The sequence below is a fragment of the Pseudidiomarina sediminum DSM 21906 genome, from assembly GCF_000423165.1.
Classification (GTDB): Bacteria; Pseudomonadota; Gammaproteobacteria; order Enterobacterales; family Alteromonadaceae; genus Pseudidiomarina; species Pseudidiomarina sediminum.
In genome coordinates this window covers 1-47,093 of sequence record NZ_AUHL01000010.1, presented here as the reverse complement: position 1 = coordinate 47,093, position 47,093 = coordinate 1, and the positions used below count along the sequence as shown (strand labels likewise).

Annotated in this window: 42 protein-coding genes and 1 tRNA gene; 17 read left to right on the top strand and 26 right to left on the bottom strand. The window is 49.5% G+C overall.

The features are described from left to right. Nucleotides 1-399: 399 nt before the first annotated feature. The 4 genes from pssA to rluD form a co-directional block, all read right to left on the bottom strand. On the bottom strand, nucleotides 400-1,233 hold the full coding sequence (pssA, locus tag G535_RS0105205) for a CDP-diacylglycerol--serine O-phosphatidyltransferase (RefSeq protein WP_026861094.1): 834 nt from the start codon (nucleotides 1,231-1,233) through the stop codon (nucleotides 400-402). A gap of 91 nt (nucleotides 1,234-1,324) precedes the next feature. Then, nucleotides 1,325-3,901 (bottom strand): ATP-dependent chaperone ClpB, encoded by a 2,577-nt coding sequence (gene clpB / locus G535_RS0105200; protein ID WP_026861093.1) that lies wholly within the window; start codon nucleotides 3,899-3,901, stop codon nucleotides 1,325-1,327. Nucleotides 3,902-3,979: 78 nt separating this feature from the next. Further along, nucleotides 3,980-4,693: a peptidoglycan editing factor PgeF gene (pgeF, locus tag G535_RS0105195; RefSeq protein WP_026861092.1), complete on the bottom strand. Its 714-nt coding sequence runs from the start codon at nucleotides 4,691-4,693 to the stop codon at nucleotides 3,980-3,982. Beyond that, nucleotides 4,683-5,654 (bottom strand): 23S rRNA pseudouridine(1911/1915/1917) synthase RluD, encoded by a 972-nt coding sequence (gene rluD / locus G535_RS0105190; RefSeq protein WP_026861091.1) that lies wholly within the window; start codon nucleotides 5,652-5,654, stop codon nucleotides 4,683-4,685. The genes pgeF and rluD overlap by 11 nt, the downstream gene beginning before the upstream one ends. A gap of 131 nt (nucleotides 5,655-5,785) precedes the next feature. Here rluD and G535_RS0105185 point away from each other — a divergent pair, with 131 nt between their 5' ends. Continuing rightward, nucleotides 5,786-6,541: an outer membrane protein assembly factor BamD gene (locus tag G535_RS0105185; RefSeq protein ID WP_026861090.1), complete on the top strand. Its 756-nt coding sequence runs from the start codon at nucleotides 5,786-5,788 to the stop codon at nucleotides 6,539-6,541. Between the two features lie 21 nt (nucleotides 6,542-6,562). Here G535_RS0105185 and glnB read toward each other — a convergent pair whose 3' ends face one another. The 4 genes from glnB to G535_RS0105165 all read right to left on the bottom strand — a co-directional run bounded on the left by glnB (nucleotide 6,563) and on the right by G535_RS0105165 (nucleotide 9,799). Further along, entirely contained in the window at nucleotides 6,563-6,901 is a 339-nt protein-coding gene (gene glnB / locus G535_RS0105180) for a nitrogen regulatory protein P-II (protein ID WP_026861089.1), read from the bottom strand. Beyond that, nucleotides 6,888-8,576 carry an NAD+ synthase gene (locus tag G535_RS0105175; RefSeq protein WP_026861088.1) on the bottom strand — a complete coding sequence of 563 codons (1,689 nt, stop codon included), beginning with the start codon at nucleotides 8,574-8,576 and terminating at the stop codon, nucleotides 6,888-6,890. Before G535_RS0105175 ends, glnB begins: the two co-directional genes overlap by 14 nt. A 76-nt stretch (nucleotides 8,577-8,652) precedes the next feature. Beyond that, a complete protein-coding gene (locus tag G535_RS0105170) occupies nucleotides 8,653-9,171 on the bottom strand; it encodes a DUF1285 domain-containing protein (protein WP_026861087.1) in 519 nt (172 codons plus the stop codon). Between the two features lies 1 nt (nucleotide 9,172). After that, complete coding sequence (locus G535_RS0105165; RefSeq protein WP_026861086.1) at nucleotides 9,173-9,799, bottom strand: LuxR C-terminal-related transcriptional regulator; 627 nt, start codon at nucleotides 9,797-9,799, stop codon at nucleotides 9,173-9,175. 174 nt (nucleotides 9,800-9,973) lie between these two features. On the opposite strand from G535_RS0105165, the gene G535_RS0105160 reads away from it, so the two are divergent. Together G535_RS0105160 and pdxH are read left to right on the top strand one after the other, a co-directional pair. Then, nucleotides 9,974-11,653 carry an amidohydrolase gene (locus tag G535_RS0105160; RefSeq protein ID WP_026861085.1) on the top strand — a complete coding sequence of 560 codons (1,680 nt, stop codon included), beginning with the start codon at nucleotides 9,974-9,976 and terminating at the stop codon, nucleotides 11,651-11,653. A gap of 23 nt (nucleotides 11,654-11,676) precedes the next feature. Continuing rightward, entirely contained in the window at nucleotides 11,677-12,318 is a 642-nt protein-coding gene (gene pdxH, locus G535_RS0105155) for a pyridoxamine 5'-phosphate oxidase (protein WP_026861084.1), read from the top strand. Nucleotides 12,319-12,321: 3 nt separating this feature from the next. Here pdxH and G535_RS0105150 read toward each other — a convergent pair whose 3' ends face one another. Then, nucleotides 12,322-13,377, bottom strand: coding sequence for an Ldh family oxidoreductase (locus G535_RS0105150; RefSeq protein WP_026861083.1), 1,056 nt, complete (start codon nucleotides 13,375-13,377; stop codon nucleotides 12,322-12,324). A gap of 84 nt (nucleotides 13,378-13,461) precedes the next feature. On the opposite strand from G535_RS0105150, the gene G535_RS0105145 reads away from it, so the two are divergent. From G535_RS0105145 to nhaD, 8 genes are all read left to right on the top strand, one after another. Next, entirely contained in the window at nucleotides 13,462-14,499 is a 1,038-nt protein-coding gene (locus G535_RS0105145; protein ID WP_034727728.1) for an ATP-dependent 6-phosphofructokinase, read from the top strand. Nucleotides 14,500-14,590: 91 nt separating this feature from the next. Next, nucleotides 14,591-15,529: an agmatinase gene (gene speB / locus G535_RS0105140; RefSeq protein WP_051206976.1), complete on the top strand. Its 939-nt coding sequence runs from the start codon at nucleotides 14,591-14,593 to the stop codon at nucleotides 15,527-15,529. Then, on the top strand, nucleotides 15,526-17,442 hold the full coding sequence (speA, locus tag G535_RS0105135; protein ID WP_026861080.1) for a biosynthetic arginine decarboxylase: 1,917 nt from the start codon (nucleotides 15,526-15,528) through the stop codon (nucleotides 17,440-17,442). The genes speB and speA overlap by 4 nt, the downstream gene beginning before the upstream one ends. A 94-nt stretch (nucleotides 17,443-17,536) precedes the next feature. Next, nucleotides 17,537-17,612: transfer RNA gene (locus tag G535_RS0105130), tRNA-Phe, on the top strand. 184 nt (nucleotides 17,613-17,796) lie between these two features. Then, nucleotides 17,797-18,309 (top strand): prepilin-type N-terminal cleavage/methylation domain-containing protein, encoded by a 513-nt coding sequence (locus G535_RS14345; protein WP_051206974.1) that lies wholly within the window; start codon nucleotides 17,797-17,799, stop codon nucleotides 18,307-18,309. A gap of 120 nt (nucleotides 18,310-18,429) precedes the next feature. Beyond that, complete coding sequence (locus tag G535_RS0105120; RefSeq protein ID WP_026861079.1) at nucleotides 18,430-20,562, top strand: diguanylate cyclase; 2,133 nt, start codon at nucleotides 18,430-18,432, stop codon at nucleotides 20,560-20,562. Between the two features lie 10 nt (nucleotides 20,563-20,572). Beyond that, the gene (locus G535_RS0105115; protein WP_026861078.1) at nucleotides 20,573-21,373 is read left to right on the top strand and encodes an SDR family oxidoreductase; all 801 of its coding nucleotides are present in this window, start codon (nucleotides 20,573-20,575) and stop codon (nucleotides 21,371-21,373) included. Between the two features lie 165 nt (nucleotides 21,374-21,538). Continuing rightward, entirely contained in the window at nucleotides 21,539-22,975 is a 1,437-nt protein-coding gene (gene nhaD, locus G535_RS0105110; protein WP_026861077.1) for a sodium:proton antiporter NhaD, read from the top strand. Here the strand turns inward: nhaD and G535_RS0105105 are convergent. The 10 genes from G535_RS0105105 to G535_RS12970 all read right to left on the bottom strand — a co-directional run bounded on the left by G535_RS0105105 (nucleotide 22,972) and on the right by G535_RS12970 (nucleotide 36,438). Continuing rightward, a complete protein-coding gene (locus tag G535_RS0105105; RefSeq protein ID WP_026861076.1) occupies nucleotides 22,972-23,907 on the bottom strand; it encodes a LysR family transcriptional regulator in 936 nt (311 codons plus the stop codon). The two genes, nhaD and G535_RS0105105, sit on opposite strands and share 4 nt — an antisense overlap. A gap of 86 nt (nucleotides 23,908-23,993) precedes the next feature. Next, nucleotides 23,994-27,179 carry an amidohydrolase family protein gene (locus G535_RS0105100; RefSeq protein ID WP_026861075.1) on the bottom strand — a complete coding sequence of 1,062 codons (3,186 nt, stop codon included), beginning with the start codon at nucleotides 27,177-27,179 and terminating at the stop codon, nucleotides 23,994-23,996. Between the two features lie 21 nt (nucleotides 27,180-27,200). Then, the gene (locus G535_RS0105095) at nucleotides 27,201-28,748 is read right to left on the bottom strand and encodes a S10 family peptidase (protein WP_026861074.1); all 1,548 of its coding nucleotides are present in this window, start codon (nucleotides 28,746-28,748) and stop codon (nucleotides 27,201-27,203) included. Between the two features lie 124 nt (nucleotides 28,749-28,872). Further along, nucleotides 28,873-30,093 (bottom strand): NRAMP family divalent metal transporter, encoded by a 1,221-nt coding sequence (locus G535_RS0105090; protein WP_026861073.1) that lies wholly within the window; start codon nucleotides 30,091-30,093, stop codon nucleotides 28,873-28,875. Beyond that, nucleotides 30,072-32,279, bottom strand: a complete 2,208-nt coding sequence (locus G535_RS13845) for a putative bifunctional diguanylate cyclase/phosphodiesterase (protein ID WP_026861072.1) — start codon at nucleotides 32,277-32,279, stop codon at nucleotides 30,072-30,074. The genes G535_RS0105090 and G535_RS13845 overlap by 22 nt, the downstream gene beginning before the upstream one ends. A gap of 71 nt (nucleotides 32,280-32,350) precedes the next feature. Next, nucleotides 32,351-34,405: a DUF4097 family beta strand repeat-containing protein gene (locus tag G535_RS0105080; RefSeq protein WP_026861071.1), complete on the bottom strand. Its 2,055-nt coding sequence runs from the start codon at nucleotides 34,403-34,405 to the stop codon at nucleotides 32,351-32,353. Nucleotide 34,406: 1 nt separating this feature from the next. After that, nucleotides 34,407-35,129 carry a PilW family protein gene (locus tag G535_RS0105075; protein WP_026861070.1) on the bottom strand — a complete coding sequence of 241 codons (723 nt, stop codon included), beginning with the start codon at nucleotides 35,127-35,129 and terminating at the stop codon, nucleotides 34,407-34,409. Between the two features lies 1 nt (nucleotide 35,130). Continuing rightward, nucleotides 35,131-35,550, bottom strand: a complete 420-nt coding sequence (locus G535_RS0105070; RefSeq protein ID WP_157981202.1) for a type IV pilus modification PilV family protein — start codon at nucleotides 35,548-35,550, stop codon at nucleotides 35,131-35,133. Then, complete coding sequence (locus G535_RS0105065; protein WP_026861068.1) at nucleotides 35,537-36,019, bottom strand: type II secretion system protein; 483 nt, start codon at nucleotides 36,017-36,019, stop codon at nucleotides 35,537-35,539. The genes G535_RS0105070 and G535_RS0105065 overlap by 14 nt, the downstream gene beginning before the upstream one ends. Beyond that, nucleotides 36,013-36,438, bottom strand: coding sequence for a type IV pilin protein (locus G535_RS12970; protein ID WP_034727725.1), 426 nt, complete (start codon nucleotides 36,436-36,438; stop codon nucleotides 36,013-36,015). Before G535_RS12970 ends, G535_RS0105065 begins: the two co-directional genes overlap by 7 nt. 230 nt (nucleotides 36,439-36,668) lie before the next feature. On the opposite strand from G535_RS12970, the gene G535_RS0105055 reads away from it, so the two are divergent. Further along, the gene (locus G535_RS0105055) at nucleotides 36,669-37,052 is read left to right on the top strand and encodes a VOC family protein (RefSeq protein WP_026861067.1); all 384 of its coding nucleotides are present in this window, start codon (nucleotides 36,669-36,671) and stop codon (nucleotides 37,050-37,052) included. Here the strand turns inward: G535_RS0105055 and G535_RS0105050 are convergent. Further along, entirely contained in the window at nucleotides 37,044-37,523 is a 480-nt protein-coding gene (locus G535_RS0105050) for a GNAT family N-acetyltransferase (RefSeq protein ID WP_026861066.1), read from the bottom strand. The genes G535_RS0105055 and G535_RS0105050 overlap by 9 nt on opposite strands. After that, a complete protein-coding gene (locus G535_RS12965; protein WP_084616795.1) occupies nucleotides 37,471-38,214 on the bottom strand; it encodes a cation efflux transmembrane domain-containing protein in 744 nt (247 codons plus the stop codon). Before G535_RS12965 ends, G535_RS0105050 begins: the two co-directional genes overlap by 53 nt. Before the next feature lie 149 nt (nucleotides 38,215-38,363). Here G535_RS12965 and G535_RS0105040 point away from each other — a divergent pair, with 149 nt between their 5' ends. Next, entirely contained in the window at nucleotides 38,364-39,251 is an 888-nt protein-coding gene (locus tag G535_RS0105040) for a LysR family transcriptional regulator (RefSeq protein ID WP_026861065.1), read from the top strand. A gap of 32 nt (nucleotides 39,252-39,283) precedes the next feature. Here the strand turns inward: G535_RS0105040 and G535_RS12960 are convergent, their stop codons facing one another. Further along, nucleotides 39,284-39,883, bottom strand: a complete 600-nt coding sequence (locus tag G535_RS12960) for a DUF1294 domain-containing protein (protein ID WP_051206973.1) — start codon at nucleotides 39,881-39,883, stop codon at nucleotides 39,284-39,286. Nucleotides 39,884-40,121: 238 nt separating this feature from the next. Here G535_RS12960 and G535_RS12955 point away from each other — a divergent pair, with 238 nt between their 5' ends. After that, nucleotides 40,122-40,358: a hypothetical protein gene (locus tag G535_RS12955; protein ID WP_034727733.1), complete on the top strand. Its 237-nt coding sequence runs from the start codon at nucleotides 40,122-40,124 to the stop codon at nucleotides 40,356-40,358. Between the two features lie 10 nt (nucleotides 40,359-40,368). On the opposite strand, the gene G535_RS12950 is transcribed toward G535_RS12955, so the two are convergent. Next, the gene (locus G535_RS12950; protein WP_051206971.1) at nucleotides 40,369-41,832 is read right to left on the bottom strand and encodes an FAD-binding oxidoreductase; all 1,464 of its coding nucleotides are present in this window, start codon (nucleotides 41,830-41,832) and stop codon (nucleotides 40,369-40,371) included. A gap of 73 nt (nucleotides 41,833-41,905) precedes the next feature. Further along, nucleotides 41,906-42,871 carry a hypothetical protein gene (locus G535_RS0105020; protein WP_026861064.1) on the bottom strand — a complete coding sequence of 322 codons (966 nt, stop codon included), beginning with the start codon at nucleotides 42,869-42,871 and terminating at the stop codon, nucleotides 41,906-41,908. 101 nt (nucleotides 42,872-42,972) lie between these two features. Here G535_RS0105020 and G535_RS0105015 point away from each other — a divergent pair, with 101 nt between their 5' ends. The 3 genes from G535_RS0105015 to G535_RS0105005 all read left to right on the top strand — a co-directional run bounded on the left by G535_RS0105015 (nucleotide 42,973) and on the right by G535_RS0105005 (nucleotide 45,415). Then, a complete protein-coding gene (locus tag G535_RS0105015; protein ID WP_026861063.1) occupies nucleotides 42,973-43,683 on the top strand; it encodes a competence protein CoiA family protein in 711 nt (236 codons plus the stop codon). Continuing rightward, nucleotides 43,683-44,327: a hypothetical protein gene (locus G535_RS0105010; RefSeq protein WP_026861062.1), complete on the top strand. Its 645-nt coding sequence runs from the start codon at nucleotides 43,683-43,685 to the stop codon at nucleotides 44,325-44,327. Before G535_RS0105015 ends, G535_RS0105010 begins: the two co-directional genes overlap by 1 nt. Before the next feature lie 509 nt (nucleotides 44,328-44,836). Then, nucleotides 44,837-45,415: a DUF2971 domain-containing protein gene (locus tag G535_RS0105005; RefSeq protein ID WP_026861061.1), complete on the top strand. Its 579-nt coding sequence runs from the start codon at nucleotides 44,837-44,839 to the stop codon at nucleotides 45,413-45,415. A gap of 120 nt (nucleotides 45,416-45,535) precedes the next feature. Here the strand turns inward: G535_RS0105005 and G535_RS0105000 are convergent, their stop codons facing one another. After that, a complete protein-coding gene (locus tag G535_RS0105000) occupies nucleotides 45,536-46,660 on the bottom strand; it encodes a DUF4238 domain-containing protein (protein WP_026861060.1) in 1,125 nt (374 codons plus the stop codon). 106 nt (nucleotides 46,661-46,766) lie between these two features. Beyond that, a partial coding sequence (locus G535_RS12945; protein WP_034727721.1) for a transposase occupies nucleotides 46,767-47,093 on the bottom strand: 327 nt, incomplete at its 5' end.

Sequence of the window (47,093 nt, the reverse complement as noted above, 5' to 3'; positions counted from 1 at the left end):
TGATCAAACTCTTCAGTTTAAAGTGTTTAATCGACCCATTGAATCAATGACTTAATAAATCTAATTTGTTAAGCACTTCTCCAATCAGTCAGGTGTATCCGAAGATACTTGCATCCGAAGATGCTTTTTCTCTGCCTGAATCCGGTAAGTGCCCACACAGTTTGCTTGGCTTGATAATTTGTTAAAGAACGTTTCGCTTCTTTCGTGAAGCGGGATGCGTATTTTACGCTTTCCCTTGTCCGCGTCAAGATCCTTTTCGATCTTTTTTTTTCGTCGCTCGTAAGCTTCGAAGCGGTTGTTGTCTGTGGCGCTTGCCTCGGTGACAACGGAGGCGAATTATAGAGATCATTCGCCACCGTGCAAGATCTTTTTTCAAAAAAAGACTCGTTCGATTATTTTTTATTCAGGCTTGCTTTCTTCTTGGTCTTTTTGTTTGTTCTTTGTACTTTTTTCAGCGTTTTGAGCTAACTCTTCCTCACACTCTTCATCTGTATCGCCGACCACATGTTTTAATTCCAAGCGTCCAACTGAGCGAATCGTTAGGATTGGACCTGATAGTGCATATAAGAAGAAGATACTAAAGAGAACTAATGAAGGCTCAGTAGCTACAACGACGAACGCCAAGACAACGGCGAGAATAACCAAGAATGAAACGCGACCACGCCAATCAACATCTTTGAATGAGTGATAACGGAAGTTGCTGACCATAAGTAAGCCGGCACAGATGGTTACGATAGCAGCAAGGTAACTGATCGAGTCCGGAGCGATGTCATATTTTGTCCCCACCCAAACAAGACCACTGACAATAGCAGCGGCACTCGGAATAGCTAGGCCCTGGAAATAACGCTTATCTTCGCTACCTAAGTTGGTATTGAACCGCGCCAAACGCAATGCGCCACCAGCAACAAAAATAAAGGCAGCAAGCCAACCAAACTTACCTAAATCAGATAATGCCCAATTGTACATTACTAATGCTGGAGCCATACCAAAGGAAACGATATCCGCCATACTGTCGTATTCGGCACCAAAATCACTTTGTGTATTCGTCATCCGCGCGACGCGACCATCGAGCCCATCAAACACCATCGCAATAAAAATGGCTACGGCTGCAGACTCAAATTGATTATTCATCGACGCCACGATAGCAAAGAAGCCAGAGAATAATCCTGCGGTGGTTAGCAAGTTAGGTAAAAGGAAAATCCCACGGTTCTTGCTCGGTGCACTGTTTGGCATTTGAAACATCCTACTTACATCATGTTAGATAATGCAGGATAGCATAGCATGCAAGCTGCAATAAATAGCTACAGCTTGCATGCCACATCCATTACCCTTGCGAAATAACGATCTGTTCGTCTTGGTAATCGACCTGAATTGGCCGACCTGGTAACAGTTCTCCAGCCAACAGACGTTGCGCCAATGGGTTCTCAATCTCCTGTTGAATAGCGCGTTTCAATGGACGCGCACCAAAGACAGGGTCAAAACCTGCTGCTGCTAGGTGATCCAACGCCGCATCGGTAAGCTGCAACTGATAATCGCGCTCAGCCAAACGCTTGTGCAAGCGTTTTAACTGGATACCCGCAATTGCGCGAATCTCAGATTTCGCTAATGGATGGAACACCACGCTTTCATCCACACGGTTCAAGAACTCCGGACGGAAGTGATGTTGTAGTATTTCCATCACATCATGCTTCATTTCATCATAGCTTTGCTGATGCGCTTTTTCTTGAATCACATCTGAACCTAGGTTTGAGGTCATAATGATCACCGTATTACGGAAGTCGACAGTACGACCTTGACCATCCGTGAGGCGACCATCATCAAGCACTTGCAGCAAAATATTAAACACATCCGGATGCGCTTTCTCGACTTCATCCAACAGAATCACAGAATAAGGACGACGACGAACCGCTTCAGTTAAATAGCCACCTTCTTCGTAACCGACGTACCCTGGCGGTGCACCGACCAAGCGTGATACCGCATGCTTTTCCATAAATTCCGACATATCAATCCGGACCATGGCATCTTCGGTATCAAACAAGAACGCTGCTAACGCCTTACACAACTCGGTTTTACCCACCCCTGTTGGGCCAAGGAACAAAAAGGAACCTATTGGTCGCTGCGGATCAGACAACCCCGCGCGTGAGCGGCGAATCGCATTGGCAACTGAAGTGACAGCTTCATCCTGCCCGACCACACGGGAATGCAACTGGCTTTCCATTTGCAGTAACTTTTCACGTTCACCCTCAAGCATCTTGCTGACAGGAATCCCCGTCCAACGCGACAATACATCCGCAATTTGCTCGTCCGTAACTTTATTCTTCAATAACGACATTTCTTGGTCTTCAGCATCAACAGCCACTTGCAGTTGCTGCTCTAACTCAGGAATTTTGCCGTACTGCAATTCCGACATCCGATTCAAATCACCAGCGCGGCGCGCAATCTCCAAATCGGTTTTAGCTTGTTCCAGCTGCGCCTTAATATTTTGCGCACCTTGCACCGCAGTTTTTTCCGCCAGCCAAACTTCCTCAAGCTCCGCATATTTGCGTTGCTGCTCCGACAGTTCCTGCTCCAATGTCTCTAAGCGCTTTTTACTCGCTTCATCATCTTCTTTTTGCAGCGCTTTCTGCTCCAACTGCAATTGGATAATGCGGCGCTCAAGGCGATCAAGGTCCTCAGGTTTCGAGTCAATCTGCATACGAATGCTCGACGCTGCTTCATCAATCAAATCAATCGCCTTATCTGGCAATTGGCGATCACTGATATAACGATGCGACAAGGTTGCCGCAGCCACAATCGCAGGGTCGGTGATTTGCACTGAGTGGTGCACTTCATAGCGCTCTTTCAGGCCACGCAGAATCGCAATCGTGTCTTCGACCGAAGGCTCATCCACTAACACCTTCTGGAATCGACGCTCCAACGCTGCATCTTTTTCAATATATTGACGGTACTCATCTAATGTTGTCGCACCGACACAATGCAATTCGCCACGCGCCAAAGCTGGTTTTAGCATATTACCTGCATCCATCGCGCCGTCAGCTTTACCTGCGCCAACCATGGTGTGCAGCTCATCAATAAAGAGAATAATGCGCCCTTCCTCTTTACTGAGCTCGTTTAATACAGCTTTCAGTCGTTCTTCAAATTCACCACGATACTTGGCGCCAGCCAGCAAGGCTCCTAAGTCAAGTGACAAAACTCGCTTATGTTTCAAGCCTTCAGGCACTTCGCCATTCACAATACGCTGTGCCAAACCTTCAACGATTGCGGTTTTACCCACACCCGGTTCGCCAATCAGCACAGGGTTATTCTTGGTTCGGCGTTGCAGCACTTGAATCGTGCGGCGAATTTCATCGTCTCGGCCAATGACCGGATCAAGCTTGCTTTGTTCCGCACGCTCAGTCAGGTCAATCGTATACTTGTCGAGCGCCTGACGCTGGTCTTCAGCATTTTGATCGTCGACGTTCTGCCCGCCACGCACTTGCTCAATGGCTTTTTCTACTTTATCGCGGGTCACGCCAAGCTTTTTCAGCGTATCGCCCAACTTGCCTTTATCTTCCGTTGCGGCCAAGACAAACAGCTCTGAAGAAATGTATTGATCGTTCCGCTTCTGGGCATATTTGTCACAAAGGTTTAGCAAGGTCCCCGTCGCGGCCGAGACTTGCACATCGCCACCGGTACCACTGACTTGTGGCAAACCGTCGATGATTTCGCTCAAGCTCGCGCGCAGTTGGTTGCTGTCAATCTGCAAAAGGGTCAGCAGCGGACGCAGCGTTCCACCATCTTGATTGAGGAGCGCCTGCATAATATGTGCAGGCTCAATGAATTGATGATCGCGGCCTAAAGCCAATGATTGCGCATCAGCAATCGCCAGTTGAAATTTATTGGTTAATTTGTCAAATCGCATGTTAAAAATACCTCACCCATACGTTGATGTCCTTGCCATGGATGTGGGTATTAAATCGCCAGATTCAAGTGTTAGTACTTAAATTTTCCAAATCAAGCTTGCGATTCTGCCGCACTGTGGTTGGCGACGATAAGAATAAAAACGATCGTCACTGTAAGTACATAGACCGCTTTGGGTGACATTCGTGACGCCACTTTGACGCAACGTGCGTTCTGCCAGCAAGGCTAAGTTCCCCAGCCACTTACCAGGTTTGTGTGGCGCGAAACTCATGGTGTCAACGAGCCCTTGCGACACAAAGGCGGCGCGTACTTCGTCGCCGACTTCAAAATGAGGTTGGCTGATTGCCGGACCAATATAAGCCGATAAGTGCTGCGCGGGCACTGGCAATTGCGCCACAGTTGCCGCCACAATGCCATGTGCCAAACCGCGCCAGCCAGCATGCACTGCAGCGATCACTTCGCCATCGTTGCTGGCCAGTAAAATCGGCAAACAATCGGCGGTAAGTACGGCACAGATCCCGCGCGGCTGCAGCGTCCAAATAGCATCGGCAGGCGCGCCCATCGCAACAGTCTCAGCCTTAACTACTGCCGTGCTGTGGTACTGAGCTAACCATTTGGGTTGTTGTGGAAGTTCAAGCGCACGCTGGAGTTCACGACGATGGCGGAGCACCGTAGCCGGATCATCACCAACATGACTGGCCACATTTCCTGGCGCTGTCACCGTCGTAACGCAAGCACGAACCCCAGGCGGTAATTGCCACTGAGGTTCATAAGCATAGCTTTTAGTCGTCATTGGGGTGGGCTTTACGATCGGCACGTAAAAGCTCGAGTAAGGTGACAAAGTCAGGAGGCGTCGGCGCGTCCCAACTCATCCACTCGCCGGTGATTGGGTGATGCAACGACAAACGTGCCGCGTGCAATGCCTGACGCTTAAACTGACGTAGGTAGTCCAATAACTCTTGGCTGGCCCCTTGTGGCGGTCGTGGACGTCCACCATAGGTAATATCGCCAACCAACGGATGACGTAAATAAGCCATATGCACACGAATCTGGTGCGTACGCCCAGTTTCTAAGCGGAGGCGCAAATGGGTGTGATTGCGGAACCGTTCTGCCACACGATAATGGGTCACCGCAGGTTTCCCAATGGCAACGACGGCCATGTGGGTACGCTTCGTTGGATGGCGACCAATCGGCTCGTCAATATGACCTCCAGCGGTCATTGGGCCGTTACACACAGCTTCATATTCACGCGTGATTTCCCGTTCTTGCATTGCCGCCACGAGATGCGTTTGCGCCGGTAAGGTTTTAGCAACCACCATCAGGCCCGTGGTATCTTTATCTAGGCGATGAACAATGCCGGCTCGTGGCACTTGGTCGATGGCCGGACAGTGATGCAACAAGGCGTTCAGCAAAGTGCCGTCCGGCGTTCCTGCGCCAGGGTGGACGACTAAACCCGCAGGCTTGTTAATCACCAAAATATCATCGTCTTCGTAAACAATATTGAGCTCAATCGCTTGCGCCTGAAAGCGCTTCTCTTCGGCAATTTCGACAGCAATTTCAATTACCATACCACTGATAACTTTTTCGCGAGGCTTGTTGCAGACGTTGCCGTCAACACTCACGCCACCATCGGTAATCCACGTTTTTAAACGCGAGCGCGAATAATCAGGGAACAACTCAGCGAGTGCTTGGTCCAAGCGTTTGCCATTGCAAGAATCCGGGACCGTTTCAGTTAATTCAATATGTTCACTCATAAAATAAATAATGGACCTGTGAAAGCAGTTAATGCTGCGCTAGAATGCATGCAACTATCGAAGTGATAAGTGTACCTGTTTGGAACGCTTTGCACCAAAAATTAAATCAACAGAGATCAGAACGACTGCTTATGAAATTGCGTATTAGTTTGCTGTTAGCGCTCTCAGTCATGCTTACTGCGTGCTCGAGCTCATCCGATGAAGAACTCAGTTCAGCAGTACTTAATGATGCTGCTCTGCTTTATGAACAGGCTCAAGGCAATATTGCCGCAGGTAACTTCACCAACGCTCAACGTATTTTGCGCCAACATGCCATGCGTTATCCGTTTGGCCCGTACGCACACCAAGTGCAGATGGACCAAATTTATGTCAATTACAAAATCGGTGACCTCGATAAGGCATTGGCAGAAGTTGATCGTTTCATGCAACTTAACCCAAACCACCCCAATTTAGATTACGTGATGTATATGCGTGGTCTCATCAACGAACGTTCAGACTCAAACACGTTGCAAGAATGGGTTGGTATTGACCGCTCAGATCGTGATCCAAGTCACGCTGAAGAAGCATTCAAAGATTTCGGTGCCTTGTTACGTCGTTTCCCAGAGTCTCGCTACGCCAGTGATGCGAAGCAGCGCATGGTTGCGATCAAAAGCCGCCTAGCGAAATACGACTTATCGGTCGCTGACTATTACGTTAAACGTGAAGCTTGGTTAGCAGCCGCCAACCGTGGTAAGTACATTTTGGAACACTACCCGGATGTACCAGAAGCCGAACGAGCGTTGGCAATTATGATGGATAGTTATGATGCATTGGGATTAAATGAACTGCGCGATGATGCGCGAGCGACGTTACAAACTAACTTCCCGCAAAGCCGCTATCTTGATTAAGTAATACCATCGAAGACGCTGTTACACAGCGTCTTCGTTTTCCTCACCCGTACGAATTCGAATCACCCGCTCCACCGAACTAACGAAGATTTTTCCATCCCCGATTTTACCGGTTTGCGCTGTTTCCATGATGGCATCAATACAGGCTTCAACCTGATCATCTGCAATCACAATTTCGATTTTAACCTTAGGCAAAAAGTCGACCATGTATTCTGCCCCACGGTATAACTCGGTATGGCCTTTTTGACGACCAAAGCCCTTTACCTCGGAAACCGTCATACCTGCAATGCCGACCTCAGACAAAGCTTCACGTACATCATCTAGTTTAAACGGCTTAATAATCGCCTCAATCTTCTTCATGCTTGGCCTCGGTCATTAATTCACGTTCGAGTTCGTAACGAAAGTGGTTGGTTATTGGGTAACGTCGATCTTTAGCAAAGTTCCGCGAGGTGATTTTCGGCCCGACAGCGCCCTGCCGACGTTTGTACTCATTAATATCAATCAGACGCACAACACGCAAGACATCCGCGCGATCAAAGCCGGCGTCAACAATCGCCGTCGGCGACCAGTCCTGTTCGACATACAAATGAATAATCTTATCCAGGATATCGTATTCAGGAAGACTATCTTGGTCGGTTTGCCCCGGTGCCAGCTCGGCCGATGGTGGGCGCTCAATCACCCGTGACGGGATCACGTCATGCGGATGCACAGTGTTTAAATAACGCGACAAAGCAAACACCATCATTTTCGGTAAATCTTTGATCGGCGCGAAGCCACCACACATGTCGCCGTACAAGGTACAGTAGCCCACAGCCAACTCACTCTTGTTGCCAGTGGTTAACACTAATGAGTGGGTTTTATTCGAGAGCGCCATCAACAACACGCCGCGACTGCGCGCTTGCAAATTTTCTTCGGTGGTGTCCGCCGTCGTGCCCTCCAACTGAGGGGCCAACTGCTGCATAAAGCTGTTATAAATAGGCTCAATAGCAATAACATCGTACCGAACACCTAATGTTTTGGCTTGCTGCTCGGCATCTTCCAAACTCATTTTTGAGGTGTAACGAAACGGCATCATAACGGCATGCACGGCATCCGCCCCTAGAGCTTCAGCCGCAAGCGCCAGTGTCAGTGCTGAATCAATACCACCGGAAAGCCCTAAGGTTACCCCTTTGAAGCCATTTTTCCGCACATAATCGCGAATCGACAATACTAAGGCTTGTCGTACTTGCTCAAGACGAAGTTGCTCAAGTTGCTGTGGCAATTCCGGCAACGCCTGAGCTTGAAAGTCTGACATCACCGGGCGGATCCCAGTAGCGTCAAAACGTACCTCAACACAACATGGCTGACAGTGCGGCAGTTCAACCACAGTTTCGGCGTCACTATCGAGAACTAACGAGTGTCCATCAAACACTAGCTCATCTTGCCCGCCGCAGTTGTTCACATAGACAATCGGACAACCACTCTCAGCAATCCGTTGTTGCAGCACATGCAAACGTTGCTGGTGCTTATCGACTTCAAACGGCGACGCATTCACAGAAATCACCCAGTCCACGCCCGCAGTCATTGTTTTCGCGAGTGGTTCTGGGTGCCACAAATCTTCACAAATTAACACACCGATACGGTGGCCTTGCCACTCAAAGACACAAGGTGCATGACCGGGAATAAAGTAACGCTGTTCATCAAACACGCCATATTGAGGGAGGCGCTGCTTGTGATAACGCGCTAAACATTGTCCGCGATGCAGCACAGACACACTATTGAAAAGCTCGTTACCAACCCGCTGTGGGTGACCGACCACCACCACTTGGTGTTCTGCAGCTGCGGCAATGCGTGTGAGCGCGCGTTCAACCAAGGCTTCAAAATCAGCTCGAAATAACAGATCTTCCGGCGGGTACCCGGTGATGGCTAACTCAGGAAAAACGACGATATCAGCATTATCGTGCGCGCCGAGTGTATGCAGAATAGTGTCCGTATTGCGCTTAATTGCTCCGACAGTAAAGTCCAACTGCGCAATTGCGAGCGTGATCGGTTTCATAAAGTGTGTTTACCTTTGCACTTAGACTAAGCTGCGCATGATATAGCAGCCGTGTGCAGCGAGCAAATGCGGTGGCTTAACTCTGTCCCAAAACAAAGCGGTGACCAGCACTCACAAGAAAGACCTCTCCTGTTGCAGGATCATGTTCCGCCAGCTCCACCCATTGATAGTAAACATTACGATGGACTTTTGCCGTTAGCCCGTGATCAAGCACCACATAAGGCACGTCGTTCTCGACCAGCAGCGGATAACGCGCACTAAGTGGGTACTGACTATCAACATTGGTGGTCACTTGCAGCACGGCGCCATCGGCGCTTTCAAGGGCACGCCAAGCTGTAATGAGCAGCGGGGCATCGACCACGGTGATTTTCACCTTTTCCGCTGGGGTAATGAGGTAATAGTCAGCGTCTTCTCGCACCAACACCGAAGCAAAGAGTTTAACTAGTGCCGGGCGCGTGATCGGTGAGCCTTGATAATGCCACTGACCATCAGCTGTAATTGTCAGTGGTATTTCACCACAATAAGGAGGGTTCCATTGCTCCGTAGGAGCGTGTTGATGCAGTTCTAAAGAATGTAGAAGCTGCTTTAAATCCATCTTAACTCACCAAACGTTTCTGTCTTAATAAGTACCATAAGGTTGCTTCGGTACGGTTCGATACTTTAATCGCTTTGAAAATGGTCGACAAATGCACCCGAATGGTGCCTTCTGTGATCCCCAATATGGTCGCGATTTCTTTGTTGGACAAACCTTGCGCTAAAAGTTGCATGATTTCAAGTTGACGCGGTGAGAGAAAGTTTTCGGCTTGGGGAATGCGTGGTGAAATATCGGTAAGTCGTGATTCGTCAGGCAAGTAGCGGTCATTTTTAAGTAAGGTTCGAATAGCAATTTTAGCGTCTTCAGCACTCGAATCTTTCGGGAGATAGCTGCGTACCCCTGAAGCCATCGCTTGTCGAACTTCCGACATCGGCCGCGACCAACAAAATAAAACCACATGCGCTGTCGGTGCATGTTTTTTAATTAACGCGAGGGACGGTCGTATTTCTGCGTCGGGTAAATCCATATCTAGAAAAATTAAATTATACTGGTTGTCGTGCTGCAAATATTCAGTAGCGAGTTCAAAGCTAGGCGCTTCATAAATCGAAAGTTCTGAAGAGTAACTCGTACACAGGTGAATTAATCCTGCGCGAGTAAAAAATTGTGAATCGATAAGTAAAATTTTCATAGCTGCCTGCTCAGTCAAGTTACTGATGGAATAACAGTCTTTTTATTAATGTTTCTCCAAGCATTTTACACGCAATGTAAAACTTTTTGAAACAACTTCGTTTTTTTATTGATAACAAATAAAAAATTAAATTCAGAATACGTTTATTAGTATAGACAATCTCAAGGGAAAGCCATGAAAAGTGTTGCAATTATGTTGGTTTCGGTGGTTGGTTTCTTGCTTAGTTTTCAACCCGCACACGCAAAAACACACTATTTCCACAATTTAAAGGGGTATACCCTGACCGGAGAACCTGGAAATAGTGCCAAACTCCACACCTTTTCCGCGATGGTTGTTCGCGATGGAAAAATCGCTGCGGTTGGACACCCAGATGATCTGTTGGCGATTTACGCCATTCCAGCGGAACAACACGTCGACTTTGCCGGTAAAACCGTCCTGCCAGGTATTATAGATGCACATGGGCACATGCTTGGCCTAGGTGAAAACCTTGTGCAAGTGGATGTCCGCGATGCGGGTTCCGAGCAAGAGGCTGTTGCCCAAGTGGTTGCTTTTGCCAAGTCAGAACCCAAAGACTGGATTGTTGGACGCGGCTGGAACCAAGAAAACTGGGACGTAAAGCAATACCCTACCGCTGCAAGTCTCGATGAATACGTCAGCGATCGTCCGGTCTGGTTATCACGAGTCGATGGCCACGCTGGCTGGGCGAACTCGAAAGCACTCGAACTAGCCGGTATTAGTAAAGATACGGTCAGCCCTGAAGGTGGTGAAATTATTCGCGACAAAGACGGCAATCCAACCGGTGTGTTGATTGATAATGCGATGGCCTTAGTCGAAAGCAAACTGCCGGCAACTAGCCAGGCGTCGCGTCGTCAGGCGTTAACCGCAGCTTTTGAGCACCTTGTTTCAGAGGGGATCACCAGTGTCCATGACGCTGGCGTCGGCACCAAGACATTGCAGGTGTATCAACAAATGGCCGCCGAACAACAAATGCCTGTTCGCGTATATGTGATGCTTAGCGCAGCCGATCCAAACTTACCGGCACTCTTGGCTGAAGGACCTCAAACCACAGCAGATGATGTATTAGCCGTACGCAGTGTCAAAGTCTTTACCGATGGGGCGCTGGGTAGCCGCGGCGCGGCCATGCTTGAACCTTATAGCGATGATCCACACAATCACGGTTTATTGGTGACGCAACCGGACGAAATCGAACGTTTGTATCAGGCCATTATTGGCCATGGCTTCCAAGTCAATATTCACGCCATCGGTGACCGTGCCAACCGCATTGCGCTGGACACGTTTGAGCAAACCTTCGCGACTCTTGGTGGGCGCAACTTACGCCATCGCGTCGAGCATGCACAAATTGTTCACCCAGATGACATTCCACGCTTTAAAGAGCTCAACATTATTGCTTCAATGCAACCGACCCATGCCACTTCAGATAAAAACATGGCAGAAGATCGCATCGGTAAAGCACGTATGCAAGGCGCCTATGCTTGGCAAACCTTCTTGCAACAAGGCACGATTCTGGCCGCTGGTTCAGACTTCCCGGTAGAGCTATCGAACCCATTTTTAGGTGTTCACGCGGCGGTTACCCGTCAAGACCGCGGTAATCAGCCTGAAGGCGGTTGGTACGCCCATGAATCGATGACACTTGAGCAAGCCCTACGCGCCTTCACTCTAGATGCGGCCTATGCAGCTGGGCAAGAACAAGTGCTCGGTTCGCTAGAACCAGGGAAATGGGCTGATTTTATTGTGCTTGATCAAGATCCTTTTGCCGTGTCTAGCGATAAACTATGGCAAGCTGATATTCTCGCAACCTACGTTGCAGGAAAATCTGTATATCAACGCGATTAATCCGCTAGTAAAGAGGTTACCGAATGAAGTTGCATGACGAACGTCGAGATTATGAGCGCGCACAACTGCGTCGCGATACTTTAGTTGCCGATCCATTGGTTCAATTTGAGCAGTGGTTCTGTGCAGCAAAAGAAAGCGCAGCCCTCGCTGATCCCACAGCATTTACGCTGGCAACAGCAAATGCACAAGGGCAACCACATCAGCGTATTGTGTTGCTCAAAGACTTCGATGCCGAGGGCTTTGTCTTCTTCACCAATTACACCAGTGATAAAGGCGCAGACATTGCAGCAAACCCCCAGGTCGCCATGCACTTTGCTTGGTTACCTCTTGAGCAGCAAATTCGTATTGAAGGGCGCATTGAAAAAGTCGACCGTGCAACCAGCGAAGCCTACTTCCACAGTCGTCCACGTGAAAGTCAACTCGGTGCGCTCGCTTCTGCGCAAAGCCAACCCATTACATCACGCGATGACTTAGAAGCACGCTATCATGAACTCACGGAGCGTTATCAAGGGCAAGAAATCCCGATGCCTGAGAGTTGGGGTGGGTATCGTATCCTGCCCTCATTTTTTGAGTTCTGGCAAGGTGGTAAATACCGCTTACATGACCGCTTTGTCTACCGCCTGCAAGCTGACGGTAGTTGGCACATTGAACGCCTGCAACCTTAATCGTTAAGGCAAGGCGACACCACAAAACTCCTCACACCACTGCAGTTGCCGCCATGTGGCGGCACTGTAAGTGATGCCCTCTTGTAACTGGCGTTCACGTAACGCTAGGGCACCCTCACCTGGCACACGTACCGGCTGATTCGGGTCAATCGGCTGACAGGCTTTGACGGCCTCAACCAACTGCTGCGCCTGTTGGGCAAACTGTCCTTCAGCTGCAAATGCCGTCGGATCGACCACTTGTATCCATACGGTATTCGCATCACCATCCGCTGGATCTGCTTCAGCACGACCGTAATCACTCAAGGCTAACGTCCACAGTTCGCTAAACAGATTTAACCCCGTACCTTTATAGCCTAGCTGCGCGCCGCCGAGACTAGCCAATACGCTTGGAGGCTCAGCGACAAAGGTTTTCGGATCACAGCTATAGTCTCCCTCAGCGGTAATCAGGGCCGGATACGGCAACTGACGTTGCTCGGCAAGTGCCGTGCGTACCTTGCCCGCCGCGGTCATCGACAGACTCATATCCAACAGCACGGGTGTCGTGGTCGTTGGCACGCCAATCGCAAACGGGTTCGGTGAAAAGCAAGCGGATTTTGCACCAAAAGGCGCCACCACTTGTTGTGCAGGGGTGCTACACATCATTTGCACCAACATACCAGCAGCAGTTGCCTGTTCAAGGTAAACCGCCAATGCAGCAACATGCTGCGCACGTTTGACCACAATGGTACCAGTACCATAAGTACGCGCCATGGTGATGGCTTGTGCCACCGCCTGTGGTAACACGAATAACCCCGACAATAGTTGCGCGTCCCAAAGCGCCACCGCCGCGCGCTGCGACACGACCTGATAGGAGCCAGTCGGGGTCGTAGTGCCGCGCTGCAATGCTTGCAGGTTATAGCGTAACCGCAACAGACCATGGGTACGAAAACCGAGTAAGTCGCCCGCCACCAAATGCTCTGCCATGGCTTGCGCAATCTCAGGTGCGGCACCTTGTTGTTGCAAACATTGGCAGGCCCAGTCGATCATCGTTTGCGCTTGCGGTTTTTTTTCACTGCTCATAGGTTCCATCGCTTGTCATTCGTGAAGAGTTCGATAAGCTTACCAAATAAACACCTACAGACAACGCAGAGGAGTAAGCGATCGGTGTCGACGAGTCAAAAAACAATAAAACGGATTGGCGTGCTCACCAGTGGTGGTGATGCACCCGGCATGAATGCAGCTTTACGCGCGGTGGTCCTAGCCGCCGAGCACTATGGCATTGAAACCATCGCGTTTCGCCATGGCTATCAAGGGCTCCTCGACAACGACGCTGTGCCGATGCAGGCGAAAGACGTCCTCCATATTTTGCAATATTCCGGCACCATCATTAAAAGCGCGCGTTGCCGCCGCTTTAAAGAAGTTGAAGCCGCACAGCTCGCGGCCAAAAATCTTGATTCGCTAAATATTGATGCGTTGATTGTTATTGGTGGCGACGGCTCGTTCCGCGGTGCTGACCACCTTGCGAATCATTGGCAAGGCCAGATTATTGGCGTTCCCGGCACCATTGATAACGATGTTTATGGTACCGACCAAACCATTGGTTATGCGACCGCTGTCGCCATTGCCATGGATGCCCTCGATAAAATTCGTGACACCGCAGATGCCATGGACCGTGTCTTTATTGTCGAAGTGATGGGACGCGACGCTGGCTTTATCGGTCTTTGTAGTGCCATGTCTTCCGGCGCCGAACGGATGATTCTACCTGAGTTACAAAAAGAAAAAGCACTCACCATCAGTGCCTTGGTCAAACACATTAAACGCGTGCAAGAAATTCGCGGCGAAGGCAGCTATGTCATGGTGCTCAGTGAGCACCAATGGCCTGGTGGCGCAGTTGCGCTTTCCGAGCAACTCGAAGCAGAGTATCACTTGCCCTGTCGTCCTTGTTTACTCGGTCACATTCAGCGTGGCGGTCCGCCGGCTCCTGCTGACCGAATTCTTGCCTCTGAACTCGGGGTGCATGCGGTCGAATTGATCCTCGCTGGAGCGCACCGCGTAATGGCAGCAAAAAGCCAAAACGCCTGTGTTGCAGTGCCGTTACGTGAGACTTGGGAAAAGAAACATCCACTGGATGAAAACCTGTTGCGCATCCAACATGAAATCTTTAACCCAGTGAAGAAAAAACAGCAACGCGCAGCGCTGTAAAAGTGTAGCTTTTCGGGGCAATTACGCAGATAATATGCCCCTTTTTTAATCGGCCTACACTGCCCTGTTGCAACGACGGAGGTGATTGACCTTGAGCCAACATCCAACTGACGCGGTAACTTCCGTAAACATCAAAACCCTAACCCCAGTACGCGAATTTTTCGGTGCTGAGGTCGACGCTACCGTGCACGCCAATGCGACGCATATGATTGGCTTTGGTTTTGACGGTACAGCTTGTTTTCGTAAAGGTACCCGTAATGGCCCTGACGGCTTACGCGCCGTATCCGAAGACATCGAGTCGTACTCACCTTACCTCGACGCAGACCTCTTTGATCATGCGTTTTATGATTTAGGGAACTTGTCCCTTGGCAATGGTGATGATATTGAAGGTCAATGGCAGCACGCCACCGACCAATTCGACACCTTATTTGGGCCGTTGGATTTAGCAGCGCATAACATTCGCGTACTGACTCTGGGTGGAGAGCACTCCATTTCATATGCGCCCTTGCGCAAATATCTTGCCCAGTACCCTGATTTAGTCGTCCTGCATCTTGATGCCCACGCGGACTTACGTGATGGCTTCTTGGGATACCACTATTCCCACGCCTCGATCATGCGTCGCGCGCTGGACCATTTTGGCCCTGATCATCAACTGATCCAATATGGCATCCGCTCAGGTACCCGCGAAGAGTACCAGTTCATGAAGGAACACGGCACCGTACGGACATCGCGCAAAGACTTCCTAGATAGCGTCACCGCGATTGCGGGCGATCGTCCCATCTACCTGACGCTCGATTTGGATTATTTTGATCCCGCCTTTTTACCTGGCACCGGCACACCTGAGCCAGGCGGTGAGGACTTTCACTCCTACGTGAGCTTGATGAAAATTCTACGCGAGAAAAATTTGGTTGGCGCCGATGTGGTGGAGTTGTCACCAGAAATTGATCCGACCGGAAATTCCGATGTATTTGCCGCGAAAATTGTTCGTGAACTACTAATTATTTTGAATGAAAAGGGAGCGCGCGCATGAGCCAAACGCAACAGACGTGGACCATCGACGACGCAGAAGAACTCTATGGCGTAAAGCGCTGGGGCGCAGGTTATTTTTCGATTGGCAACAGCGGTAACATTCAAATTGCCCCGAACCACCGTATTCCTGATGTCACCATTGATATGAAAGACGTGATTGACGAAATTCGTTCAGAAGGCATTCAGTTTCCTGCGGTAATTCGTTTTCATGACATTTTGCGCTCACAAGTTGAGATTTTAAACGAAACGTTCGCGCAAACCATCGCCGATGCCGACTTCCAAGGACGCTATTGCGGTGTGTTCCCGATCAAAGTTAACCAAATGCGGGAAGTGGTTGAAGAAATCATCGATGCTGGCGAACCCTACGACTACGGTTTAGAAGCTGGCTCAAAGCCAGAGTTGATGGCTGTATTGGCGTACAACGAGAACCCTAACGCGCTTACGGTCCTCAATGGCTACAAAGATGAAGATTACCTAAGTTTGGCGCTACTCGGCCGTCAGCTTGGCCGCAAAATGATCATCGTCATCGAAAAGTACAGTGAACTGGAAATGCTGATCCCCTTGGCGAAGAAGCTCGGCGTAGAACCGATGATCGGTTTACGTAGCAAAATGATGGTGCGTAGCGCTGGCAAATGGGCCGGTTCAAGTGGCGACCGCGCGAAGTTTGGTCTCAGTATCACTGAAATCCTAAACATTATTGAGCGTTTGAAAAAAGAAGACATGCTGCACTGTGCCAAGCTGCTGCATTTCCATATTGGCAGCCAAATGTCAGACATCCGCAAAATTAAAGAAGCGGTCTCTGAAGGTGCGCGTCTGTACGCTAAATTGGTTAAAGAAGGTGTGCCGCTTGAGTACCTCGATATTGGTGGCGGTTTAGGCATCGATTACGACGGAACGAGCTCGACCACAGACTCCTCGCGGAACTACTCAACCGAAGAGTATGTTGCAGACGTGGTCTATGGCGTGAAGCAAATCTGTGACTTAGAACAAGTTGCGCACCCGAATTTGGTCAGCGAAAGTGGCCGTGCCATTACCGCACACCATAGCTGCGTGGTGACCAATATCGTCGGTGAAATTAAGAACACCGGTGCACAGTTTGATATTGAAGCCGCAGAAGGTGAGCATATTCTGGTGAGCAACATGCGTGAGCTGTTCTACGCCGCAGATATGCACCCACAAGAACGCTATAACGATGCAGCTTCATTTAAGCAAAGCGCCTATGAAGCCTTTAAGCTTGGTATTTTATCGCTCAGTGAAATGGCCAAACTTGATACCATGTACTGGCGCATTCTTACCGAGATCCACGGCTCACTTGATCACGATACCTTCGTTTTCCAAGAGCTAGAAGACCTCGAAGATATGCTCGCCAGTCAGTACTTGTGCAACTTCTCGATTTTCCAATCGGCGGCAGATACGTGGGCGATTGGCCAAGTGTTACCGATCGTGCCGGTAAGCCGCTTACAGGAACAACCGAAAGTACGTTGCTCGATTGTCGATATTACCTGTGACAGTGACGGCAAGTTGTCCAAGTACATTGAAGGTACCGAGATCAGCGATAACATTCCTATGCATAAGCTCAATAAAGGTGAAGATTACTATGTCGGAATGTTCCTCACCGGCGCTTATCAAGACGTTATGGGCGACATGCATAACCTCTTTGGTCGTTTGACCGAAGTTCATGTGTATTGCCACGACGACGAACCAGGCGACTTCTATATCGAGGAAGTGGTTCCAGGCACCTCGGCAGAGAAAGTGCTTGAAACCATGCAGTACAACACCGACTTTATGGCCAAAACCGTGAAGAAGTGTATTGACCGCGAAGTTCGCAAGGGGCATATTGCACCACGTGAAGGGGTACGCTGGACCGACTATTACGAGAAATGTTTAGCCGGAAGTACCTACTTAAAGGTGTAAAAACCAGCAAGGTGCGCATTAAGTAATCAAACAGTCAAAAATAACCAAAAAGCGGTTGACTCTGACCTCAAAAACTCGTTTAATACGCCCCGTTGCCCGGATAGCTCAGTCGGTAGAGCAGAGGATTGAAAATCCTCGTGTCGGTGGTTCGATTCCGCCTCCGGGCACCATCATTCCGAAAGCCTCGCACTTTGTGCGGGGCTTTTTTCGTTTCTGTACTTGCGCAGCTACATTGTGACCATCATCAATCCCCTCCTGTCGTTGACCTTCGTCATTCTTTTATTGTTTGCATAATGTTATTCTCTTTGTACATATGGAATAACACTAAAACGCTGGAAAAGGAAAAGCAGAGCTATGTATAAGCAGCGAGGCTTCACTCTTATTGAGTTAATCATTGTTATCGTGATACTGGGCATTTTAGCGGTCACGGCGGCGCCAAGTTTCATCAACTTTTCGACGGATGCACGCGTGAATGTTTTGAAAAACATCTCAGCAGCGATTGAAGCAGCCGCGGAGCAAAGCTATCTGAAGGCCGCAATTGTCGGTGCTGAGAAGCAATCCCGTAGCTCTGCGGCCAGGCCGCCTGAGGTTACCATCAACGGCATCTCGATGGAGCTTAAGTACGGCTATCCTGAAGCTTTAGCCGATGCCCCAGCTGGTGGTGACATTCTTGACCTTTTGGTGCTTAGCGATGACCTAGAGGTCTGCTATAGCGTGAATTGTTCGGCAAGTAACAGTTCGCGCGTGAAGATCGGTTACGACACCACTGAGGGAACCGGTTGTTATGTGCGCTACAGCGAACCAGGTGGCACCGGTGCGCCGTCAGCGACCATGTATGGTCTCGAAATTGTCACAGACGGTTGTTAAAAACCAAGACGAATAAATCACTAGCATACTGTTGTGTCTTGCACATTAGCTTTTTGTTAACGATACTTGCTGTAAGTACTTCGACGACACATTTGCTTTAAAAGCAGGATAAAGCCCTCTGTGAGAGACACAACAACAATAACAAACACTAAAGGGTCTGCACTACTTTCGGGACTGGGCTATGGCGCTATTGCCGCCATCGTCAACTACTTCCTCGCCTTTGAGATCTACGGCTCACTCACGGTTATTTTCGGCCAAGTGTTTGTCTTGCTCGCGCTTTTTACGCGAGGGCTACTCGCAGCCATGGTCAGCGCCCTGTTAGCTGCACTGGCCATCTCTATCTATACCGATAACGTATTCTTTTTTGTCACCTTATTGTCCGAGGTCGCGGTAGTTCATTACCTCTATCAGCGCCGCATTCCTATTCTCGTGGCAGATTTGATCTACTGGTGCGTATTTGGCATGCCCTTTAGCTACTTGTACGTTCCTACGGTCATCGACGTTCCGCAAAGCTTCCTGTTTCTGATCTTAGCCAAGCTGCTAATGAACGGTCTGCTCTACACCGCCCTTGCCATTTTGCTCTATCAACTGCTGCCAAGACGCTGGAAGCTTACAACCATGACCCCAGTTTCTGACACATTACGGGGTCGCATTTTTTACTTGAGCTTTTTGTGCATTATTATCAGTTCGCTGTGTTTCTCATTTTTGTTTACCGTGCGCTCAACGCAGCAAGCCGAGCAACAAATCGTTTCTGATATCGGTTCAAAGGCAAACAGCCTGCGCCAAGTGACCGAAGACTTTGTCGACGACTATGTGGTCGCTGTGCGGAACTTGCGCGACAGCATGGAGCGTGTGAGCGACTATGAAGAAAAGTTAATGCTCATGGATTACACCCAACGTAACTTTCCAGGCTTTGTCACCATGCTTTGGTCAGATGCTCAAGGTACCATTTTGCACGGTGTTCCCGTGGCAAGCTTTAGCGCAGCTTTCAACCGCATGCAGGAAAGCCCAAGCATTAGTGATCGCGACTATTTCTTAATGCCCAAAGCAAGCGGGCAAGGTTACGTTTCCAGTGCTTTTCGTGGCCGCGCCATCGGTGAACAGCCGATCATCGCCATTAGCGCACCCTATCACCGCAATAACCGCTTTGCTGGCATTATCGAGGGTTCGCTCGATATTCCTGAACTGGTGCGCTTGGTGCAACGCACAGACATTGATCCGCGCTTTCAATCGGTGATTGTGACGGACAACGAGCATCAAGTGATTTTCGCTACTGAAGATACCGCGCTGGCACCTTTATCGTATTACGAGCCGACCTATGCGCGAAATCCATATTCGTTGATTTTACCGTTAACCCGTATTCAGCAGCGTGATGTGCTCTACACCCAGCGAATGAACGACTACGGCTGGAATATCTATGTGTTCTCAAGCCCGCAAGAAATGACCGATTTGTTCCTTGGCAACATCCTCATCCTCGCACTGTTCTTAAGCATTATTACCGCCCTTTTTGCCGTGGTAACGCGCCGTTTTGCACACGAATTGAATCGCCCCTTGGAGCAATTAGTCGCTCAACTCGGTGACCCCACCAACGTGCCCGACCTTCCCTCCCGCGCGGATGTCACTCGCGAGGTACGGGCACTAACCGATAACCTGATTGCAGCGCGCAAAGTCATGGTCGACTTCAATCACCAGCTCCAACAGCAAGTTGAAGAACAAACGGCTGATCTTGCGCGCCTGAACGAGCGTTTGAACAAATTGGCGCGAGAAGACGACCTAACAGGGCTACTCAATCGCCGTACCTTCGATGAATTAGCCGAACAGGGCTATCATGAAGCTATGGCGACCCGCGGGCATATCGCTTTGATCCTCGCGGATATCGACCATTTCAAGCGCATCAATGACACTATGGGCCATCCGGTCGGTGATGCCTGTTTACGTTGTGTCGGCCAACTTATTCAGCAACACTTTGCAAGCAAAGGCTGTCTCTGCGCCCGCTATGGTGGGGAGGAGTTCGCCATGTTTGTCACCGATATCGACGATGTACACGCCATGGTCACCGATTTCCAGCAAGCTTTAAGCCAAAGCTGTGAGGTGCAGGGCCAAGTTGTCCCCATGAGTATCAGTATGGGAGTGGTTGAAATTAAACAGCATTTTAGTGGTGAGAGCTTCCGCCGCTTGGTTGCGCACGCCGATAAATTACTGTATGAAAGCAAAGACGCTGGACGTAACCGAATCACCATCGAACAACTTTAAGGTTTCCCTCATGCTACCCAAACGCATCGTAATTACAGGCGGCGCAAGCGGCCTTGGTTTTGCTCTCGCGCAATTAGCTGCCAAAGCCGGCTGGCGTGTTGCTATCGTCGACCGAGATGTAGAACGTGGCGAAGCTGTGATTACGAGCTTGCAACGAAAGCAGCCACAAAGTTGCTTTATTCCGTGCGATGTCACCCGACTTAGCGACCTTGAACGCGTCGCAAAAGAACTGCAAGAGCGTTGGCAAGGCGTTGATGTGGTCGTCAACAATGCCGGTGTGGCCCAGGTTGGTAAGTTGGTCGATACCAGCATCAGTGACTGGCAATGGATCATGGACATTAACGTGCTGGGCGTCGTGCGCGGCTGTAAGGTCTTTATTCCCATGCTGCAACAACAAGGTGGCGGTCACCTGATCAATGTCGCCTCTATGGCTGGCCTCCTCGATGTGCCAAATATGAGCGCCTACAATGCTAGTAAAGCGGCGGTGGTAAGCCTTTCAGAAACGCTACAAAATGAATTGGCCGAAGACAACATTCACGTGGCGGCGGTATGCCCTTCGTTCTTTCGCACCAACCTCGGGCAAGGCATGCGCTCGACCATCGAGAACATGGATGACAAGCTTGAAAAGCTGATGAGCAAGAGCAAACTCAATGCAACTGACATCGCCAAGGCAATTATGCGCACCATTGAGCGTCAAGAAAGCTATACGTTACCGCACAAACAAGGTCGCAACGCTTGGTATTTAAAGCGTTTCTTACCGCGATCTTGGTATCGCAAGCTGCTTCATAAAACTGTCAAAAAACATAGTTAATCAGACGCTTAGCGCCCTCTCTTAGGCTGTCCTGTGCAGCCTAAAATACTTGCCTATTAGCAAATAGTCGTAGGCACGAGCATTTCTAAGATTTTGTGGTAGTATGCGCCCGCAAATCACCCCCTTAATCTCTTTAACACCTTTGTCTGCAAGGAATTTAGACACATGTGGAAGCTTCTGCTCGTCACCTTAGCATCTGTGCTATTTAGTCCTGCTGTGCATGCTGCTGCAGGTCCGCTCGACTTAACCACCTCTACGGTTGGTATTGTCGCCATCGTTATTTTCACCGCAGCCTACTTGTTAGTGATGGGTGAAGAACACTTACATATGCGTAAGTCGAAGCCGGTACTGGTCGCCGCCGGTCTGATCTGGTTGTTAATTGGCTGGGTCTATGTCGATCAAGGCTTCCCGGGCGTTGCAGAAGAAGCTTTCCGCCACAACTTACTAGAATTCGCCGAGCTGATGTTGTTCTTATTGGTCGCGATGACATACATCAACGCACTCGAAGAACGCCGCTTATTTGACGCTTTGCGCTCATGGATGGTGAAAAAAGGCTTTACCTACCGTCAGCTGTTCTGGATTTCAGGCTTCCTTGCTTTCTTTATCTCGCCTATCGCGGATAACTTAACCACCGCCCTACTGATGTGTGCGGTAGTGATGAAAGTCGCTGATGGCGATAAGAAGTTTATCGGCTTATCGTGCGTGAGTATTGTGGTTGCTGCCAACGCCGGTGGTGCCTTCAGTCCATTTGGTGACATCACGACCTTGATGGTTTGGCAAGCTGGTATTGTAGAATTCCAAGAGTTCTTTGTATTGTTCATTCCATCGTTGCTGAACTATTTAGTGCCAGCCATCATCATGAACTTCTTCATTGAGAACAAAAAACCAAACGCGGTATACGAAGAAGTGGAATTGAAGCGTGGCGCATTGCGTATCACCTTCTTGTTCTTATTGACCGTGGCGACCGCAGTGTCGTGCCATATGTTCCTGCACTTGCCACCGGTTCTTGGCATGATGATGGGTCTTGGTTACTTGCAGTTCTTTGGTTACTTCCTACGCATGACCTTACCAGGTTCACTCGCACGTAAGCGTGCAATGGCCGAGCGTGCAGGTGACATGGAGCGCTTGAAACGTCTCGGTGGTGTGGTGCCATTTGACGTTTTCAGCCGCGTTCAACGCGCCGAGTGGGACACCTTATTGTTCTTCTACGGCATCGTTATGTGTGTGGGTGGTCTAGGCTTCTTGGGCTACTTGCACCTGTTGTCAGATACCCTTTACAACCAGTGGTCACCAACGTATGCCAACGTCGCGCTTGGTTTAATGTCAGCGGTCATTGATAACATTCCGGTGATGTTTGCAGTGTTGTCGATGCAACCAGATATGTCGCACGGTCAGTGGCTCTTGATCACACTTACCGCCGGTACTGGAGGTAGCTTACTTTCGATTGGTTCAGCCGCTGGTGTGGCCTTGATGGGCCAAGCGCGTGGGTACTATACCTTCGCCAGTCACTTGAAATGGGCACCCGCTATCGCCTTAGGTTTTGCCGTAAGTATTGTTGCGCACCTATGGCTGAACGGGCACCTGTTCGACGTCTTTAACTAACGATTGTCCGCGGTGTCGGCGATCAGTTGGCGAAACCAACGATGGCCGGCATCATGTTGCAACAACGGACTCCAAATCATGGTGAGCTCTAACTTCGGGATCGCAAACGGCGGTTCACGCATGGTGAGCTCATCATCGTCTTTATACAAACTGGCCGCCTGCGTCGGCAGCGTCACCATCAGGCCCTGACGCGCCAAATGCATGGCCACGTGGTAATTGCGCGTAAACACGCGAATGTCACGCTTATGCCCAAGATCAGCCAACACACCATCGACCCAGCCAAGCTTTTGCACGTCATGCGGGTCCATCCCAACGCCTACCCCAAAACCGGTTTTACTGACCCACACATGCTCAGCCTTGAGGTAAGTTTCAAGGGTGTAGTCGTCAAGCAAGGGATGGTCTTTACGCATCAGACACGAAAAGTCATCTTGCCATAACTGCTTCTGGTGAAAGGATTGTGGCAGCTTTTCAAAACGGTTGATGGCCAAGTCGACTTTCCCGTTCTCAACATCATGAAAGCTGATGTCACTCGGCGTCATGATATCCAAGGTTACCGACGGCGCCTGCTCTTTTAAGCTGGTGAGCAGCTTGGGCATCAATGTGGAAGCAGCATAATCCGACGCCATAATACGAAACACGCGGTCCGTCGTTGCTGGCTCAAACTCACGCGCAGGCTGCACCATCTCTTCTACCGAGTACAAGATTTGTCGTACCGGCTCTTGCATACGCATCGCCGTTTCGGTCGGGATCATCCCCTCGCTGGTGCGCACTAAAATAGGGTCATTTAACAAACTACGCAAACGCTTCAAACCATTACTCATGGCTGGTTGTGTAATATTCAGTTGCGCCGCTGCTTTGGTGACATTGCGCTCACGTAACAGCACATCAAGGTAAACCAGAAGGTTGAGATCGATGTCTTTTATATTATTCATAGAAAAAATAAATCCCGCTATACGAATATAGCGGGATTATAACGCTCATCAAAGCAAGATACACCTACAGTCTCTAAGACATTAGTCTACTGCCACGAAAAAGGCGCGCGCTTTTGCTTTGTCGGAACCAGCTGATCCATCGTGGTCGCGTCGAACAAGCGACCATTTACCATGGTATGGGTCACCTTATCGGTCACCCGAATATCACTTAGCGGATCACCGTCAATGACGATAATATCCGCCAGCTTTCCGGTCTCCAGTGAACCAAGCGCATGATCCATACCGAACTCACGGGCAGGGTTTATGGTTGCGGTCGCTAACGCTTCAAGCGGTGTCATGCCGCCTTGCGCCATCATCCAAATTTCCCAGTGTTGCGCTAAGCCTTCACGTTGACCGTGCGCGCCAGCCACCACATGTACACCTGCATCAGTGAGCCGTTTGGCAACCGCAGCATTGTTAAAGTGGTTGTAGTGATTATGCGGCGCTTTTTCACGGCGTACGCTTTTACCGACAAGGAAGTCCTGCGGTACAAAGGACGCAAGTTTCGGATGTTTCCATACCTCAGTTTCCGCATACCAATAGTTTTCTCCCCAAATACCGCCATAGGCAACACCCAAGGTTGGCGTGTAATACACGTCGGTTTGCTGCCAGAACTGCTCGATATCGTCATAGATGGTCGCCACTGGAATCGAGTGTTCAATGGTCGTATGACCGTCCGCAACCATGGATAAGTTATGCTGCAGTAATGAGCCGCCTTCAGGAACCACCATCATGCCGAGTTCACGCGCAGCTTGAATCACTTGCTGGCGTTGGTTGCGACGTGGCTGGTTATAGCTTTTCACCGAGAAAGCACCGACTTTCTGCAAGCGCTCCAAGTGGAACTTTGCATCTTCGAGCGAATCAATGTGCGAGGTATATCCTGGCCCATTGGCACCGTACAAGATGGTCCCGGTCGAGAAGGTGCGCGGCGCGGCGATCAAACCGGCTTTTTGCATTTCACTGGCGGCGAAAATCTCAGTGGTATCGTTCGACGGATCGTGGATCGAGGTCACCCCGAACGCCAAATTGGCGTAAGACTGCCAGTTTTGTTCTGGAATGATTTCATACTCACCAGCCGCGCCATGTGCATGGCCATCAAATAGACCAGGCATGACAGTTTTCCCTGTCGTATCAATCACCGTTGCCGAACGCGGTACCTCAACTTCGTCAGCACTGCCTACAGCAACAATGGTATTGCCGCGCACCACCACAGTCCCGCGCTCAATCACGCGCTCTCCGTCCATGGTGATCACCTGGCCACCCACAAACGCGACAGTTTGATCATGGTTCGCAACTTTGGCGGTGAAGCTAATGTCCGTGCCACTTTCTATCTTGGCGAAACTGCTCTCACCATCAGCAATCGCGAACAAGCCTCCAACGTCAGCGTGATAGAGCTCAGGGCCGAGTGACCAATACAAGTTTTGGCCGTCAGCACTCCACGAAATATTTTCACCGGCACGCACCGACAGCTGTTCTACCGGGAACTGCTTGTCCGATGGACTAATGGCAATAGGTGCACCACGCTCGACCAACGGCGTCACAAACACTTTAAAACGCTCGGCGAACGCTAAATGCTGACCATCAGGTGAGACACGATACTCGGTGGCATGCTCAGAGGTATAAAGCGTGGTTTGCTGCTTGGTCGTTAAATCAACCGCGAGCAACTGCTGTGCGCCGGCTGAATTCATAAGGTACAAGCGGTCATTTCGTGCACCAAACTGCGGGGCAAAGCCGTTTTCGCTGATCAATTCAGGGCTGCTGTTCTTAGCAAGCTCCAATTGGTACACCCCTGGGTTCACGCCATAGGTACGCGGGGTAATGTAACCGCCACGTACTTTGCGATACACCACTGACGTACCATCAGGACTAAACACCGGCTCAATGAACTTGCCTTTGCCGGTCGGCAAAATCGTTTCACGACCGCGTCGTAAATCACGCACAATCACCTGGCCTTGATCTTCATCATCCCAGGTCACATAAACCAGCTTCGAGCCGTCACGGGAGTAGCTTGGATACAGTTCAAAAGCCCCGTCGCGATCGGTCAGCCGCTCAGGCTTTCCGTCTGGCAAGCTACGCTGATACAGCTTACCGAGTGCTTCAAACACCACCTTGTCACCGGCAGGCGCAACTTGCACACCACGGAGCATGCGCACTTTGAAGTCATCGGCTTCAATGTTTTGTTTCACGCGTAGCGCTGTTTGCACTTTTTTGGTGGTTTCAACACTAAATGGGATGACTTTGGTCGTGCCGCTAGCAACATCGAGCTGCTGGATCTTACCGCCTGCCCAAAACACCATTTTCTTGCTATCGGCACTCCAATCCATGGTCGGATACACGCCGTGGATCGCCCAGGTTTCTTGCATATCTCGGTCAAGCTCGGTGTAGAGACGACGCTCTTCACCCGTTTCAAGGTTGTACAAAAACAAGACGCTGTCAAAATCTTCACGTTTGATGTACGCCAAATACTTACCATCCGGTGACGGCGTTGGGCGAATCGCGCCACCCGCACCACCACGGATCACATCGATATCACCGGTTTCACGATCAAAACGTTTGATTCTGTAAATGCCTTCCAGTGAGTCTTTGCTGTAATGGAAGGTTTTCCCTGGTGTGTCATCTTGCGAGAAGTAAATGTAACGTCCATCCGGCGAGAACGCAGGCTCGCCGAGGTCTTTTTGATCGTTTGGACGCGACGTTAGTTGTACGCCCGAACCGCCATTCACGTGATACATCCACACTTCGCCGGCGCCTAATGAACGGCTGGCGGTGAAGTGCTTCCGAGCTACCAAGAACTGGCCATCGGGGCTCCATGCGGGGCTATTTAACAAGCGGAAGGTCTCATTGGTAACAGCACGTTGATTGCTGCCATCGGCATCCATCACCCAAATGTTGTCACCACCACTAGCATCAGAAGTAAAGGCAATGTGTTTGCCATCGGGTGAGTATACGGGCTGCATTTGCCATGCAATGCCCCCAGCTAACAATTCAGCGTCGCCACCACTGGCAGGCATACGGTAAATGTCACCCAGCAAATCAAACACGATGTAGTTGCCGTCTGGACTCAAGTCGACGTTCATCCAAGTGCCTTCAGTGACCTTGATTTGAATGTCGTTGAACTCGCCTTGTGGCGCTTGGACATCCCAAGCGCCTGCATCCTGTGCAATAGCAGGCGCTGAAACGGAGCCAGCTAATGCCAGCCCCACTGCGAATGCTAGGGTTGATACCTTGTTCATGTTACGCCCTTATGGTTGTTTTTATTGTGCGTCGTATTTCGCAGCCTCATCGGCCGCAGGTACAGTAGCTTTAATAAACTCACGAACGTCTTGGTTCGCCGCTTTTAAATCTTCCGCGCGTAAATACATCATGTGGCCGCTGCGGTAGCCTTTAAAGTCAATCCGATCCGCCATGCGACGGCTTGGATCGATATGCCAACCGGTGTATTTCGCATCGAAATAGTTGGTCGCACCATCGTAATAACCTGACTGAATCAACACGTTCAAATACGGGTTCTGTGCCATTGCCTGACGCAGGTTTTCACCGGTATTGTTGTTCGTGCGATCCCACGGGTGTACCGGACCAAACATGTTGTATTTCACATCGGTTTTGTAGTTCAGTTCTTCGCGCAGGTAGTAGTTAATAGCTGGCGTGAACGAGTGCAACCATGAGGTCAGTTCAGCATTGTAATCTGGACTGTCACCCACATCATTGCGGTCGATACCAAGGTAACGTGAGTCAAGACGACCGACGGTTTGACCGCGGTCACGTAATAACTCTTTCCAGAAGAAGCGCGGGCTGATATCCAAATTCGAACGCAACACCGTTTGGGTGCTTAGGCCTGCGTAACGCGCAACTTGCTCTGCAATTTGTTGACGCTCAGCTGCTGGCAACATCGCACCTTTCGCCAAGGCTGGTAAGTAAGTGTTTAAGGTATAGGCTTCAACTTCTTCCAACACCTCTAATAAGTCTTGTTGTTGCAAGTCGTCCGCTAACGCATTGTGATACCAAGCGGTGGCAGCAAAGTACGGCAGACGGTTGGCGGCTTCAACAGGGCCTTCACGCTTAATACCGATTTCGGTAGGTGAGACTAGAATAACGCCATTTAAATACATCCACTGACGGTTTTGCAGTTCTAATGCCAAGCCTGAAACACGCGTGGTGCCGTAGCTTTCACCAATCAGGTACTTCGGCGAGCGCCAGCGTTCATGACGGCTGACAAAGGTATTGATCCAATCCGCCAAATAGCTGACGTCAGCATTCACACCAAAAAACATTTTTTGTTGCTGCTCACGTGATGGCATTTTGCCGTCAGGCCCCGGTAGCACCCGTGAATAGCCCGTGTTGACTGGGTTCACAAACACAATATCCGCGACATCTAAGACTGAGTGTGGGTTGTTCTTCACGCCATACGGCATGATCGGGAAACCTTCATCATCAACGCGTAACGCTTTTGGGCCAGTGTAAGCAATATGCATCCATACCGACGCTGAGCCAGGACCACCATTGAACGAGATCAACAATGGGCGCTCTTCACGGTTTTTCACTCCTTGGCGCTCATAGTAGGTAAAAAACAACGCGGCAGTAGCTTCGCCTTCGGCATTAAATACCGGCTGCGTGCCTGTCGTTGCAGTGTACTCAAAACGCTCGCCATTGATGTTGGCGCGATGCTCCGTAATCACCACATCATCAGCGGCAATTTTTGCGCTCGGTAAGGCCGTTTCAGAAGCGTTTGCATAACTTGCAGGTGCAAGTAACAAGGCCGCAGCAACACAGCTTGCGGACAACGCATGAGAGAAGAATTTCATTAGAGTTAACCTCATTGCTTTTATTAGAATCTCCCCATTTAAGGAGACTTCAACGAAAAGCTCAAGAGCTGTGAGGTCAACGCCCTAGATTTACAGACGATTCGAAGGGGTCTATACGCTTTACTTAACGGCTTAGCAGCCAATACAAGTAACCCAGTGAAAAAACACTAAGATAGGCCAAGCCAATCCACGCATACACATGCATCGCCTTGGATAAGCCTTGGCGACGTACCAAGGTATAATTCAACCACGCGAAGAATGGCGTCGTTAAAAAGGCCAGCGTCATGGCAAAGCTAAGCATGGGCCCTAAGGCACTTTGGAAGTAAAGGATCACTAACATCCCCGCCACGGACTGCGCGATGACCCACCAACGCATGCTGGTACGACGCTTGGTTAACAGGCGATAGCTCTCGCGTAAGGTACGCGCATAGCCATCAAGCACCGCCAAGGTGGTGCCAAACATACATAAAAAGGCAATACCACCCACCAAGTATTCGGCCCAGTCACCGATGGTCGCGACGTACATGGCGACAAACTGTTCGGCGAACTTACTGCCCGCCATCGCAATAGGTTGCGGCGCGCCGTATTGCACTAATGCGCCAAGGGCGAGGAAAAACAGCGCCAACACCGCTGTACTCCAATAGCCAAGATTGAAGTCAAACAAACTGTCTTTTAAGGTGAGCGAAGTGAGCTTTTGCTTACTGCGCAGCCAGAGTGAATTAATCGCTGAGAGTTCAATTGGCACCGGCATCCAGCCAACCATGGCCACTAAAAACGCCAACGCCGAAAGCTGCCAAGGCGACGGTGGCACAAAGTCAGCGGCCATCTCTGTTGGCGCTTGCCAAGCCATCACCACAGCCACAATCGTTGCCAGCGACAATACCACCATGATCACCTTAGAGATCATATCTAGGGTGCGATATTGGCCACCGAGCAAAATCAACAGTCCCGCCAACAGAATCAACCAACACAATAAAGTGACGCTTAGTTGGGGGATAAAAAGCTGTAACAAGCTGGCGGTTAGCAGCAATACGCCCGCCGTATTCACCACCGCTGCCATGATGTTAAACGCGGTAAACAGCCACAAATAGACCTTGTGCTTACGATAGTAACCACTTACTAAACTTTCACTTTGGGTGAGCGTGTACTGCACCCCAAAACGAAAGAACGGGTACTTAAGCACATTGACCAGCACGATCACCCACCACAACTGCCAACCAAATAAGGCTCCGGCTTGTGTTGACGCCACTAAGTGTGAGGCGCCCACTGCTGCGGCAGCGAGAATAATTCCAGGACCGAGAGCGCGCCAGCGTGACGCTGAGCCTACTTGCGCTGTATGAGCCATTTCGTTTCAAACTCCTCGGGGGCGATAGGACGCGCAAAATAATAGCCCTGACCAAAGTCACACCCCATCTCGCGCAACAACTGACTTTGCGCTTCGGTTTCGATACCTTCGGCAACTGTCTTCAATTCAAGTGAGCGCGCCATGGCGATGATGGTATTGACCAAAGTTTTACTGGGTTTGTCTTGCATCATGGCTTGGACAAAAGAGATGTCGATTTTCAATACGTCGACTTCAAATTGCTGTAAATACGCGAGCGACGAATAACCTGTGCCAAAATCATCAATGGCCAATTGATAGCCAAGCTCACGCAGCTGACGTGTCACATTCAACGCGAGTCGAGGGTCGATCATCAAATCACTTTCGGTGATCTCAAAACACACCTGCTCTGCGTCAATGTCATGAAAGAACTGCTTCACATCGTCGACAATGGCCGCGCTCGCAAGTTGCTGAGCACCGATGTTAATCGACAGTTGTGGAATGTCTTGATAGCGCTGCTGCCATGCCCGTACCCAGTGACTGGTTTGCTCCAGTACCAGCTTACCTAGCTCGGATAAAATGCCGCGCTCACAAGCTATCGCGATAAACACAGACGGCGGAACATTGCCGAGTTCATCATCAAACCAACGGCACAGGACTTCTGCACCAATACATTCGCCAGTGACCAAATCTACTTGGGGTTGCAAGTGAATCGACAAGGTTTTTTGTTCTAACGCCTGAATGAACCGTTCGGCATAATGACGTGCAGACAGCACCTTCTCAGCCAGCACCAGATCATAGATACATAACTCTAAACCGTTCGACTTCAATTCATGCATGGCGATGCTGGCATGTTGCAGCAACTCACTGGCCGAGTTTGCAGTCAACGACTGTGCTGCGCTCACCCGCACATCAATTGTCACTTGTTGACTACCAATGAGCATCGGCGCCGTAAACAACTGTTTGAGGCGTTGAATGGTGGCACGCATACCTGCGTCATCAATACTCGCGACACGAGTTAGCACCACAAACTCGTCACCGGTAATCCGTGCCAATGAAACAAAGTCCCCATTGGCTTCCATGGCTTCATTCAAACGCAAGGCAACAATATTCAAAACGCGATCGCCAGCACTTAAGCCAAAGCTTTCATTGACGGTCCGAAAATCGCGTAAATCGAGCAAATACATAACATAGGTGTCGTCTGTATCTTGCTGATAGGCATGCTGCAATTGATGCAATAAGGCGGCGCGATTAGGCAATCCGGTTAATTCATCATGGAAAGCAATGTCAGCGATATGCTCTTGGTGTTGGTGTTGCTCGGTAATATCGAGAATAAACCCCTCAAAATGCGAGACCTCGCCCTCGCTATTACGCACCCCTTTACCCTGCTCCCACATCCAGCGGAAACTTCCATCGGCGCGCTTTAAACGGTAGGTAAAGGTGAAATAAGAGTCCTCTGCGACGGCTTCAGCAACCATGCGTTTCGACATTTCAACGTCATTCGGATGGGTCAGCTCAAGCCATGCTTTACGACGATTATTGACCAACTCAAAATCATGGTAACCGGTCAGTTCAAAGGCACCGCGACTGACAAACTCCATGGTCCACAGCTCGTCGTTTTTACAGCGGTAGGCCATGCCAGGCAAGGCATCCATCAAGGTTTGTAAGCGCCGCTCACTCTCGAGCAAGTGTCCGGTCATCCGCAGTTGCACTAACTCTGCCGCCGCCTGAGACGCGGCAATTTGCAACACATCAAGTACCGCAGGTGGGTAGTCCGTAGGGCTATCGTCGAGCACCGCAAGCAAACCAATTTTCTGTGACTCAACGGTGAGCATGGGAACACCAACGTAACTCGCCGCTCCTAACTCTTGCAGCATTACGTCTTGCGGAAAGAATGTGCACACATCGGCACTAAAATGACAAATATCGCGGTCTAAAACCTGTTCACAGGGCGAACCACGCAAAGAATAGGTAACGGGTTGTTGCAAGGCGCCATGGGAGTAAAAACTAACGATGTGAGCTTTGTCAGGCGTGTCATCAAAAACCTCAGCAAACAGCACATGATCAGCACCCAGCAGTTTGCTTAGCAGCTCTGCCAAATTATCAATGAATTGTAGTTCATGCGCATTCTGTAAGTTTTGCGCGAGGAGGTGAAGCGCTTGCTCGCTATTCATCACAGGTGGCGGGCTGGCTGAGTCAGAATCATACATCGCTTATGTTTTTGTTATCCAATGCAATTTAATACAGATTAGAGCAATCTCGACGAAGGTCAATGACAAACTTACAAATAACGACTCCAAACCAAAACGGCACGGTTTAACTCGCCACTTCCAGCGCTTGGCGTTCCATTGCCACCGCCCTGTCCGGGGGATACTTCAGCCCCTGGCGTGAACGTTGGCGGCAGGTCATCCAGCACTATTTTCGTACTGCCCCCCATCGTATTGAAGTACTGGGCGCCTTGCGCATACGCAGTAATGTAGCCATGCACTTCGGTGTTGCCGCCGCTATTAAACTCGTTGCCGGCCAACACATTACCATGTGATTTCGTTGAGGCACCTAGCGCTATGTTGCCGCCAACATAGTTGGCCCCGACTTCACTCCCCGCCATGTACGCATAATTCCCTAGGCCACTTGACGCTTCCGCTTTGAAGGTGCCATCGGCTAAGCAAAACTGCGCTGGCGTATTCGGCATTACCGGATTATCACAAATACCATTGGGTGCATAACGCTTCGTCTGGTAAACGCCACTATACCCCGCATAATTTGGCGAATAGTTTTGATGATTACCGCTAGTTTCAATACTCCCGGTCGCAATAAAGGTGTTGTAGTACACCCCATTGCTGAGCTTGGCGTCACCAACAAAGAGCACGATTCCCGGTGCCATACTGCGACCATTGATATCCCAACGCTGTTGATTTTTTCGATAGCCAAAACACCCGTTCCAGTCCGATTGCCCTTTACACAACGGATAAGAAACGCCATTACAGTTTTTATCCTCGCAAAGACGATCGCGCTTAGGTCCTGACACACTGGTGTTGTCACCTAGGTAATAGTCACCATCTGGAATACCATTCACCTGCTTTACCGTCACGATACGATCATTACCTACCGCTCGGAACACATAATTGGCAACGGACTCATATTGCAGTGCGTTAAAGCTTGCCGTTTCAACCAGGACCGGCTCAAGCGGTGTGAGATTCAAATTGAGGCCGCTGTTTTGACTGATTTTGTCGTTGAGCGCAGGGTTGCCGTTGTTGTAGAAGTCGCCTTTAATGACCCCTTCAACTGTTCCGCCCCAATTATTGGTAATCAGATCAGCTTCGCCTTTGAGGTCGCCAATATAACCTGAGTTAAGTTGCACCGTACCGCCTGCTTTGACCGATTCGGCACTAGAGTTGCCACGCAAGTCGACGGCGAAAACCTCGCCATTTCGATCATTACCGATTGGACGACACAGTAAGGTATGGAACAGGTTATCGCTTGATCCGATGGCAGTCAGATCGCCAAAGCCGACACTGCCATTCGCCGTGGCGCTACCGTTGGCTTTCACTGTTCCCATGGCCGAAGCACCACCGCTTAAACAAATATCGCCAAGGGCGGAAAGGTTTTGTTCACCAGAAACGCTGCCGGTAAGCTTTATATCGCCGTTGGCATACAGATTGTTAAAAGTTGAGCCACTGCCAATTTCAATCGAGCCATCGGCATTGATGGTATCGATACCACGGATACTGTTGCCGCCAGTGGTCACATCGCCACGCACATTCACCACATAAGGCTGGTCTGCTGGGGCTTGCACCTCAATATTGCCACGCAAATGCAGGTTACGATTGAAGGTAATCACCGCTGGTAATCCGCGTCCACCCCCGCTGCTTCCGGGCCCAGCCAATAAATACACCAAGCGTAAGGTAGTGCGCGCGGCTGCCGCACCGCCAGCCCCTGATGCAGCGACCACATCGACGGTCACATAGTGCTCATCAATAGTAGGGTCAGGCGTGGTTACGGCACGAATGAACGCCGCCGGTTCGCCATTTAAAATATCGCCTTCACTGGCATTACTACTGGTGGCCATTGCGCTCAAATGTGGCTCAAGATCGCTCCATTTATTGTTTTCAATTTCAGTGAGCTGGTGAAAGTAACGATACAGCAGATCGGCCCCACGCCAGGCTTGCAACTGCGCTTGAGTTTGCGCATGCAGCGCTTGCGACTTATCTTGCGACACTGAAATTTGCCGAATGCCGACAAATACCGCTGCAACAATCGCCAACGATACGACCAGCAGGAGTAATACCGCAGCGGCACCTTGTTGTTGTCTTAGCGAGGCAAGATGATGTGGCATCTTAGGCTCCATCCGGCAGTAAGTTGACCAAGCAGGTGGTACTTGAAATGGTTTCAAAAGCGCCATCAATCAGGCGTTCATAGCCAACAATAACGGCTTTACGACCCAACACGCCATCGTCGCTGGTGGTGGCACTGGCGCCAAAAGGGGAGCATGGCGTGGCACGATCCTCAAGCCGTACAAAAAAGTTATCTAAGCTGGCGACCTCACCGTCAGGGTCGACCAAACGTGACGCTGACACCAGAGGAATCACCGTCCAACGCATGCCCAGCCACGTATTACTTCTTGCGGAACTGCAACTGCCTTGGCCGACCAGTTGGACAATACCGCTGCTCGGGCTCACATAGAGCCCCTCACATTGAAAACTATCGGGAATATAATCATTATTGGTATCGTTGCCGATACGCCAAACAAGCGCTGTGCCGGTGCCAAAAGGCATTAACCGACCGCTGTTGGTTAAAGTCCCCATACCAATATCAATCACTGAACGTGGCTCATCAGCCAGCTCACTAGGAGGCACACCAAAGCCGGCACCTTGCAGTGACATATGGGTCGTTAACAAGGTCGCCAAGCTTTCGCTCTGCACACGCGCACTCTCAGATGACTTCACCATTGCCCGAACACTGGTCTGATACACGGTCATCATTGCAACCACAACAATGGACGTGATCATTAAGCCCACCAATAAGCTTACCAATGTTATCCCGTGCTGAGGTCGCTGCATCTTAACGCTCTCCAAAGAAGACTTCGCCATTGCCGCCGAAGAGCTGTTGGTTGTCGTCATTGTCGCTAGAGACCAGGCTGAGCTTGTGAGTGATCACATCACGCTGCAAGCCGGGAATATCTACTGTAACGGTGCTGTCACTGCAGCTTTTTGACACTTGAACCGCGACCGGTAACCAGTTGTAACTCGCCGGTGCCTCGCCTGCATCGCACAAGCGCTGAATACCGACGGTTTGCAGGTTTTCGCGCGTCTCTTGTAAAAAAGTGCTTTGCGTCACGTTATAACGCTGACTGACCATCGCCCGCGACAAGGCGTAAGTGAGTCCCAGAAAAATCACCCCTAGCAAGACCGCCGCAACCAGCGACTCGATTAAGGTCATACCGCGCTGATACCGTAATGCATTGTGTTTAGTAAAGTTCATTTGTTGCATCATTGTCGTTCACATCACCGCGGCTTAAGCTGTAGCGAATGACTTGCACAGCACCGCTGTTATTAATCAGGCGACCGCGATTATTTACGGCCAAGTGTGTCCAAGCAGCATCATTCACTTTTAGGTCCACCCCCTCAGGTAGGGCTTCGCGCCACAACATCGCCGACCCACCATCACTACAGCCTGCTGAAACGGGATGTCCTTCACACACAATCAACACACCTCGAATGAAACGCACGCCAGCGGCAGGATAGCTTTCGTCATGCCCTAACGGATTACGTAGCGCCACCGCTTGTGCCTTGCCCACCGCACGTTTAAACATCGACTTGGCTTCAGCCACGCTGGCTTCGTCATTCCAACCCCGAGTAAAAGGCACAGCAACCAATACCAAAACCGCAATAATGGCCGTCACTACCAGCATCTCGACCAATGAAAAGGCATGCGCTTTAGCTCTTACCATGCTTCGACTCCCGCGCAATCACCTGAGAGCTCTCGTGTGTTGTCATCGCTCAGCTTCAAGACACAACCATCAAGCCGCTCTTTTCCTGTTGCTGTTAACCTGTAGCCACTCGCCGTCGACACCAAGGTGTAATCAAAATACTCAACTTCTGCTGGCGACCACCCCGTCACTGCGCCTTTGGTTTCTGCGGTTGTGGTCGTTGTCACCGTTGGGTAGGTCAGTTGACGCTGAAAACGGTTCGTCAGCGCCAGCGCCAGCGTCGCCAGGTCGGCCTGCGCCGTGGTGACATGTCCGCGTGCCACGTAATCACGGTAATTCGGTAGCGCAATCGTCGCTAGAATCGCGATAACCACGACCACCAGCATCAGTTCAACCAAACTGAAGCCGTGTTGTCTTACCTCTGACTTGCCTTTAAGCATAGGCCTCACACAAACGTAAATTTTTTTTAGCTTTTGTTACTAAATGTGGGCAATTATCGCATAACTGTCAATAATTGCCCCTCGATAGACTGTAAACAAGTATGTTCAGCGCTATTCTCGCACGATGACACGACGAAGAACATGCTGAAAAACAGCACAAAATTTCGCTATCTTTTCATTAAGACCTCGGCTAATTTACTCGGATGCTTTCATAAACGAGGTAAAAGCTGATGATTAGTTACACCATGGTAGGAACCAACGACTTTAATCGTGCGTTGAAATTTTATGAGCAAGTTATGGCAGACCTTGGCATGGACGTATGCTGGAAAGGCGACGGTGCCATTGCTTATGGGAAAAAAGACGACCTGAAAGTACCCAACTTTATTGTCGGCAAACCCTTTGACGGTGAGCCCGCAACAGTTGGCAACGGTACCATGACCTCATTTTGGTGTAACGACCCAGCCCATGTAGATAAGCTCTACCGCACAGCTATCGATCACGGTGGTCAAAGTGAAGGTGAACCAGGCTATCGCCCGCAGTATATGGAAGGTTTCTACGCTGCCTATGTGCGTGATCTCGACGGTAACAAGCTCGCGTTTGTAAACCTAAGCTAAGCGCTCCATCAAATAATTCGTGAGCAGCTGACCACGCATCGTGACCTGCTGCTCATGCACTGTTTCAAATCCCATCCGTTGAAAGAACGGCAGCGCCGTTTTACTCACATGCGCATAAAATCGCGGCACCTGTAGTTCCGTCCCCACCTCGAACAAATGCTGCATTAAAGCTTTGCCAACGCCTTGCCCTTGATACTGCCAATGGCAGAAAAAGTGATCGATGTAGCCATCGGTTTGGATATCGGCATACCCGACTTGGAGGTTTTGATACACCGCGACATAGGGTTGAATACCGCGCATCCGTTGCCGCCAGAACAGCATATCGACCGCATCAGGAGCCCAAGCCGCTAGCTGGGCATCGGTGTAATCCCGGCGATTAACGTTATGCACGGTATGATAAAACAGCGCGTGCAGCGCCTCAGCATCGCTCTCTTGATAAGGACGAATGATCAGTTCTGTTGGTGTCGGCATGCGGGAGGCCTCCTGAACCCTGCTGGTCGCGACGCTGCAATACATAGTGTATACGTAAACGACGGATCGCGTCGCGCATCATTTTCAGCGGTACTAACACAAAGTAGACCGAGGCCACGACCACCATCACCGGGTCGGCGTAAACCGCATAGTCGTGCCAGCCGAGGTAGGTCATCACCGAGGCGATGATAAACCCGAGCATCACCGCAGCACTAATCACAGTGTCCATCAGCCACTGTTTCGACTCGGCAATAATCAAACTCGAGCGCGCACGCTGACGGTAATGCACCAGCACCCAATAGGTCGCCAAACAGCCCAGCACGTTGACCACCCCAAACACCAATGCCAGGCCGGTGTTGATTTCACGGCCGCCATTTAAGATCGCTTGGATAGCCGAGACCAACGACACCGTACACATAAGCGTTATTGCAAAACCTTTAAAGGCAACCACCCCAGCTTGAACTTGGCGGCGTTGTCGCGGTTGCTGTTGCGCCCGTGGCGTGCGCAAGTACCACGCAGCCGTCAACGACACCAGCGACAACGCCAAACTGACAAAGGAATACGCGCCATCGAAGATGATCACCAACGATCCCATCCACAGGCCCAAACCTATGCCCATGAGAGCAAAAAGTAAGGCTGAGAGCGTTGAGAAACTTAACAAATTGCGTTCAATACGATTCGCCGATGACATGATGTACTCACTTTTAATGACGTTATTTTCGTCATGATTCCTTTATTTATTGCTGTTGTGAGCATTTTAATGCGATTTAGCGCCTTGCCCTAACCGCTGAGCGACGATATATTCGTCACCATAACATCATCAATGAGCAGGCTTCAGGTATGAAGATCAATCAATTGGAAATGTTTCTCGCCACCTGTGCTGCAGGCTCCATTACCGATGCGGCGCGCAAGCTTGGCAAAAGTCGCACCACGGTCAGCTCTGCTATTGGTGCGCTGGAAGACGAACTTGGCGTCGAACTGTTGCAACGTAGCGGCAACCATGTGGTACTCACAGCGATTGGTGAAGCCATTCGTAATGATTGTGAACGCATGGTGATGATTGCCCATGATGTCGACAAACGCTGCCAGCAACACCTGCAAGGTACGCCCACCACCGTGCGTATTGCCCGTGACGACACCCTGCCGGAAGCCTTATGGCGACAATGGATCCAAGCCATGAAGCAACAGTTCCCAAGCACCAGTGTGTCGGTGTACATGGCACCGCCACCCGAACTCGAAAGCATGGTGGCCAGCAACGTTGTCGATATCGCTTATTGCTTGCTGCCCACAACCAACGCCTACCAGACCCCGTTAAGTAAAACCTACTCGCGCAAGCTTGGCGAACTGCGCATGATGGCCGTGGCGCATCGTGACCATCCTCTAAGTCAGCTCAGCAATGTCACGCTGGCTGATTTAGCGCGTTACACTGAATTTGCCTTAGCCAGTATGAGTGAACAGGGGTTACAGGCGGTCGCGCCGCTGTCAAACAACTACATCGCCCTGCCCTTTTATGAACACCTCCGCGATGCCGTGCTTGACGGTACCGGCTGGTCGTTCATTCCCTCGGTGCTGATCAATCCTTATTTGCGTGACGGCAGTGTCAAAGTACTGAACTTTGCCCAAGCGATGGAATGGCAATCGTACGGTGTGATCCAAGCCCACGGCGCTCCACTGAGCGGCCTTAGCCAGTGGCTCGCCGAACAACTCGAACATTACCTCGCCGGTTAAGCACTACGCCCCCTAAGCGTTGGCGGTGAGGGTTAGTAGGATAAATTGTCAATAATGCCGAATACTGCGGTTTTCTTGAAGGCGAGCGTGGCAACGATCGTAACATTCACCAGCACACTGAAGTAAAACACCCAGCGAAACGATGTTTTCTTGGTTTTGTGACGAAACTGCTGTTGTGCTAGCAACGCGCCGGGCCAACCACCTAGGAGTGACAATGAATGCAGCGCGTTTTCCGGAACGCGCTGCGCGCCTTCGGTTGCCGCATGCTTGTCATGCGCATACGCAAGATAAGCCACCACGCTGACAAACAAAAAGACATAAGAGAGTTCGAGCGGCAAGCGCCCCATAAAACCAAGAGTAGTAACGGCGGCCAGATAGCCCGCGCCAAGCAAAAACCAAGGCAACCAGTGAAAGCTGAGCTTGGTATGAAAGTAGTCGATGTCTACCGCTCGTAACTTGCCATCGTCTTGGCGTGCATCATTGAAGGTCACCAAATCGCCCACTTTCGGCGTTCGCGCACGATTACTAAAAGCACTCACATGCGCGAATAACTCTTTGCCACCGCTACTTGGCTTCACAAAGCCATAACCCTTCGCGGCATTCCATTTCACCAGCGTTCCGTTGCGTCGCATCTTGCGTTCCTTGTTTTGCTTGTTGCTTGTTGCTTGTTGCTTGTTGCTTGTTGCTTGTTGCTTGTTGAAGCAACATTGAACTGTATCTGGGAGATTTATTCAATGACTATGCGTTACGCAATGAACGTGTAAACGCGCTGGAGAATCTGCGCCGCTCTACTAGACTAAGGAGCAAGACAAATACCGCTCGTTTTACACCTTTCGTTGTTACACCGTTCGTAGTTACATAAGGGAGCACATGATGAAGCTTGAAAATATCCTACAAGACCCCGCCGCCGTATACGCCAAACCGCAAGATGTTCTCGGCGATGCCAACCTCACTACCGAAGACAAGTGCAAGGTGCTTGCGCAATGGGAATACGACGCCGAAGAGCTACAAACTGCCACCGCAGAGAACATGCCTGGCCCCAACGACAGTCTGCTCGATGACATTTTAGCGGTGAAGAAGCAGCTCAACTGCGATGCCAGCAAATAGCTGAAGTAGCTCATTGCTGATAGTGCTGCTCCCACAATTTATTACTGAATCGATACGTGGGATCGAGCTTTTTCTTTAATGCGAAGAATTCTTCAGCATGGGGGTAGGCGCTATGGAATTGCTCTGTCGTAGCGTGCAGTTGGTAGGGTAAATAGTAACTGCCGCCTTCTGAAATTACCGCGTCAATCATTTCCCGACTCCATGCCTTCACATGCTCCCGATCCTGCGCGGTTGTTCCTTGGCGGTAATAAACCACAAAAGCAAACACCTCTTCTCGCGCCCAAGCCAGCAGTGAACCGCTATCTGGCAACGCATGACGCACAGACACATTGAGCACATTCACATCATGCGCTTTAAAAATATCCGTCATTTTTGCCGAGAAACTATCAAACCGCTCAACCGGAACAAAATACTCCCGTAAGGCATACGTTTGGTCTGCGCGACTTTTAGGTTCGAGTTCTCGAACATCATAACTGGCTTCATAGTTTCGCCATTGCACTGGATCTGAAGCATGTTTGAAGGGCTCAAAAATATGCTGCCTCATCCACTTGCCAAAATTTGAATCAGCAACAAACTTGGCAACCCTTGGTTGCCACCAATACTCCCGATCTCGCGGAACCAGCTTTTCGTGTACAGTGAGCGGCTGTTCAGTTTGAACCCAGCTCACGCTGTTCACATGAGTAAAATCTGGTGGATAAATCGTCGCATTATGAAATACCACGTTTGGATGATTCCGAACGTTCTGTTCAAAGAAAGCAGCATAGTGTTCAATCGCCATGTAATCTGTTTCTCGACCAACTTTTACATTGGGCACGAGCTCAAGCGTTGCTTCAGCGATAACGCCAAGACCGCCGTATCCGCCGATAACACCAAAGAACACGTCAGCGTTCTCCTGTGGTGATGCGCGCACAACAGAGCCATCTGCCAACACGACTGTTATTGATTTCACCGATCGGATAATTGGCCCTTCGCCAATATAGCGTCCATGCACATTCACGCTCAACGATCCGCCGACGGTGAAGTTTGCGTACGACTGCATGATTTTTATGGAAAGGCCTGCAGGATCGATGACCTCCTGAATATCACGCCAGCGCATACCACTTTGCACCGTAATTTCCTTTGCTACGGGGTCAAAAGAAACAACGTTGTCGAAATTTCTCATATCAAGATGAAGGTGATCTTCAAGGGCAATTTGACCACCTTGACTATAGCGGCCACCGCCAATGGAGATTTTTCCTTCTGTTGTCCGAATCGCATGCTGAATATCCGCGATGGATTGAGGCGCAATGACTTGTGCTACTTCGATAGGGTTCAAACGAGTGATATCGTTGACTAAATTAACGCTGTCGGAGGGAGGCTCTTGCTCTGCAGAAAAGTCGACCAACACGTAGGCTGCAAGTAGCAAAATAAGTGTCAGCAGAACGCCGATAACGATGGCGATAAATTTTAAAACTGTCTTCCCTGTAATAAACATAAAATCCCTTTATTTTTATTCTCTAAGAGGGTTTGAATAGGTTAGCAGTTTCCTTTCAAAAACCAACTCAGCGCTAGGATAGCTTGTCGGTACCATGGCGGCGGGCGGTCTCGGTAATCGGCCACCCCAGTCGCGTGGTGTGGTCAAAGGTAAAACAATGCTCGGTTGGGTGTGCGCGACAGGCGCCAATAATCTCATGTGAGCTTTCAAAGTGTGGTTTGCACAGCCGAATAGTGCCATCGCAAATCGGACAGGTTGCCATTGCACTAATCACCTCTAGCGTCGGTGAGGTTGTCTCGTTAGGTTTCAAAATAACGACCGATTGCGGAGCCGACATCCTAGCCATCATATCGTGCGCTAACGCAATACGCGTTGTCACGAAGCGATCAAATTTTCGAAACCATCGAAACAGCCACCAACTGAACCCACTCAAGAGCATTAACTCTAAGACGGCATTGGCAGACGGTGCCGTAATGAGTTCAACGACAAGACCAGCAGCGAGAAAAATGCCTCCCATAACAACAAACCACATGAAAACACCGACCACAATAATTGGCCAAGCACGCAAGCTAAGTCCCGAGAGAAAACCGAAAAGACGCCATAATTGATGCTTCTCCTCGAAGGTATAGCGAATGGCACCGGCGGGAATATCATTGACCGAACGAATCCCCTCTTTTGGCGTTGGTACCGCGGCGAAGCTCGCCACGTTAACACGCTGTGATTTATCCATCGTGATGGCAGGCACGTAGTCAAAGCCATGGTCAATCGCAAACTCACGCAAGCCTTCAAAAAAACGTTCAAAGGTTTCATCAAACTTTGAAAAAGCCTTTCCTTGTGCCGTATTACTCTCGGCTTTTAGCGGGCTATCCACGAGCTCAGTTAAAGTAAATACCAGTGTTTCACCGTCAGTATCGAGTATCTGTTGACTCATGTTTTTCAGTAACGCATGAAAAGCTTGCGGACGTTTTTTCGTTGCCGCAAGCATTTCGACCCATTCCTTGGCACAGCGCGCCGCAATTATAAGCTCTTGTTTTTCCATGAAGATTCTCGGTGATTCTCGGTGTTTCGCTAACTTTCCCTAAGTTTCCGCGGTTAATTGATTGGCGTCAACACGTCTTTTATTAACACGAGGATTACGCCATGCCACATTCATTTATTCCATTTGCTATTCATGTACCTAGCGGACGCACGATAGAAGTTTCTGAAGCGGAACGCGGAAGCAACTGTGAATGTATTTGTCCCGTTTGCTTCGGCGACTTAGTTGCGAAACAAGGTGACGTAAACGAATGGCATTTCGCCCAACATCAAGCAAGTCATGCTCAAACCTGCTACTACGTTTTTGCCGAATCGCTTTATACGATGGCGATGCAGTTAGCCGAACGTATCGAACGCATCTATGTTCCATCAACACGAATGATCCCTAACCGGACACTTGACGTCACCTCAGTGACCACAGGCGTGAGTTTTGACGGGTATGCAGTCGATTTAGTTGTAATCACCGAGCAAACCCAAGTTGCGGTGGTTTTTACACATGCGCTCAGGCCGTTTCGAAAAGAACTGCTCTCGGCAATCCCGAACACCTATCCCATCTTAGAAATTGAACTGAACCGCAACTACGATGCGTTGAAAGCGAGTGAACCAGGTCGCTACGTGGAGTGTTTACTGCATTTAATCAGCACGTCTTGGGTTGATAAGTACTGGCGACGGAGCCCTGAAAATTCTGAGTATCCGCATCAACCACAATTTGCCTATCACTGTCTTGGCTGCGGTGGGTGCTGGCAGAGTCATGCTCATGACAATATGTGCAAGCGCTGTAAATCACCGCTACTCTCAATGCGGAACCCTTTGTAATGATGATTTTTGCTCTCACGGCAGAGGATAAAGTCATGGTTCATATTAGCAATGCAAGCAAAGGTCATCGATATGTCTGCGCATTGTGTCAGACGCCTTTGTCCGTTGTGCAAGGGACTCAGAACCGTCATCACTTTCGTCATGTGGCAGGTCGCCGAGCTCAGGGTGGCGGTGGAGAGACAAACCTCCACCGCCAAGCCATAGAGCATATTGTCGCAACAAGGGGAATAGTCCTGAACAATAGCTCAGAGTTGGTGTTTGATCAGGTTGCAACGAACGTGAGCTTTCACAAGAAAGTACGACCAGATATCGTGGGTATTAAAGACGGCAAGCACTATGCCATTGAGATTCGTGTGACCCATGCGGTGAGTCAAGAAAAAGTGGCAATTTTTAAGGAGCTTAACGTAAATGCGATTGAGATTGATCTAAGCTCATGGCACCGCGCTTGTCCCTCATTTGCTAGCCCTGCAGGCATTGCACAGCTTTTGAACCGGTACGCACCACACCAATGGCTTTCACGACAACGCAGATTCCCAAGGCTTTATCACACATTGCAGCAACTCAAACACTGGCTTTTCGGCATCGCGGCGATCACGCCGACTAGGCCACCAGCCCCTTATCAATTTAACTTGGATTTACGGTAGGTCTGCAGGATGGGGGGTTAGCTAAAGCTAGCAAAGAAATACATAAAACGATATAACTTGTTTGAACAATGTTTTATATCTGTTTAGGTTATGAGTAAGCATGCTCGGAGGCGTCATGCCGCAAACGCAACGATTGATTCCATTAGTAAAGTTGGATGCCCCTGATGAATTAGCTGTAGCCACTGGTAATAATGCAAGTTGGCATTGTGGTTGCGAGCGAGGGCTTCCGTTACTTGGTAAATCAGGGCAACTCACAGGGCCAAGTGAAAATACATGTGTGGTTTGCCCGAATTGCGAAAAGAAATATTTGTTGCCCAGATGGTGGTGATTACAAACGTGCCGTATAAGTTGTACAACTAGCGTAAAAGCCAAAATGTGCAACGCATCGACAATTGAGACTCTGCTGAAAGTCTGCTTGGAGCGAATAGCTGACATTGAACTTTGAGGCCTAGCAAGCTAATCTGGCTTGCTAGGAAGCTGACCTTGCACGGTCTCACTAATAGGCTGTTATGCAGAAAGAGTACTACAAGTTACGAACACTCGAGCAGTTTGAACGAATTGCCGACATACTCGTGAACAATCGTCTGTTTTGTTCTAAGCTGCGGGATCTAAACGATCCCATGGAAGGCTTCTTTCATGCCAACATTGAGGGAAAAGGTTTTTCTACTCTTTACGTGAAAGGCGACCCAAGGAGAATATGCTCACTTTCAGGCTCTGTTCAAAGCATCAAGCTTTGGTCACAATATGGCGACGACCACAAAGGAATAGCTATTCGATTTGAACCGGAGACGCTCCCGCAAAAGGTCACATACTCAAATCAGTTATACACTCTCGGCAAAGAAGAGCATCTTACAAACTCAGAAATCCTAACGAAACTAAAAGAATGGGAATACGAGGATGAATATAGATATATTTCATCGAATGACAAATTTCTATTTGGTTCGGTAACGGGAATTGTCTTCGGAATCAGAACCCCTGACGCTTCAAAAAACTTGATCCAGAAAATGGCAGATTCACTTAAAATTCCTACTTTTGGAACCAAACTAAACACCAAAAACTACACGATAGAAATCTTGCATAACCAGTAGCTCCATACAACTCCGATCAGAGCTTCGCACTAGCCTACGCGTATGAGCTTCACGTTACTAAATGCCCGCTCCTGGCACCAAGCCGAAGGTCAGCACCGAGCGAAGAGCGGACTTTTATCGTTAGTCTCCACAACTACTAATATGAGAGCCAATTACTATTTTTTTATTCAAATTATCGATGTTTTTCACTTTACAGTTGCGGCGTCCAGTTAATGCAATATTGCTACTAAATTTCGGATCGAAAACTTCGATAGAAACTAGCTCGTCATCTTTTGCCAATTCAACACAATCATTTAGTAAATTTAAAATTAGTAATTCATTATCATGATGATAGTTTTTTATCTCAAAAACTAATCTTCTAGTAGTGGTGAATATCTTGGTTGTTAAGTAACTTGATGCGCTAGATAAGCTACCCTTAGCGGGCAAGCTGGAGACTGGGTTATTCATAGATGAGTAAGTATACTCATCTGCGTTCAGAAGCATTAAGTCATTCAACTTCTCAATTATATTGTAATGACTGCACTCTAAACCCTTAGTTTCGGCTTCAAAAGCATTGTGCGACACATATGCCAACCACGGCGTCATTGGCATAAAGTAGAATGGACTTTCGTAGTGCCCATTTATGTAATTTCTTATAGGTTCCGGATAAAATATCTGTACGACGTCGTGGAGGTTGTAAAAGCATTGCACAACCGGCTTGTCAGATGTTAAGAAAGGTATTTTCGTACTATTTATGATTATCGAAGCACATTTATGTATCGGATTTATAAATTTGGGTTTGGCTAGATATAAAAGGCGTTTTAACGAAATTTCGCTGTAAAGAGTTCTATTTCGCTCTCCACCCTCAAACATATCTGCCCACTCTGATATTTTATCCCATGATTTTTGGTGTGTTCCTATCGAGTCTTTAGTTCGAAGAAATTGTATAGCCACAAACAATGAAATAACCGAAAATATTTCATTCGAAAACTCGCCATTGAGTAACTTATGAATCGCTCGATCGTAGTGGTTCTCTATTACTGAAAGATAATTCTCGATAACAGGACTTTCCGGGTCGTCAGTAGCTAAATTATAAAACCGAGTTTTTGTAAAAACCCTATGCGTTATTCCTCTCCTTCGCCATTGCTCATCAAGATTAGAGGAGTTAACCCATATCGCCTTTTTGTATCCTTCTTTACATGTTGCATCAGTAAAGCGCTTTAAATAAGCTGCTGGTACAATATGTTGCTTTTTCTTTTTTGCCATATTTAATCACATGTATTGGAACTCTTCAGATACATTGTCAAGTATACGGATAATTTGCAAATTGTAGTTACGTCCGCATCACGCCCTGAGACTTTCAACAAGCTTTTTATGCCGCAAGTAAAGTCGATTTTTTCTCTCTCAATGACTTCAAATACTTGGACTCATCATAGAGCTGTTTACTCTTCCAGCATTTGAATACAATTCGAGCCCACTTATAGGCGAGAGACCGGACTGCGGATTGATGAGATTTACCCTTGTCGCGTTGTTGTTGATAATAAAGTCCAGCCCAATAGGATTGATGGACACTTTTAGCAGCCCATTCAACAAAGCTTTGTCTGACAAATTTCGAGCATTGCCAACGCCAATGAACCCAACTTTTTTTACCACTTCTTTCTGTTACGGGAGAGAGCCCGGCAAAATTTTGCAGCTGCTG

Excerpts from the sequence above, each read along its gene's own strand:
- pssA (WP_026861094.1), bottom strand. The coding sequence starts at position 1,233 with ATGCCAAACAGTGCACCGAGCAAGAACCGTGGGATTTTCCTTTTACCT.
- clpB (WP_026861093.1), bottom strand. The coding sequence starts at position 3,901 with ATGCGATTTGACAAATTAACCAATAAATTTCAACTGGCGATTGCTGAT.
- pgeF (WP_026861092.1), bottom strand. The coding sequence starts at position 4,693 with ATGACGACTAAAAGCTATGCTTATGAACCTCAGTGGCAATTACCGCCT.
- rluD (WP_026861091.1), bottom strand. The coding sequence starts at position 5,654 with ATGAGTGAACATATTGAATTAACTGAAACGGTCCCGGATTCTTGCAAT.
- G535_RS0105185 (WP_026861090.1), top strand. The coding sequence starts at position 5,786 with ATGAAATTGCGTATTAGTTTGCTGTTAGCGCTCTCAGTCATGCTTACT.
- glnB (WP_026861089.1), bottom strand. The coding sequence starts at position 6,901 with ATGAAGAAGATTGAGGCGATTATTAAGCCGTTTAAACTAGATGATGTA.
- G535_RS0105175 (WP_026861088.1), bottom strand. The coding sequence starts at position 8,576 with ATGAAACCGATCACGCTCGCAATTGCGCAGTTGGACTTTACTGTCGGA.
- G535_RS0105170 (WP_026861087.1), bottom strand. The coding sequence starts at position 9,171 with ATGGATTTAAAGCAGCTTCTACATTCTTTAGAACTGCATCAACACGCT.
- G535_RS0105165 (WP_026861086.1), bottom strand. The coding sequence starts at position 9,799 with ATGAAAATTTTACTTATCGATTCACAATTTTTTACTCGCGCAGGATTA.
- G535_RS0105160 (WP_026861085.1), top strand. The coding sequence starts at position 9,974 with ATGAAAAGTGTTGCAATTATGTTGGTTTCGGTGGTTGGTTTCTTGCTT.
- pdxH (WP_026861084.1), top strand. The coding sequence starts at position 11,677 with ATGAAGTTGCATGACGAACGTCGAGATTATGAGCGCGCACAACTGCGT.
- G535_RS0105150 (WP_026861083.1), bottom strand. The coding sequence starts at position 13,377 with ATGAGCAGTGAAAAAAAACCGCAAGCGCAAACGATGATCGACTGGGCC.
- speA (WP_026861080.1), top strand. The coding sequence starts at position 15,526 with ATGAGCCAAACGCAACAGACGTGGACCATCGACGACGCAGAAGAACTC.
- G535_RS14345 (WP_051206974.1), top strand. The coding sequence starts at position 17,797 with ATGTATAAGCAGCGAGGCTTCACTCTTATTGAGTTAATCATTGTTATC.
- G535_RS0105115 (WP_026861078.1), top strand. The coding sequence starts at position 20,573 with ATGCTACCCAAACGCATCGTAATTACAGGCGGCGCAAGCGGCCTTGGT.
- nhaD (WP_026861077.1), top strand. The coding sequence starts at position 21,539 with ATGTGGAAGCTTCTGCTCGTCACCTTAGCATCTGTGCTATTTAGTCCT.
- G535_RS0105105 (WP_026861076.1), bottom strand. The coding sequence starts at position 23,907 with ATGAATAATATAAAAGACATCGATCTCAACCTTCTGGTTTACCTTGAT.
- G535_RS0105100 (WP_026861075.1), bottom strand. The coding sequence starts at position 27,179 with ATGAACAAGGTATCAACCCTAGCATTCGCAGTGGGGCTGGCATTAGCT.
- G535_RS0105095 (WP_026861074.1), bottom strand. The coding sequence starts at position 28,748 with ATGAAATTCTTCTCTCATGCGTTGTCCGCAAGCTGTGTTGCTGCGGCC.
- G535_RS0105090 (WP_026861073.1), bottom strand. The coding sequence starts at position 30,093 with ATGGCTCATACAGCGCAAGTAGGCTCAGCGTCACGCTGGCGCGCTCTC.
- G535_RS13845 (WP_026861072.1), bottom strand. The coding sequence starts at position 32,279 with ATGTATGATTCTGACTCAGCCAGCCCGCCACCTGTGATGAATAGCGAG.
- G535_RS0105080 (WP_026861071.1), bottom strand. The coding sequence starts at position 34,405 with ATGCCACATCATCTTGCCTCGCTAAGACAACAACAAGGTGCCGCTGCG.
- G535_RS0105075 (WP_026861070.1), bottom strand. The coding sequence starts at position 35,129 with ATGCAGCGACCTCAGCACGGGATAACATTGGTAAGCTTATTGGTGGGC.
- G535_RS0105070 (WP_157981202.1), bottom strand. The coding sequence starts at position 35,550 with ATGAACTTTACTAAACACAATGCATTACGGTATCAGCGCGGTATGACC.
- G535_RS0105065 (WP_026861068.1), bottom strand. The coding sequence starts at position 36,019 with ATGGTAAGAGCTAAAGCGCATGCCTTTTCATTGGTCGAGATGCTGGTA.
- G535_RS12970 (WP_034727725.1), bottom strand. The coding sequence starts at position 36,438 with ATGCTTAAAGGCAAGTCAGAGGTAAGACAACACGGCTTCAGTTTGGTT.
- G535_RS0105055 (WP_026861067.1), top strand. The coding sequence starts at position 36,669 with ATGATTAGTTACACCATGGTAGGAACCAACGACTTTAATCGTGCGTTG.
- G535_RS0105050 (WP_026861066.1), bottom strand. The coding sequence starts at position 37,523 with ATGCCGACACCAACAGAACTGATCATTCGTCCTTATCAAGAGAGCGAT.
- G535_RS12965 (WP_084616795.1), bottom strand. The coding sequence starts at position 38,214 with ATGTCATCGGCGAATCGTATTGAACGCAATTTGTTAAGTTTCTCAACG.
- G535_RS0105040 (WP_026861065.1), top strand. The coding sequence starts at position 38,364 with ATGAAGATCAATCAATTGGAAATGTTTCTCGCCACCTGTGCTGCAGGC.
- G535_RS12960 (WP_051206973.1), bottom strand. The coding sequence starts at position 39,883 with ATGCGACGCAACGGAACGCTGGTGAAATGGAATGCCGCGAAGGGTTAT.
- G535_RS12955 (WP_034727733.1), top strand. The coding sequence starts at position 40,122 with ATGATGAAGCTTGAAAATATCCTACAAGACCCCGCCGCCGTATACGCC.
- G535_RS12950 (WP_051206971.1), bottom strand. The coding sequence starts at position 41,832 with ATGTTTATTACAGGGAAGACAGTTTTAAAATTTATCGCCATCGTTATC.
- G535_RS0105020 (WP_026861064.1), bottom strand. The coding sequence starts at position 42,871 with ATGGAAAAACAAGAGCTTATAATTGCGGCGCGCTGTGCCAAGGAATGG.
- G535_RS0105015 (WP_026861063.1), top strand. The coding sequence starts at position 42,973 with ATGCCACATTCATTTATTCCATTTGCTATTCATGTACCTAGCGGACGC.
- G535_RS0105010 (WP_026861062.1), top strand. The coding sequence starts at position 43,683 with ATGATGATTTTTGCTCTCACGGCAGAGGATAAAGTCATGGTTCATATT.
- G535_RS0105005 (WP_026861061.1), top strand. The coding sequence starts at position 44,837 with ATGCAGAAAGAGTACTACAAGTTACGAACACTCGAGCAGTTTGAACGA.
- G535_RS0105000 (WP_026861060.1), bottom strand. The coding sequence starts at position 46,660 with ATGGCAAAAAAGAAAAAGCAACATATTGTACCAGCAGCTTATTTAAAG.